Below are 57,671 nucleotides of genomic sequence, written 5' to 3'. Positions count from 1 at the left end.
GGCCCGGGCCCATAGGTGCACCCTGGCGGTGCTGAAGGAGAGGAGCCCCTCCTGCGGCAGGGGGCAGATCTATGACGGCAGCTTCACCGGCAGGCTGACTGAGGGCTCCGGTGTGACCGCCCGCCTGCTGGAGGAACACGGGGTCCAAGTGTACGGAGAGTCAGAGGCCGGCACATTGGCGGAGCGCGGGGAGGCGCGGGAGGAGGGGCAAAGGGCGTCCCGCCCTTTGCCCTCCAAATATCCCGGGAAAAACGATTGACATATCGGAAGTTCTATGCTATATTTTGTAGCAATCTGACTGGAGTTTATCTGGCCAAGAATACTGGGACCACTCCTCCGGGAGTCAAGGCCATACGGACAGCCGGGTCCATTGCCGATCGGCGGGTCACCGCCCTTATTGATTGAGTTAAAAGCTCAAATTTTATAAGTTGGTTACTTCATAACCAGATGCGTGTTTGCGCAGACTTGTGAAACGGTCAATAACAGAGTGGTAAAAGTATCTTGTTGCTATATAGACTCTCAGTACCAGACATATCTCCCGCCCCCAGCTGTTATTTGCAGGCGTTTGTCCGCCATCGCGGCCGGACAGGGGACTTGGAGCTTATCGTGTACAAATTGATCCAAACACAAGCTGTTCAAATGCAGCTTGTGTTTTTTTGTGCTTCGAGGTGTTGGCAGATGAAAGAAGAACATACCCTGGACCAGAACAAGGCCCCGATCTACGAGGCGCTCCAGACCTTCCGGCAGATGCGGGTCGTTCCCTTCGATGTGCCCGGGCACAAGCGGGGCCGGGGCAACCCGGAGCTGACCCGCTTCCTGGGGGAGCAGTGTGTCAGCATCGACGTGAACAGCATGAAACCCCTGGACAACCTGTGCCACCCCATCTCTGTCATCCGGGAGGCGGAGGAGCTGGCCGCCGACGCCTTCGGCGCGGCCCACGCCTTTCTGATGGTGGGGGGCACCACCAGCTCGGTGCAGAGCATGGTGCTGTCCACCTGCAAGCGGGGGGACAAGATCATCATGCCCCGGAATGTCCACCGCAGCGTCATCAACGCCCTGGTGCTTTGCGGTGCCATCCCTGTCTATGTCAACCCGGAGGTGGACCCGCGCCTGGGCATCTCCCTGGGCATGAAGCGGGAGCAGGTGGCCCGTGCTATCCGGGAGAACCCAGACGCTGTGGCGGTGCTGGTGAACAACCCCACCTACTACGGCATTTGCAGCGACCTGCGGGCCATCGTGGAAATGGCCCACGAGGCGGGCATGTACTGCCTGGCGGACGAGGCCCACGGCACCCACTTCTACTTCGGGGACCACATGCCGGTGTCAGCGATGGAAGCCGGGGCGGACATGGCCTCCGTGTCCATGCACAAGAGCGGCGGGAGCCTGACCCAGTCCAGCCTCCTGCTCATCGGCCCCGGCATCCACGAGGGGCATGTGCGGAAGATCATCAACCTGACTCAGACCACCTCGGGCAGCTATCTGCTGATGTCCAGCCTGGATATCAGCCGCCGCAACCTGGCCCTCCGCGGCCGGGAGGTCTTTCGCCAGGTGTGCGCCATGGCGGAGTACGCCCGGGAGGAGATCAACGCCGTGGGCGGGTACTACGCCTTCGGCCGGGAGCTCATCAACGGCGACTCCATCTTCGACTTCGACCCCACCAAGCTCAGCGTCCACACCCGGGACGTGGGCCTGGCCGGCATCGAGGTCTACGACCTGCTCCGGGACGAGTACGACATCCAGATCGAGTTCGGGGATATCGGCAACATCCTGGCCTATCTGTCCATCGGGGACCGGCCCCAGGAGCTGGAGCGGCTGGTCAGCGCCCTGGCGGAGATCCGCCGCCGCTATCAAACCGACGGCAGCGGTCTGATGAACCAGGAATACATCGCCCCCGAGGTGGTCACCAGCCCCCAGGAGGCATTCTACGCGGACAAGCGCAGCGTCCGCCTGGAGGACAGTGTGGGACAGGTGTGCAGCGAATTCGTTATGTGCTATCCCCCCGGCATCCCCATCCTGGCCCCTGGGGAGCGGATCACGGCGGAGATCCTGGACTACATCCGCTACGCCAAGGAGAAGGGCTGCTCCATGACCGGACCCGAGGACCCGGAGATCGAGGAGATCAACATACTCACACAGGAGGCGCGGTAAATGGAGCTCTGGTTCAGCGAATTTCATACCCCCGACGTGAAGCACAGCATGCGGGTGGACCGGCACCTCTACTCCCACCGGAGCGAGTACCAGCAGATCGACATCTACGACACCCCAGAGTTCGGCAAGGTCCTGGCCCTGGACGGCAATGTGATGCTCACTGAGCGGGACGAGTTCATCTATGACGAGATGATCACCCACGTGCCTATGGCCGTCCACCCCCATGTGCAGGACGTGCTGGTCATCGGTGCGGGGGACGGCGGCGTGGTGAAGGAGCTGGCCCGGTACGAGTGCATCCGGTCCATCGACCTGGTGGAGATGGACGAGCAGGTGGTGGAGGCCTGCCGGCGCTATCTGCCGGAGAACGCCTGCCGCCTGGATGACTCCCGGGTGCACATCTACTTCGACAACGCCCTGCGGTTCATCCGCCGCCGCCACGCCCAGTATGACCTGATCATCGTGGACTCCACTGACCCCTTCGGCCCCTCGGAGGGCTACTTTACCCGGGAGTTCTACGGCATCTGCTACAACGCCCTCCGGGATGACGGCATTATGGTCAACCAGCAGGGCAGCCCCTTCTACCGCCACGACGCGGAGGCCATGCAGCGCAGCCACAAGCGCATCGTCAGCACTTTCCCCATCAGCCGGGTGTATCAGGCCCATATCCCCACCTATGCCGCCGGCTACTGGCTGTTCGGCTTTGCCAGCAAGAAGTATCACCCGGTAGATGACTTCGACCGGGACAAGTGGCTGGGGCTCCATTTGAAGACGCAGTATTACACCGTCCGCCTGCATGTGGGGGCCTTCTGCCTGCCGGCGTTTTTGGAAGAGATGCTGAAGGAGGTAGAGTGAAGATGGATCCCAATATCGAGACCTTTATCGGCTGCGACAGCAGCTTTGAGGAAGCGCGCATCGTTCTGTTCGGCGCCCCTTTCGACTCCACTACCAGCTTCCGTCCCGGCGCCCGGTTCGGCCCCTCTGCCATGCGCCATGAGAGCTTCGGCCTGGAGACGTACAGCCCTTACCAGGATAAGGACCTGACCGACTATCGCATCTTCGACAGCGGTGATCTGGAGCTGTGCTTTGGCAGCGCGGAGCTGGCGCTGCTGGACATTGAGAGCCGGGCGGAGGAGATTCTGGCCGCAGGCAAGCTGCCTGTGCTGCTTGGGGGCGAGCATCTGGTGACCCTGGGCAGCTTCCGGGCCATCCAGCGGCGCTGGCCCGACGTACATATCATCCACTTTGACGCCCATGCCGACCTGCGGGACGACTACCTGGGCGCGAAACTCAGCCATGCCTGCGTCATCCGCCGCTGCCACGACCTGCTGGGAGACGGACGCATCCACCAGTTCGGTATCCGCAGCGGGGAACGGGAGGAGTTCCGCTTCGCCAGGGAGCACACGGACCTGCACCCCTTCACCTTTGACGGTCTGGAGGAGCTGGTCCAGACCCTGGAGGCCAGCCGGGCCCCGGTCTATCTCACCATCGACCTGGACTGCCTGGACCCCTCCGCCTTCCCCGGAACCGGCACCCCCGAGGCGGGCGGCGTCACCTTCCCCCAGCTGCTGGAGGCCATTCAGATGGTGGCCAAAACCAACGTGGTGGGGGCGGATGTGAACGAGCTGGCCCCCATGCTGGATCAGAGCGGCGTGTCCACCGCCGCCGCCTGCAAGGTGCTGAGGGAGCTGCTGCTGGCCCTGTCCCAATAAAAAACACAATATCTGGCCCCCGGAGGGGACCGGGGCGTATAAAATGAGAAGAACAAAGGAGAAGTGATTATGAGCAGAGTATTAGTGATCGGCTGCGGCGGCGTGGCTAACGTGGCCATCCGCAAGTGCTGCCAGGTCAGCGATGTGTTTACCGAACTGTGCATCGCCAGCCGCACCAAGTCCAAGTGTGACAAGCTGGCCGCCGAGCTGGCGGGCAAGACTGCCACCAAGATCACCACTGCCCAGGTGGACGCCGACAAGGTGGAAGAAGTGGTCGCCCTCATTAAGAGCTGCCAGCCCGACCTGGTGATGAACATCGCCCTGCCCTACCAGGATCTGACCATCATGGACGCCTGCCTGGAGTGCGGCGTCAATTACATGGACACCGCCAACTACGAGCCCGAGGACATTGAGGAGCCGGAGTGGAAGGCCGCCTATGAGAAGCGCTGCAAGGAGAAGGGATTCTCTGCCTACTTCGACTACACCTGGCAGTGGGCCTACCGGGAGAAGTTCGAGCAGGCCGGACTCACCGCCTTGCTGGGCTGCGGCTTTGATCCCGGCGTGACTCAGGCCTACTGCGCCTACGCCAAGAAGCACGAGTTCGACACCATCGACACCATCGACATCCTGGACTGTAACGGCGGCGACCACGGCTACCCCTTCGCCACTAACTTCAACCCCGAGGTGAACCTGCGGGAGGTCTCGGCCCCCGGCAGCTATTGGGAGGACGGCCGCTGGGTGGAGATCCCCGCCATGAGCATCAAGCGGGAGTACAACTTCGACCAGGTGGGCGAGAAGGACATGTACCTGCTCCACCACGAGGAGATCGAGTCTCTGGCCGAGAACATCCCCGAGGTACGCCGTATCCGCTTCTTCATGACCTTCGGCCAGAGCTACCTCACCCACATGAAGTGTCTGGAGAACGTGGGCATGCTGTCCACCACCCCCGTGGAGTTCGAGGGACAGCAGATCGTGCCCATCAAGTTCCTGAAGGCCCTGCTTCCAGACCCCGCCAGCCTGGGGCCCCGCACTCACGGCAAGACCAACATCGGCTGCATCTTCACCGGCAAGAAGGACGGCCGGGAAAAGACCTACTACATCTACAACGTGTGCGACCACCAGGAGTGCTATCGGGAGGTGGCCAGCCAGGCCATCAGCTACACCACCGGCGTGCCCGCCATGTGCGGCGCCCTCATGCTGCTCACCGGTAAGTGGACCCAGAAGGGCGTGCACACCGTGGAGGAGTTTGATCCCGATCCCTTCCTGGACGCCCTGGACAAGTACGGCCTGCCCCGCAGCGAAGACCACGACCCCGTGCTGGTGGACTGATGGGATATAAGACCTTACAAGATCCCCAGTTTGCGGGCCTGGCAAACTACGACCCCCGGGCCCTGTTTGCCCAGCTGCCCACCCCGGCCTACGTCATCGACGAGGAGCGGCTGCGGAAAAACGGAGAAGTGCTCGCCGCTCTGGCGGAGCGTACTGGCTGCCGGGTGCTGCTGGCCCAGAAGGCTTTCTCCAACTACGATTTCTACCCCCTCCTGTCCCGGTACCTGGCGGGCACCGAGGCCAGCGGCCTCTATGAGGCCCGGCTGGGCAAGGAGGAGATGCCCCAGGGGGAGGTCCACGTGTTCTGCGGGGCCTACCGGGAGGACGAGTTTCAGGAGCTCCTGCAATACGCCGACCACATCGTCTTTAACTCCGTCCACCAGCTGAAGACCTTCGGGCCCCGGGGCAAGCAGGCGGGCAAAAGCCTGGGACTGCGGGTGAATCCGGAGTGCTCCACCCAGGAGGGCCACGCCATCTACGACCCCTGCGCCCCTGGCAGCCGCATGGGGGTGACCCGGGACGTGTGGGACCAGGAGATGGACGAGGCCACCCTGTCCCTGCTGGACGGCATTCACTTCCACACCCTGTGCGAGCAGAACTCCGACGATTTGAAAACCACCTTAGCGGCGGTGGAGGAGAAGTTCGGGGACATTCTGCCCGAAATGAAATGGCTCAATATGGGGGGCGGGCATCACATCACCCGCCCGGACTATGATTTGGGCACCCTGGAGGACTGTATCCGTCACGCCCAGCAGTCCTGGGGGGTAAATGTCTACCTGGAACCTGGGGAGGCAGTGGCCCTGAATGCCGGATATTTGGCCAGCCGGGTGCTGGACGTGGTGGAAAACGGCGGTGTCAGGATCGCCATCTTGGACGTCAGCGCCGCCTGCCACATGCCCGACGTGCTGGAAATGCCCTACCAGCCCCCCATCCTGGGGGCCAGTATCGAGCCAGGGGAGGGCCATATGTTCCGCCTGGCCGGCCCCACCTGTCTGGCCGGGGACGTGATCGGGGACTACGACTTTGACCGGCCCCTTCAGGAGGGCGACCTGGTCCTGCTCGGCGACATGGCCATCTATACCACCTGTAAAAACAATACCTTCAACGGCATGCCTCTCCCCAATCTCTGGAAGCTGGACAGCGCCGGGGGTCTGGAGCAGCTGACCGCCCACGGCTACAACGCCTTCAAAAGCCGGCTGGGCCGCTGACGGGAGATCTGCGTCCGCCCCGACGGTCCTGCGGCGCAGGACCGTCGGGGCTTTTCTGGTCCTCCGGTCCGGCGCCCCGGCTGATTTTGCCTTGAAAAAGAGGGAAAATTAGAGTATAATGCCTTTGACTTTTGTGTCAGGGTGTTTTCCCGGATGGGGGCGCCCCCAAAATTGCGCTGCATCCGCAGATGGCGGAGCGGCAGCAGGAGGAATTGAATATGGTAAGGGCAAAAACAAGTCTCACGTATCTGATGGAATTGGCTCTGTTGGTGGGGATCCTGCTGATGATGAACATCACAGGATTGGCCATGATCCCGCTGCCCGGACAGTACGCGTCCATTATGACGGTACCAGTGGCCGTGGGCGCTATGATGCTGGGTCCGCTGGCTGGGGGCGTCCTGGGGGGCGTGATGGGCTGCATCAGCTTCTACACCGCCATCAAGACCGGGTTCAGCACCCTGTTCCTGGCCGGCTATACCGGAGGTGTGGTGGTGGTGCTGAGCTTTGTGAATAGCATCATCCCCCGTGTCCTGATGGGGGTGTGCGTGGGCTGGGTCTACCGGGCCGCCCGCAGGCTGGACAGGGGGAACACCATTTCCTATTACATCGGGGGGCTGGCGGCGCCGGTGCTGAACACCCTGCTCTATATGACGGTGCTGATCCTGATCTTCCTGAACGCCCCCACGCTCCAGGTCCTGCTGGGCGAGGAGCTGATGGCCAAGTTCCAGGACAACATTTTACTGTTTGCCGCCGCCTATGTGGGCATTCAGGCCGTGATCGAGGCCGCAGTGGGCTGCGTCATCAGCGGCTCGGTGTGCAAGGCCCTGCGGGTCGTGCTGAAGGAGTGAAGGGGAGAGATATGATGAGAGAGATCGGGATCATGGAGGTGGGCGGTTTCCAGGTGGGCCACGCCCAGGATCTGGAGGCGGCTACCGGCTGCACGGTGATCCTGTGCGACCGGATGAGCTCCGCCGGGCTGGATGTCCGAGGAGGGGGCCCCGCTTCCCGGGAGTCACAGATCTTGGCCCCGGTGGCTGCCGCCCAGGGGATCAACGCAGTGCTGCTCTCCGGCGGCAGCGCCTTCGGGCTGGACGCTGCCGGGGGTGTCCAGCGGTATCTGGAGGAGCGGGACATCGGCTTTGACGTGGGGGTGACCAAGGTACCACTGGTGAGCCAGTCCTGCCTCTTCGACCTGGGGGTGGGCAGCAAGGAGGTACGGCCTACCGCCGAGATGGCCTACCAGGCCTGTGAGAATGCGGGGCGCTCTGCCCCCGCTGAGGGCAATGTAGGGGCGGGTACGGGCTGCTCCATCGGGAAATACCGGGGGATGGGCCGGGCGATGAAGTCGGGCTTCGGTACCTATGCGCTCCAGACCGGACCTCTGAAGGTGGGGGCGCTGGTGGCGGTGAACGCCCTGGGGGACGTGTACGGTCCCGACGGACGCCCGGCGGCCGGCCTGCTTAATGAGAAGAGGACGAGCCTGTCCTGCACCCTGGAGGAGATGTTTGCAGACATCGCCCCGGCGGAAAATCTGTTTGCGGGCAATACCACCCTAGGCGTGGTGGTCACCAACGGGAAGTTTGATAAAACGCCCTTGACCAAGCTTGCCGGCATGGCCCATAACGGCTACGCCAGGGCTATCCGGCCGGTCCACACCACCGCAGACGGGGACAGCATCTATGCCCTCTCCCTGGGGGATGTCCCGGGGGACATCAATGTGGTGGGGGCCATGGCCGCCCTGGCCATGGAGCGGGCCATCCTGCGGGCGGTCCAGTCCGCCGGTTCCGCCTATGGGCTGATAGGCTGGGAGGACCTGCCTCGCTGACCGGCTGCGCTCCGCGGTTCCCAACGCGCCATTTCTGAAACCTAGGGAAACAGCTCACACCACCTACCTTTACCATCTCCATGCTGAGATACAGAAAGCCCGCAGGTCTTTGCGTGACCTGCGGGCTTCTTGGATATGCAATGTGTTGCCCCCGCTTGATGGCGGATATGCAGCTTCTACGATATACAGCCCATGTTGTGGGTTTGAAAATACCATATGTATGAGGCTTCGAGGTGGAGTTGAATAGGTGTGTGATCACATCGACCTGCAGCTATTCACCACAATAGTATTTGACCCGGAGGTCAACTGCTTCATTGGTAACCTGTGGCTGCATATGTGACTGAACATCCAGCGCCATATATGCTGGTGAGGTACGGTCATAGGGCGTCCATACTGGTAGCGCACCTCCGTTCGGATCACCATTTTTGATAAAATTAGCCCAGTAATTGCTGACAGCTTTTGCCAACTGATAATCATTTCCGTCAAAAGGACGCCAGCAGTGGTCTAAGGTACGGAACACATACCAATGTTCCGATGCGTGGAATGCGCCGGCATCGTCGCCAGGCAATTCCCGTTCCAGACGATAGAAGTAGACCGGGTTTCTGCCATGGAGACTTTGCATCCGGCAGAATGCAGCGCAATAAGCTAACATGTCCTCGGTAAATCCATGATTGAGTTGAAAATCGTAAATTTCTTCGTCTGTTGAATATTTTACGACCCTTTGATATGCTTCGGAATAGTGGCCATAAGCATGTTCCAGCTTATGGGCAATTTCTTCGCTGGTGGCATGGAAGCGGTTTCGCATGGACCATGCCTCTTTGTTGGTACATCCTACCATGTAGCAGATATCATGAAGATGGCCGTTTTGGAGGGAATCTCTGACCCCTTCAGGCAGAATAACCCCGTCTATGCAAGGCTGGATAAATGGAGACTCACCGCGATCCAGGTCGGGACCATACTGGCAGAGGATAGAAGCATCTACCTTGCGGGCATCTTCGATAGAGTACAAGCCGTATCGCTCCAGCAGGGCTTTCCCCATATTTTCGGCCTCCGACTGTGAAAAATTTCTTTCTAGAAGAGGACCGCTCTGCATGATGGCGCCTTGAAACCATCCTTTGACTAGTGGACATGCAGACAACATGAGTACGCTGGATGCGCCAGCAGAACCGCCTGAGATAGTGATCTGTTCTGGATTCCCGCCAAAAGAGGCAATGTTTTCACGCACCCAGCGAAGAGCCAATATCTGGTCCTGAAGACCATAGTTTCCGGCTAGTCCATGAGGAGACTCGTCCCGCAGATCTGGGTGCGCAAGAAATCCAAAGAGTCCAAGCCGATAGTTGATCGTTACTACTACGATGCCTTGGGCGGCCATCAGTTCACCGTCAAATTGGGGAGCGAAGCTGTAATTGGTCTGAAAACCGCCGCCGTGGATAAATACCAGCACGGGGAGATTATCGCTCTTTGAGTCTGCGGGAGTCCAAATATTGAGTTGGAGACAGTCTTCGTGGTGAGTCTCCAGATGCTGATAGGAGAAGAATTCCTTATGATAGAAGGTGCCTGGCTGAGGGATTACTTGGGGACAGATATTTCCAAAGCGGACCGCATCGAAGGTTCCGGACCAAGGCTTTTTGGGTATGGGGGGCCTCCACCGATTATTTCCAGTGGGAGCCTCCGCATAGGGAATGCCTTTAAATGCAGTAACCGCAGGATTACCAGCCGCTATTCCACGGATATGTCCACAAAGGACATCAGTTTCACGTATAGCCATTATATTCGCCTGCCCATTTACTGGATGACAGAAACCAAGGCATCCACAGCCTCGTCTCCGATCTCGCTGCGTACCATATCATAGACGGGCTGAGCGATCTCACGCATGGCAGCCATATCCTCAGCACTCAGTTCGTTGATCTCCATGCCGCTTTCGATCAGTGTATCATAAGCGGTCTGATCAGCCTCCTGATAGACAGGGATCATCTCAACAGTTGTTTCAGCGACGGCGTTTTCAATGATCTCCTGATAGGCGGCAGGAAGGCTGTTGAAGTAGCTCTCACTCATGACCATCATATTGGTGTACAGAGTGTGGTTAGTTAGGGTGATGTAGTCCTGAACTTCGTGCATTCCGCCCACAACAACGGTGTCCAAGGCGTTCTCCTGGGAGTCTACCAGCCCGTTCTGGAGAGACATATACAGTTCGCTGCCAGGGACAGGAGTCGTGTTGCAGCCCATATCACTCCAGAATTTGATCTGGTATTGGTTGTCCATAACCCGCATGTTCAGTCCTTTGAAGTCTTCGATGGAAGTCAGCTTTTTATTAGAAGAGAACTGACGAAAAGAGGCACCTTGGGTAAAGCCGAGGCATTTCAGGCCGGCATTGGCGAAGTAACCGTCCAGCTTTGTCTTGAAATCGCTCTGGTTCAGCACCTCGTTGATCTCCTCGGCAGTGGAGGTGGAGAAGGCACAGGGCAGATCAAAAACACCCAACTCGGGGACAAAAGCGACACAGGGAGAAGGCTGCATGGCAGCGATCTGAATAGTATTATCCAGAACGGATTCAATGGCCTCAACATCGGAGCCCATCTCGCCATTCGAGAAGATATTTACAGTGATCTTGCCATCAGAAGCAGCCTCTACCTTCTCTTTGAACAGGATACCCCATGCCCCTACCATGGAGCTTTCAGCCCCCATATGTGCATAGGAAATCTGAATGCTGTCTTGAGTATTAGAGGAACCAGACGGAGGAGCAGAAGCATTACCGGGATTGCCGCCGCAGGCGGCCAGGGGCAGAGTCAGAGCAAAGCTGAGTGCCAAAGCGAGAAACTTTTTCATAATTATTTTTCCTCCTAAAATTTATTTGACCAGCAACATGCTGAACTGCGGCACAAAGGCAATAATGAACAGTGCGATGACAAATACACCTATGTAGGGGATGGCGGACTTGCCGATAGTCATGGGCTGTTCGCCAGAGATAGAACTAGTGACAAACAGGTTCAGGCCAAAGGGAGGAGTGACCAGACCTACAGCCAGGTTGCAGACCATCAGAACACCCAGATGGACGGGGTCAATGCCATAACTCTCTGCAATGGGACAAAGAATGGGACCGAGGATGATAAGGGCAGGGCCGGTATCCATCACCATGCCCAGCAGGAAGAAAGCGATGATAACTACAATCAGGAAAGAGATCTTGTCAGTGGCGATGGTCATGATGGCATTTTGTACGATATCAGCGGCATGAATCAGGGATAGTGTGCGGCCGAAAGCAGTAGCAAAGGCCAGCAGGAAACAAATAGGGGCCGCAGATTTGACGGCAGAGCGCAGTAATTCAGGGAGCTTTTGGAAGGAGACTGTTTTGTAGATAAACAGGCTGACAAAGAGCGCATAGAACACCGATACAGCAGCGGCTTCGGTAGGAGTAACAATGCCGGCATAAATTCCGCCCAGGATTATAACAGGGGAGAGCAGAGCCCAAAAACTGTCCTTGAACAGGGGCAGAAAGCCGGCAGCGGCAATTTTTTGATAGTTGGATTGAATCTTTGCCTTGTCCTCGCCATGGATTTTACAGTATGTGACGGCATAGAACATCAGCAGACAAGCAACTAGGATGCCGGGCAGAATGCCGGCCATAAACAGTGCACCGATGGAGGTCTCGGTAGCCATGCCATACATCATAAAGGGGCCGCTGGGAGGGATGATGACACCTAAACCACCGGATACCGCCACAGTAGCAGCAGCGAATTTGGCGTCATAGCCCAATTCAATGAGCAGTGGGATAGTCATGGCACCGATTGCAGCGGCAGTGGCAGCGCCAGAGCTGGAGATCGCGCCGTAGAACAAGCAGGTGATAATGACGGCACAGGGCATTCCACCGGTTTTATTGCCCACAAAGTATGCAAATACATCAAACAGCTTTTTAGAAATGCCGCCCTCTGCCATGAGAACGCCTGCAAAAATAAAGAGAGGCAAACAGAGAATATTGGGAGAGTTTGCACCACTGAATGCGCCGCGGATCAAAGCTGCTATACTGGTGGCCCCAACTGCATCCATAGCCAGTGGAGTGATTGCGCCGCCAATCATGCACATAATAATGGGATACCCCAATGCCAGTAAAACAAAAAAGATTAAAAATACTAAACCAGCCATTTAATTACCCCCTTTTTGATTTCGGAACAGCTGCTGAGAAGCCTCATCCAACTCCTCCTCCACCGCCGTCATGGCATCGACCTTAATGTCTCCACCGGTGAGTAGAAGCTTGATTGACTGGAAGGAGGACTGGACAGAACGGATGATTGCGAGGAAAAAGCCAATGGATGTGGCCAGATAAGGGATAGTCATGGGGATCTGCAGTGCGGGGGAACGCTGGCCGGAAATGATGGTGGCTTTCACACAATCGATGCTGCCCCCAAAGAATATGATAAACACGATCAGCATGGATACTTGAATGAGGATATCCAACGCCATACGGAGAACGCGGGGGAGATGGTCCTGCAATAGAGTGATATTTAACAGACAGCGATTTCGCACCGCGTATCCCGGGCTTATGAAACAAAAGTAGATGTAGCAGAACCGACAGAACTCTTCTGGCCAAGGCAAGGCGTGGCGAAAGACGTAGCGCATGATGATTTGCATCATAATGACGATGCCGATCAGGCTGCCTGTGATGATCAGGATAGTTTCTTCCAGATGAAGGTCTAGCCATGCGATGACACGCTTTAATGGGTTTTGTTTCATGATTATCCTCCTCAAATAGAAATGGCGCCTCAATTCATGCTGTGATTTTGTACTTCGTATACAATATATAAAATACAAATCTGAAAAAGTCAAGATTTAAAAAGCAAATAAAAAATATTTATAGAAACCCCCAATTATAGGCGTTTAAATTTGGGGGAAATGTAAAAATAGAAATGAGAAGACAAATCAACTTAATCAATTTGGAAAATAAGCTTGCATTTCCACATAAAAATAGATATAATTAAAAAAGTATTTTGTATACGAAATGAGGCGGTCAAATGGACTCAGTGATTTTGGAGAGTGTCAACCTGAACGACTTGGCCTATGAAGAAATCAAAAAGAGAATCATCAGCCGAGAGTTTGCACCTGGTCAGCGATTAGTAGATTCCCAGCTGGCAACAATTTTTCAAATCAGCCGGACACCGATTCGGGATGCGATGCGCCGCCTTACAAAAGAGGGATTGTTGACCAACACATCCTCCCGTGGTTTTTATGTGTTTGCGCCGACGCTCAAAGATATTGACGAAATCTTCAGTATTTCAGGAATGATCGAGACGGAGGCTGCCGCTAGAATTATTTGCCGCCTTAGGGAAAACCCCTCACCTAGGCTGGAGGAAGAGCTTAATATCTTAGAGAAAAAGGCTAGTGAGGTTTTTCCTATGGAAAAGGATGAAGAGTTCAAGCGTTACATGATGGAGCTCGCCGAAAATCAGAGGCTATACGATATCTATTTGCAAAATCATGGACAGCGGGTTTTGCTGGCAAACATCATTCATCATGGGAAAACCGACGAGATAGACAGCTTTCGCGCTGAAAAGTCCAAGCTTGTACACAATCGCATTGTATTAGGTATTCGAAATCAAGATTTTGAATATACCCGTCAAGCAATTGAGGAACATAATGGCTATGGGATTGCTGATGCCACCGATTATGTCCTTCAATTGAATGCTTAATGTCCGTTGTAGACTGAGAATTGTGATTTATTGGGTGTGGTGTGTTACATCCAATATCTCTGCTTTTGACAAATTTCAGAATCGGAGCCAAAGAATATCATGAATCAGTCAGGAGTAGATACAAGAGATATTGATAATTTGCAAAGCGTTTAATGTTCACTTCTATGCTTCAGTGTCGTAGATTTTGTATGGGTTGATTCTTTTCAAACTGCTTCTGCCACAGATTTGCCCCCAGAACAAGTCACAGACAGAAAAAATCATGGCTCCGGCGGGACTGTCCCGCCGGAGCCATGCGCTTTCCGCTGGCAATGGAGGAGCACAGCCGTCCGCCATGCCTTGGTTTTGGGTGGAGAGGCCATCAGCTCACCCCGGACTCGATGGACCTGCCGCTCCACTTGGAGCTCCCCGGTTTTCGGATTCAAGTTATCCCACTGGAGGGTGCAGATCACACCCCCGCGCAGGCCGGTGGTCAGCTCGGTGAAAAAGTCCCGCCACACCTCGTCCTGCTCAATGGCCTCCAGAAAGGTGCCCAGCTGTTCCCCATTCAGAATCTGCTTTGGGAGGTAATTGGGCTTTAGAATTGCTGTGCCCCGTCGAGTTTAGTGCTATGCTCCGTATCCTCAGACGAGTCAATGGCGTGGCTGACACTGGAACTGCCGCCGCCGCTGGAGGGGAGGACGTCCACATTGTTTAGTATCAGCTTGTAGGTTTCGGTATTCAAGCTGTTTTGGACAATGATTTCCCACTTGGTAGTACCATAAGGCAGAGAGTGCGTGGAGCGAGCAGCCACTTCATAGGACTTGCCATCAAAAGTGATCTTCGCGTTTTTAGGGTCCTTAGCCTCGATTCCCGGGATGCCGCTGGTCAGCCCTGCGCCGGTCGTCGTATAGGTCTTGGTGGCCGAGGCATAGGCCCTTTTACATAAAGGTAAAGGACTGTGTGGCACTCCTCTCGTTGGAAAGGTCTAGCAAGCCATCCTGCTTCGTACAGCTCTGTTGCTTTTCCAGAGGCTGACCGTTGATGTCTAGCAGTATAACGATCAGGTTGCCGCTGGCTGTCCCCCTCATTTTGTTGTACTGGAACGTAACTTCGACAGTCGTGCCGTCTTCATCGATGCTCATGGTATGGATCAGCATCACATCTTTGTTCCGGCGCACCGCCAGATCCAGTGTCACGGAGAAATCATTGTTGCCCTGATAACTCGTTCACAGTGTCATATTCGGCATTCCTTGCCATAGACTTACAAGTGCCTCCACCCAGGCTTTCACATGGGCGGGGATACCGGGCCACCACCCGGAAGTACTGGAGGCCGAAGAGGATGTCTTTTCCGCCAGCACCGCTCTGCTGTTCCCTGAAACACGAGCATAAAAGAACTCCGCCGTCCCAGTTTCAGGGAACGGCGGAGTTCTTATTTCAGAGATTCCACATAGCGGGCCATAAAGTCGGGAGAATACGGCGGCTGGCGGGAATGGATTCGCCTGTGTTCCCGGGGTCAGGGTATCCCACTCCACCCGTGTCACATGGGACAGATTAACCAGACAGCTGAAATGGCTTAGGCAGAAGTCCTGATTCTGGAATTCCTCTTTCAATTTGAAGAGAGACGGCGTGCTCAATCTGCCTACTGGTTTGTATGGCAGCCTTACGGCCCGAGGTATTCAGACAGGTGATCTCGTCCAGAGGAAATAGCACGGCCACCCACACGCAGCACCGGGCGCTTTTGCTGTCGGTCCCAGTCCAGAGCGGCGGCCAGCCGCCACTCGTCCACCGGCTTGAGCGGATATTCTAGTGGGGAGACAGAGAAGCTGTCCAGCGCGAAACCGGGATAATCCGTAATGTAAATAATGGAGGCGTTGACCTTACGTTCCCGCAGGAAACGGGCCAGCTCCACGCCGTTTTCTGACCACAGAAATTGCCATAGACACGCTCGGAACACATGAAAGTATTGCAGTTAAAGCGTGGCGGAAAACAAATCAAGCGGAGCAAAATAGCGAAAAACAAATGAAAGTTATTCAAATTGTCTATAGCATAGCACGCCTTGCGGTGGCCTGATGGTTCTCCCTCATGAACATACTGCCGGAAGCCGGACCAAAAATCGATTCCAGCCAGCCTGATTTTCCTCCACCCATACGCTGCCGCCGTGGATTTCTGCAATGGCCCGGACCAGGGCCAGCCCCAGGCCGACACCCCCCAGTTCCCGGGAGCGGGCGGTATCCGCCCGAAAGAAGGGCTCGAAGATCCGCTCCCGTAACTCCGGTGGGATACAAGGTCCCTGATTGGCCACGGTGATGACAATATCGGCTCCATTCAACTCCGCACAGAGCCGTGTCTGTCCGCCATCCGGCCCGTATTTGACCGCATTTTCCACCAGATTGAACAGTGCCCGGCGGAGCAGCTCTCTGCTGCCGGTGATCGTGCCAGGGGAGGCTTCCACCAAAATGGCGATGCCCTTTTTGGAGGCCAGAGGGGAAACATCCTCGGCAGCTTGGTGGAGCAGTTCTCCCAATTTAATCCGGTCGCTGCGGGGCACCTGTTCCAGATTGGTCAACTTCAGAAGGCTGTCCACCATGCCGGAGAGTCGATCCACCTCGCTCTCCATAATACTGAGGAATGCCTCTGTGGTCTGCGGCGCAAAATCTTGTTTCTTACGAAACAGACCGATCCGGGTCTTGAGGACGGCCAGCGGGGTACGAAATTCGTGGGCAGCATTTTGGGAGAAGCTGCGCTGCATCAAAAAAGCCCGGCTCAGCCGCTGAGACAGGTCATCAAAGGAATGTGCCAGTTGTGTTACCTCATCCCCTCGATCCGGGATGGAAAGGGGCTGATCCAGATCCTTGGCGGTCCGGCCCAGGATCTGGTCATTCAGGTCTTTCAGCGGCGCAAGAGCCCGGCCCACCAGCAGGTAGATCAATAGAAGTCCCGTCGCCAGGATTACGGTAGAGGCCAGAATACTCTGGATCTGAAATAGCTGCTGGGCCTGTTGGACCACTGGAGCTGCCTGTGTGGTAAGGAGAGGCATAGTCCCTTTCGCGGCCGCCTCCGGATCAAGGGCGGGTGAGAGGGGAGCGGCGGCGATGGTGTCTGTCAGATGGATGGCAGACAGATTGCTGGTAACGGCCAGGGCGGCACAGCACAGCGTCAGCAGCAGGGCACACAAGAGGGTGATACGCAGCCGCAGAGAACGAAAGGGTTTCATAGCGTCTCCTTTTCCATCAGGCGATACCCCTGACCGACCTTCGTTTGGATGGGGTCATCACCCAGAGCATCCCGTAACTTTTTCCGCAGGGAGGAGATGTGCATCCGAACGACATTGCTGAAGGGGTTGGCGTCCGACTCCAGTACATGCTCCATCAGCTCCTCCTGATTGACCCAGCGGTCCCGGTGGAGCATCAGGTGCTCCAGAATGGCGAACTCTCTGGGCGTCAGTTCCAGCGCTTTCCCGCCAGCGGAGATGGCGCGGGAGGACGTGTCCAGCGTCAGACTACCCACAGTAAGTACCGTATTTCGGGAGACAAACTCCCGGCGCAGCAGGCTGCGAACTCTGGCCTCCAGTTCCTCCAGGGCAAAGGGCTTGGTGAGATAGTCGTCTGCCCCCAGATCCAGCCCCGCCACCCGGTCGGATAACTCCGCTCTGGCCGACAGGATCAGCACCCGCAGCTCTGGCTGCTCCGCGCGAACGGCCCGCAGCAGGTCCAGCCCGTCCATGCCGGGCAGATTCAGGTCCAGGATCAGCAGGTCGAAGGACTCGCTCAGAAGCAGGTCATAGGCTTCCGCGCCGTCATAGCACCGTTCCACCGTGTATTTTTCAAGTTCCAGATCCTCCGCAATACCATCGCACAGCAGCTTTTCGTCCTCGACCACCAGAATACGCATCATCAGCCCTCCTCCGCATGATATACCATGATAACAGAAAACTGTAAATTTTTCATCAAGGGCAAATGAGCGGTTCTTGGACACGGCTCATCATCCCTCCACAAAGGAACGACTCATAATATAAAATTCTTCTTGGCTTGGAAGGTGCTTCTTTTCCATAGGCTCCAATGCAGCATCATAGCGTTCCGCATCTTCCTCACTGATTGCCATAACAGGACTATCCTGATAGACCCATTTATGACCATCCAGTGCATGAGGACGCAGTTCTTTGACCATCATCGCAGCAGGGTATTTCCCACTTTCGATACAGACATTATATTTTTTGCAGCTTTTGAATCCACGGCTGACATAGTTGACAGGACTTCCAAAGATAACAATCGTATCATATCCTAACTGTATGGCTGATTGGAATGAATGCTCCATAAGCATTTTTCCATACCCCATTCTCTGATAACCTGGATGGATACTAACTGGACCAAATGTTAAAATTTCTTTTTCAGTTCCATTTTCATCGATCAATTTTGCTTTTGTATAAATGATATTGCCGATCACCTGTCCGGCCAGTTCCAATACAAAATCCAGTTCCGGAATAAAATCCTCATGTTCCCGCATGATGTGGACCAAATAGTGTTCCACACACCCCGGCACATAAAGATTATAGAAGGCTTGTCTTGTGATTTTCTCTACAGTTTCCCAATCTTCTTTCTTTTCATTTCTAATAACAATATTTTCTTCCATAAAGCAGTACCTCCTTTTACACTCTGATTGGCATTTTTTTAATCAGCTTTGAAATTTCTTTTTCCCGTCTTCCCTTTGCAATCATGTAGCTCTCTTTATCTTCCATATAATCATTTTCAGCCTTTAACTTCCGATAAGATTGCCAGCGGTCCATGTCCAATTTTCCCATTTCCAGTGCTTTCTGAATAGCACATCCGGGCTCGTTTGTGTGAGTACAGTTGCGGAATTTACACTGAGAAGCAAGCTCCTCAATGTCCCTAAAGGTTCTCTCAATTCCGTCATCATTGTCCCACATTCCCAATTCACGCATGCCCGGGGTATCGATTACCATGCCGCCAGAGGGGAGGAGGAACAATTCTCTGCGAGTCGTGGTGTGCCTGCCCTTATCGTCATTGCGAAGCCCATTTGTTTTCAGCCGTTCTTTCCCCAATAGACGATTGATCAGGGTGGATTTCCCCACGCCGGAAGAGCCGATAAAAGCAATCGTTTTTCCCTCCGAAATCAATGGAAGAAGTTCCTTGTATCCATTTTCTTCTGTTGAAGTCGTGACCAGAACATCTATTCCAAAAGCAACCGAAGATACTTCTGAAAGTTTGTTTTCCAAATCATCACATAGATCCGATTTTGTCAGGATAATGACCGGCATGGCGCCGCTGTCCCACGCGATCGAAATATATCGTTCCAACCGTCTCAGATTAAAATCATGGTTCAATGCCATGCACAGAAATACAGTGTCAATGTTCGCAGCAACGATCTGCTCCTGTTGTGGTTCCCCGGCTGCTTTTCGGACAAAAGCGCCTTTTCGGGGCAGAACCGATTCAATGATGGCGCTGCTGCCGGATCTGTTCCAATTTACCAGTACAAAGTCTCCAACAGCCGGATAGTCGGAAGAAACTGCAGCTTGAAATCGGAACTTTCCTGACACCTCTGCCAACTTTTCTCCTTTGTCCGTTATAATTCGATAAAACCCTTTCTCCTGTGAAAGAACGCGAGCTGGTTCTAAATGATTCTCTTGCGAAATTTGACTTAAAAATACTTCGGAAAATCCATATTTTTTTATGAGAACGAAATGCTCCACTATAATTTCCTTTCTTCTTTCAGTTTTTGGGAAAAATGTCTTTGAAGAAAATCGTCAATATAACACTCATAGCTTTTGGCGATTTCCTCTTTTGTTTCTTTACGCTCTACTCCATCGGACATGCTGAGCAACAAATAAAAGGGAGAATAAAACTCGATCGCCAACGCATGAGGGGAGGGAAGCTGTTTCTTTTGTCTCTTTGACATTTCACAAAGCAAACGCTCAGTATACTCCAATGGTCCGCTGACAAGAACTTTTTGATATAAAGCGCTCATTTCTGAAGACTTGTATTGTTCAAGCGTCAGCATTTTACGAAAGTTGCAAGCAATTTCATCTTCGCTCCAGTAGTGGAATTGCGCTTTCATATAATCGCCTAAACTTTTTGGCAGTACATGAGAAAAAGCTTCCGGCATATCTGAGTAGTCCTGTTCCGGAACGCCGCTTTTTCGAGAACGCTCCACGTCCAACTGACAGACATATTCAAAGATACAATTAAAAATGTCTCTCTTGTTTTTGTAGTGCTTATATAAGGCGCCCTTCGTTATGCCTAATTCTCCAGCGATCCGGCTGACAGATACCGCCTCATATCCATAAACGGCAAAGAGCCGTAAGGCAGTCACCAATATTTTCTCCTTCGTATTCATTACCATGACCCTCCCAATAAGTAAACGTCTGTTCACTTAAGCAGTATAGTGAACAGACGTTTACTTGTCAAGGGGATATCAGTATATTCCCGCAATAGGCTGCCTTGATGAAAAATTTACACCGTATTTGATATACTCCCTCCTGTTCCATCAGAACAAGGAGGTTTTATGGATGAAATTTTGGACGAAGAAACGGGCGGCGGCTCTGGGGCTGGCCGCACTGCTAACCCTCTCCCTGGCTGCCTGCGGCGAAAAGGCGCCCAGCCTGGAGGAAGTGGAGCAGGCCATCGAGGCCGGGACACTCACCGTAGAGGACGCTCAGGACAAGGGCTGGGTGGACCAGGCGTGGGTGGATGACTATTGGGAAGCGCGCACGGTACCCGCCGTGGATAAAATCGAGATCAACCGGGTGGGAGAGTTTACTACAACGACCCTGTCCGGTGAGCCCTTTACTCAGGAGGATCTGGGGCATGTGCTCCTGTTTGCCTTTGTAGATCCGGCCAGTGAGGATGCAGGCGCATTTTATGACGCAATGACGGCGGCGTGGGACGGTGTGCAGGAGGCGGGAGCCGGGATGGTGCTCTGCCTCAAGGGTGAGGATGAGCGCGGACAGTTTGCCGACGCCCCCTTCCCGGTGATCCTCTATAACGACTCTCTCAAGGAGGCGCTGGGGAACAACAGCGGCATGGTGGAGGACAAGGATGTGCCAAACACGGCCTCCTGGTATGTGAACGGTTCCTTCCTGTCCGCCTGGGCACTGGTGCTGGATGCCGAAGAACTGCCCGAGGACGCGGCGGCCTTTGCCAAGGTCAGCGGGCAGGCCGACAGCGCAAACTCCGATCCGGACAGCAGCGGAGCATCTGCCATGAGCCCTATGGGTTGAGCCGGCATGAGAAAGATGACCATGCTCTGCCTGCTGGCGGCCCTGCTGATGATGGGCCTCGGTCTGTGGCGGGGCGAGGGGGGAACCGTCCTCTCCAAGGGGATCAATCTGTGCATGGAGTGTGTGGGCATTGGCTAAGAACAGACATCGCTGGAAGATCCAGCTGGGAGCGACGCTGGCCACCAACCCCTTCTTTCTGAACTTCTTTCAGGGGAATATCTCTCGTGGAAAGCTGAAGGGGGTCTGCGTCCCTGGACTGAACTGCTACTCCTGTCCGGCTGCGGCGGCCTCCTGTCCCATCGGGGCGGTCCAGGCCGTGATCGGCTCCTCCAAATTCCATTTTGCCTACTATGTAGTGGGTTTTCTGCTGTTCATCGGCGTCCTGCTGGGCCGGGTGGTATGCGGCTTTCTATGTCCCTTCGGCTGGTTTCAGGAGCTGCTCCACAAGATCCCTGCAAAAAAATTCAGCACAAAGCGGTTCCATATCCTTACCTATTTGAAATATGTGATCCTGGTCCTCTTTGTCATTGTCCTGCCTATGACGGTGGTGAACGAGGTGGGAATGGGGGACCCCTTTTTCTGCAAATACCTCTGTCCCGCCGGGATCTTGGAGGGCGGAATCCCTCTGTCCCTGGCCGACACCGGCATCCGGGCCAGTCTGGGCTGGCTCTTCACCTGGAAGAGCTGTATCCTGCTGGGCGTCGTGGTGCTGTCGGTGTTCTTCTACCGGCCCTTCTGTAAATGGCTGTGCCCTCTGGGGGCCTTTTACGGCCTGTGCAACAAGGTCTCGGTCTATCGGCTGGAGGTAGATCAAAGCAAATGTACCTCCTGCGGTGCGTGCAGCCGGGTGTGTCAGATGGATGTGGACGTATTCCGCACACCCAACCACGCCGAGTGCATCCGCTGCGGGGACTGCGTGGCCGCCTGCCCCCATCAGGCCATCACCAAGACCTTTTCTCTGAAAAAACAAACGAACAAGAAGGAGACTATATAATGAAAAAAGGATCTTCTCTGCTGTTGGCATCGGTCCTGCTGCTGGCTGCGCTGGCCGGCTGTTCCACCGGGGAGGACAGCTCCCTGGTATCCAAAACGCCCTTCCCGGAGTTCTCAGAGGCGGACACCGAAGGGAACCCGGTGAGCAGCGACATCTTCGCAGACTACGACGCCACCATCGTCAACTTCTGGAACAACGGCTGCGGCACCTGCATTGAGGAGATGCCGGAGCTGGAGGAGCTGTATCACCAGCTTCAGGAGCGGAACATCAATCTCATCGGCGTAGGCACCGACTCCGGCGAGGGAGAGGAGCAGCTGGAGACCGCCCAAAACATTCTAAAGGAGAAGGGCGTCACCTATGTGAACATCTCCCCGGACCCGGAAGGCGAGTTCTACAAGGACTTTGTCTCTGAGATCTTCAGCTATCCCACCACCTACATCGTGGACGGTGAGGGCAATATCATCGGCGCCCCTATTGTCGGAAATGTGAAAAAACAGATCGACACGGTGAACGATCGGCTGGCACTGAGCACAGCCTCAGATGAATAAAAAAGGCCGAAGGGCAAGCCATTACGGCTGGTCCTTCGGCCTTTACCTTGTCAACAGGATAGGATCGAGGGAATCGATCCGGTCAACTTTCCAGCGCCGTCGCGATGATGATCCTGATCTGTCTGCCTGCACTGCTGCTGGAATTGTTGTACCAGCCGGTCAGCGTATAGTCCTCCGCATTGACAGCGGAAAGGGCAGTCAGGTAGTAAGAACCGTTTTTACGCAGGTAGACCTGCACATCATCCGCAATGGCGTACCTCTGATTAGAGGCCATAGCCCAGCTTCCGGACAGCTCCGTCAGCTTTACGGACTTCATTCGCTGCATGGTCTGGATGCTGCCGTCGGACTTATAGGCGATGGCTATGCCGCCGGTCTCCACAGGATACTTAACGGAAGCAGAACGCAGGGTCTGTTCAGTGCCGTCTACCAAATAGGTGTAGGTGACATTGATGGACATCTCCTGGGACTGATCCTCCAGATTGGTCAGATAGGCGTAGGTCCAGAGGTCTCCAGTTACATCATCCAGAATAAGATACTCGATCCTGCCTTCCTCGTTCAGTCCGTAATAACGGATGTCGTCACTGTCCAGGCTCATCCCGGACAGACGGGAGGCATCCACGGCAGCAGCAGTACCTTCGCTGCTGGTATCCAGGATCTCAACATTGTCCGCAAAGGAAAGATCGCCGAGCTTTGTAGCAGTGCTGTTCACCTTACCGCTGGTATGCTTTTCTGTCAGTGTTTTTATGGTCACGCTGCCCTCGCTGACATTGACAGAGACCAGACGGCCGGCCTTATAGTCCATGGCTTTGTCCACCGCAAAGGTTTTTGCCGTGCCATCTGTGCAGAGCACGGTAACATTGGTCTGAACTGCGGCATTTCCGTCCTCGGCGACCACTTTTTCAGAGGATTCCACCATCCCATAGTACACCGCTTCCACGCTGGTCCCAGTGAGCACATCCACCACGGAACCGTCCATCCCCAGCAGCAGCGTCACGATGGTGCCGGCTTTGCCTCCGCCCAGCGCAGACAGCTTATAAGTGGCGGCAGAGCTGCCAATTTCATAGGCAGCGCCGGCTACCGTGACGGAAGTAGGAGACGTGGCGCTGGGAGACAGCTCCGTGATCTTGCCGGAGACCCGGTCGGTGTAGATCCACAGCGTGCTGCTGCCCTGATCATAATAGTAGACATCGTACTGATTCAGCGCGGCGGAGGAGGAGACTTCCCCGTTTCGATAGACCGTCGTTGGCTGGAAAGGGAGGGAGACGGAGCCGTTCTCAGCCACATAGGGGCCGCTGAGGTTTTCCAGCGTCAGGGCGGTATAGTCCACCTCTCCGTTGGTCACTGTATAACCCAGAGTCTCGGCATAGATCTGACCGCCGCTGGTTTTAGCTGTCATCAAATTGGAGAAAAGTGCAGCGCAGTCCCGCCGGGCCATAGTGCCGCCCTGCTTCAGGCTGATCCCGTCCCGCAGGCCCAGTGCTGCGGCCTTACTCAACTGAGCGCTTGGGAACGAGCCGGCCAGAGCAGAGGTGTCGTAGCCCAGCAGCTTCAGCACCGCGGCGCACGCCTCCTCCAGCTTTACTGTTTCATCCGGCCGGAAGGTCCCGTCGGTATAGCCGGTCATCCAGCCCTCTGACACGGCGCAGCGGATATACTCCGAGGCCCAGTAGCTGCTTTTCACATCCCTGAACAGGGAATATCCGCTGCCCTCGCTGCTGACGCTATCCTTATAGGAGGAGGCTGCCACCAGCATTTTGGAAAACTCCGCCCGGGTAACAGGGCTTTCCAGATCTGTGCCGTCCAAAATACCCAAAGCCTGGACCATCTGGACTGCGCTGTCTCCGCCGACTGCGGAGGCCGGGGACACCAATAGCGAGCAGAGCGTGCACACAGCCAGAATGAGAGAGAGAACTTTTGATTTCATATAACAGATACCTCCTATCAGTCATACCGCAGGGCTTCGATGGGATCGAGGCGGGCGGCTCTTTTTGCGGGCAGATAGCCAAACAGGATGCCGATGCCGGCGGAGATCCCAAAGGCTGCCAAGACCGCCGTGGCCGAGGGAGAGACGGTAATGGCCGTCTCCATCAGCCGTTTGATGACCTGTGTAGCAACCGCCGACATGAGATAGCCAAGGATGATGCCCAGCCCTCCGCCAAGGGCGGAGGTGGTGGCGGCTTCGATCACAAACTGCCGCAGGATGATGCCCTCCCTGGCCCCCAGGGCCTTGCGGATACCGATCTCCCGGGTGCGCTCTGTGACAGAGACCAGCATGATGTTCATAATGCCAATGCCGCCCACCAGCAGAGAGATGCCGGCGATGGCCGCCAGGATGGCGATGACCATATTGACCATGCTGGTCATGGTGTCCAGCATCTCCGCCATGCTGACCACGGTATAGGCGTCTTCATCCTGAAAAATTTTGTAGAGAGCGGTTTCGATGGCCTCTTTCCCCAGGGTGGCGTATTCCTCATCGGTCACGGTCACAGTATAGCTGCTGATGGTGCCGGTAAAGAACAGGCGGGCTGCGGTGGAGTAGGGGACATAGACGCAGTCGTCCGTGCCCCCCTCCTCCATCTGCTCCGCCTCCTGAGCCATAACGCCCACGATGGAAAAGGTGGTGCCGCCTACCTTCAGACTCTGGCCCACGGCATTCCCGCCAAAGCAGGTCTGGGCCACATAACTGCCCACCACGCACACCTTTTTCCGGTTGACGATGTCCATATACTCGATGCCCCGGCCCTGAGCTACCTCGTAGCCCTTCATATCAAACCACGTCTCCCCGACACCGGATACGGAGGTGGAGCTGTAAGTGGTGCTGCCGATCTTTACACTGCCTGTCATGGACACAGTAGGCGAAATCTGGTCCAGATAGCCGGCGTTGTCCTCCACGATCTGATACATCTGCTCCTCGGACACGGTGCGGGAGGTCCCACGGCCCATGATGGACACCGTCAGGGTGTTGGTCCCCATCTCCGCGAAGCTGTCCTCCATATATCCGGCCATACCGTTGCCCAGGCCCACGATGACGATGACGGCGCACACGCCGATGATGATGCCCAGCATGGTGAGAAAGGTCCGCATTTTGCTGCCGGAGATATTTTTGACAGCAAGCGTAAAAGTCTCCCAGAGGCTCATGACGACACACCTCCCCTTAGGCCGGGGGTCACCACGGCCTCCGGCGCGCGGGCGTCCCCATCATAGACTACATGGCCGTCCTCCAAGCGGATGATCCGCTGGGCCTGGACCGCAATGGAGTTGTCATGGGTGATAAGTACCACCGTGTTGCCCTGACGGTGCAGGTCCTGGAGCATCCCCAGCACCTCCCGGCTGGTGTGAGAGTCCAGGGCACCGGTGGGCTCGTCGGCCAGGATGACGGCGGGACGGCCGGCCAGGGCCCGGGCGATGGACACCCGCTGCTGCTGACCGCCGGAGAGCTGATTGGGCAGGTGGTGGAGCTTGTCGCCCAGGCCTACCTGCTCCAGTACCTCTCGGGCCCGCTGCCGGCGCTCCGCCTTGGGGACGCCGGCATACATCAGCGGTACCTCCACATTTTCCAGCAGGTCCAGCTTGGGCAGCAGGTTGTACTGCTGAAAGATGAACCCCAGCAGCTCGTTGCGGATCGCTGCCAACTGATTGGTATCCATCTGCCCTACGTCCCGTCCGTCCAGCAGATAAGTGCCGGAGGTGGGGACGTCCAGACAGCCGATGATGTTCATGCAGGTGGATTTTCCGGAGCCGGACTGGCCAACGATAGCCACAAATTCCCCCTTTTCGATGCGCATGGAGATGTGGTCCGCCGCCCGAACTGTGGTGTCCCCCATCTGATAGGTCTTGCAGACCTGACGAAATTCGATCAGCGCGCTCATCCCGGGAACCCCCCTCCGGGGCCGCCGCCGCTTGGCATTCCGGCGGGCATATCGCCGCCCATGGCGCCGGGCATCCCGCCCATCATCATGCTGCCGGACTCTGTGGAGCGGGTGACATACGCTACGGTGTCCCCCTCCTGCAAACCGCTGAGGATCTGGACATAGCTGTTGTCGCTGATGCCGGTCTCCACCTGCACATAGACGTAGCCCTCGGGCGACTCCTGCTCCACGGCGCTTTCCGCACTGGGAGAGTCCTGAGTGATGAGTACCAGAGAGGTGTTCCCGCTGCCCCTGGTGACGGCGCTGCTGGGGATGGCCAGGGTATCGGCGGCCTCCTCCAGCACGATCTCCGCGTCCACATTCATGCCCGGTAGCAGGCCGTCGGTCTCGTCGATACGGACGGTGACCGGGTAGGAGGTGATCCCGCCGGAGGTGGTGCCTGCCACCGAGACCTTGGTGACCACGCCGGTAAAGGTCTTGCCCTCCACCGCCTCCGCAGTGATCTGAACCGTTTGTCCCGCCTCCACCGTGGAGATGTCCAGCTCATCGATGTTCAGGGTCATCTCCAGATAGCTCAGGTCGTAGATGGTACACAGGGTCTTGCCGGATTCCACGGTATCGCCGGCCTTGTACTCCTTGTCGATGACGGTCCCGCTGATAGGGGATGTAATGGTGTAATTCTCCAGCTGCTTCTGTGTGTTCTCCATGGACAGCTCCGCATTTCTCAGGCTGTCTGCCGCGTTTTGGAGCTGATCTTCCAAATCATCACCGCCCAGAGTGATCAATACCTGTCCCTTGGAAACAGCGCTGCCTTCAGAGACGTGGACCGCGGCGACAGTCCCGCTGGCGCTGGCCGTGACCGTGCTCTCTGACTGGTAGGTAAAGGTCCCGTTTCCGGCGCTGCCCAGACCGTTGACGGAGGCTGTGGCTACCTGAACTGCACTGAGCCCGCCGGGATTTTGCACGGCGATGGTCACATCTCGGGTAATGGTGTTGCCGGTTCCGACGGCATTCCCGCCGGAGATCGACTGGACTGTACCGGTCAGCGTCTCAAAAGAGCCGTCCAGTGTCACCTGAGCGGTCTGCCCCACGTGGAAGGTAGCAGCGTCCTCAGCGGGGAAGGGGACGGTCAGTGTCATGGTGCTGTCGTTGCGGATGGTGGCGATGGTCTGCCCCTGACTGACCTCGTCCCCCTCTTTGACATCCAATGTGTACAACGTACCGGAGGAATTTGCCTTGACTGTCTGGTTTTCCGCCGTGCTCTCATAGCTGCGCTGGGCCTGAGACAGGGAGATCTGCGCCTTTTCGATGTTGGCGGCGGCGTCCTCGCTGTCGATCTCATAGAGCACGCTGTCCTGTTCCACCATATCGCCCTCCTCAAAGTCCGCAGAGAGGACCTCGCCTTCGATCAGGGTGGTCACAGTATAGGAATTGGCGGGCTGGAGGGTACCGCTGCCGGTAAGAGAGTTGGTAATGGTCCGTGGGGCGACCTTTTCCTCTGTGTAGGTGATTGCCGCCGCTGAAGGCCCTTTGCTCAGCAGGAATTTTCCGGCGAAGGCCAGGATCAGAAGGAGAGCCACAATGAGGAGCGACCACCGCTTCCCGTGCTTGGGGCGAGGGAGACGGTGTGTTCGCTTTTTCGTTTGCTCTCCCTGCACTTGGTCGTCGGACTTTGGTTTCACTAAGGTCATATGCGAGAAACTCCTTTCGTGCCGCACTTAAGTTCTGGAGTGATACGGCAGATGATATCTGATGATAACACCGTTTGCTGAATAGAAACTGAAAATACGCGGGAAAGTGCTGCGGATCTTTCTGCTTTTTCAGCTTCGATTCAGTATTTTTGTGTAGTATAATATCAAAAAGGAATACCGCATCCCATCGGAGGCTGTTATGAAAGTACTAATAATTGAGGATGAAAAACTGCTGGCAGACTCCATCCAGTCGGTTTTAGAGCGCAAGGGCTTTGAGGTGGAGTGCGTCTACGACGGTGAGACCGGGGCTGAGTATGCGGAGCTGGGGATTTACGACCTGCTGATCCTGGATGTGATGATGCCAAAAATGAACGGCTGTCAGGTGGCCCGGGAGGTGCGGGCCAAGCGCTGCGGCACCCCTATCCTGATGCTCACCGCCCGCTCAGAATTGGAAGACCGCATCGAGGGGCTCAATGCCGGGGCTGACTATTATCTGACCAAGCCCTTCGATATCCGGGAGCTGCTGGCCTGCATCAATGCCCTGCTCCGACGGCAGGGGCCCCAGGTGGATCAGGTGACCCTGGGAAATACCGCTCTGGATCTGGGAGCCTGCACCCTGATCTGCGGAGAAAAGCGGGTCCAGCTCTCTGCCCGAGAATTTGACGTGATGCGCATTCTCCTGCGCTCCCAGAGCACCATCCTCTCAAAGGAAGTGATCCTGGCCCGGGTGTGGGGATATGACTCCGATGCGGTGGAGAATCATGTGGAGGTCTATGTGGGCTTTCTCCGAAAAAAGCTGCACAGCATCGGTTCCAATATCCGCATCGAGGCAGTCCGGCGGCTGGGCTATCGTCTGGAGGTGGATGAGGAATGCTGAAACGTCTGCGCCTTCAATTTGTCGCGGTCATCATGGTGATCGTCACCATCATGTTGTGTACGGTCTTTGGAATGCTCTATTTTTTTACACGGAGCAGCCTGGAGCAGGAAAGCTTTGCCATGATGCGCGCCGTTCCGGTAGGTATCATGGCCCCTGATCGTCCGCTTGCCCCCTTTGCACGCCCGGGTGAACAACCGGAGCAGGTCCGTCTGCCCTTTTTTGTGGTGCAGGAGGCGGAGGACGGAACACTGACTGCTGCCGGTGTGGGATATTATGACCTGTCTCCTGGAGAAGCCTTTGACCAAACTTTTTTGCAGGAACTGATCCAGGAGGTGGAGCGGGTGAACCGCCCATCCGGGGAGTTGAAGCAGTATCATCTGCGTTTTCTGCGAGTAGACGCTCCGTTTGGACAGAGTGTGATTTTTGCAGATACCACCAGTGAGCAGTCCACCTTAAACAATCTGGTCAAGAACTGCATCCTCATCGGCGTGCTCTGCTTTTTTGCTTTTCTGGGGATCAGCATCAAACTGGCCGCCTGGACAGTGAAACCGGTGGAGTGGGCTTGGCAGCAGCAGCGCCAGTTTGTCTCCGACGCCTCCCACGAGCTGAAGACGCCCCTTACCGTCATCATGACCAATGCGGAGCTGCTGCAAAGCGAAGAAAATGACCGGGACAGCCAGGTGCGGTTTTCTGCCAACATTCTCACCATGTCCCGGCAGATGCGGGCCCTGGTGGAGCAAATGCTGGAGCTGGCCCGGGCGGACAGCGGCCAGGGAAAGGCGGACCTGAGGCCGGTGGATCTGAGCACTTTGGCAGCGGACGCTCTGCTGCCTTTCGATCCGGTGTTTTTCGAGCAGGGGTTGATGCTGTCAAGCCAACTCGCCGAGGGGATCAACGTCAACGGGGATGCCGGCCGGCTCAAAGAGGTGCTGGATATCCTGCTGGACAATGCCCGGAAATATACCGAGCCGCCAGGGACTGTGAACGTCCGTCTGGAGCGATGGGGGCACCACCGCTGCCGGCTGACTGTAAGCAATCCCGGCCCGCCTCTCTCGGCGGCGGAGCAGAAGGATATTTTCAAGCGCTTCTATCGGACAGATCCAGCCCGGAGCCGGGACGGCAGCTTCGGTCTGGGCCTCTCCATCGCCCAGCGCATCACAGAGGAGCACCACGGGCGCATCTGGGTGGAGAGCAGCGGTGGATACAATCGCTTCACCGTGGAACTTCCGGCCCGGTGACCAGAGAATCAAAAAAGTTTGTTGGGAACGGAGTAGCTACGGTTCGACTTTTTGCTGCTTCAGTGTAGCGCAATGCTCTATGGTATCCAGGGCCTGTCGGCTGGTTTCTTTGTCTCAGCGTCACGTTTCCTGCATGTGGCCGGCGTCCTCTTGGTGCTGCTTCCTTCGGTACTTGACCACGGAACGAGCGACAGACAAGAAACGGGGCTCCGGCGGTGGTGTTCTGCCGGAGCCCCGTTCAGGTAGCATAAAAGACAACCACCGGCTATGACGGCGGTCAAAAATAGCTTATAGAAGAGTAAAGTAAAGATTAAACTATGACTGATTCTATAAAATATTCCCGGTGTTTTTAGCTCGGGTAAACCCAGCTACCATAGACAAGACGGGTATGCATCCAGAAGACAAGAGCGGTGCTGATTAGAAACCAGGCGTCAAACACCACGCTGTCAACCCAAAGAATCAGTTCTACAGACATCGATCCTCTCTCCTTTGTGAGTGCAGATTCAGCAGTTTTTTCTCATGGTCGTTCTATACTGTAGAGAAAAAGAAGAGGGCGCCGGATAAGACCCGGCGCCCTTGCTATGTCTACATTATAAAAGTCGGCCATTCAAGAGCCAATCTGCAAAAATTCTGCATTTTTTGACAATATAATCAAAATTTTCTAATAACTCATATAGGTGGTCAACACCTTTCGTATTGCCAACATTGTTGTGGTAATATCGAAATAATGAAACTCACCTAAAGGCACTCATCGTCCGTAGCGATGGTAACATAATCGAAAAATACCCGGTCATCTACCCCTGCCTCCATCAAAACAGTTCTGCGCTCTTGCCGCCTCCTCATCAAAAATCACTTCCTGATACAGTACCTGACGAGAGTATTCTAACATAAAAGCGAAAATAGCAGAAGTACTGAGCTCTACTGCCCTTGGACAGCTGAATACCTGCTGCCGGAGTGCATACAACGTAAGGGAATCATCGTTATGACCCGCAGAGGAACGTACTGACTGGGATGATGCCATAGAAGGCCCGGCGCAGGAAGGCAAATAATATGCAGCAAGTCATTTTATGAGAGAAAGTAAATTTGTTATCAGTTTTCTCAGAAATAGAGTTCAAATCTATCCCCAACAATTAGTTGCAAAGAGCGGTGGCACGGTGCTCCCGATGCATCGTAGGATACGCACGCGATAGAAATGAGCGGATATCCTTTGGAAAGAGAGAGGTACTTTGCCTGCTCATAGGTAGCATAGACCTGCTTCAAGGTTTTTGTTCCTGTCCCGGTAAAACGAATGTGGTACTTTTCGGCCAGGACCATAATCAGGGATGTGTCATTTAAATCCTCTTCAATAAGAAAAGAGAACCGTTCCGGGAAGCGGGAAAATTCGATAGCGACCGGCTTATCGTTTGCATATCGAATTCTCTCCAGTACTACAACTTTTGAGCCTGCTTCGATACCCAGTTCCTTTACATCTGAGTCAGTGGCGTCTTCAATGACTGACTTGATTGTACGTGCCCCTGGGACTAGACCTGCAAACTGACAGATCTGTGTGAAGCTTGAGTTTTCCGAAATGTTTCTGCGGAGAGAATGATCTGCTACAAAAGTGCCTCGTCCGCGATGACGAATCAGCAGGCCATCCTGTTCAAGCTCTTTCAATGCTTTCCGGATGGTAACTCTGCTGACGGAAAAGATATCCGCAAGAGCACTTTCTGTTGGTATCTGCTGCCCGCAGGTATAAACTCCGGATTTTATCTGCGCCAGAAGTGTATCTTTGATTTGCAGATACAGGGGGCCTGACATTGTAGTTGTTTGCATAAGCTTCCTTCCATTTACACTTTTGTTGCTTATTTGTATTATATATGAAAGAGATGAAAAAGTAAATACCCTTATGAAAAAGTATTATTTATATTTTTTGATTTTTCAAAAAGCTATTAATAATATGTAAAGAACGACAATATAAACTAAAATTGAACAAATATAGACGATGAAAAATGTAAAAAACAACAAAGATACAAATTTTTATAAGGGGGGACCTGTATTGACATCCCAAAGAGAAAGGTATATTGTATTAAATACAAACAAGACAAATTGCGTGGGAAATCCACAAAACGAAAAGTGAAGGTGAAATATATGTGGACTGAAGACCTGTTTCGAGTGAAGCAGCCTGTAATCGCGCTGCTTCATCTGCGTGCCCTGCCAGGAGATCCGTTGTTTGACAAAGAAGGTGGACTCCAGAATGTGATCGACATTGCCAGAAGGGAGTTGCATGCGCTCCAAGACGGCGGGGTGGATGGTATCCTGTTTGCCAATGAGTTCAGCCTTCCTTATCAGCGCAAAGTCGATTATGTCACGGTTGCCTCTATGGCTCGTGTGATTGGCGAACTGCGCAGTGAGATCGCAGTTCCTTACGGTGTGAATATCGCGTCCAATCCCATGGCGGCTATTGATCTGGCCGTGGCTACCAATGCGCAGTTTGTTCGCGCAGCATTTACCGGTGCCTACTTGAGTGAAGCGGGTATCATAAACACGGATGTAGCTCAGGCGGTCCGCCGTCGCCTTTATTTGAACCATACAGATATTAAGATGCTGTTCAAGGTAAACCCGGAGTCGGATGTTTACCTTGCAGAACGCAGCCTCCAGAAGATCACTAAGTCCATCCTTTTCCACTGTTTTCCTGATGGACTCTGCGTATCTGGTGTCAGTGCCGGTTCTGAGACAGACGATGATATCCTGAAGGATGTCAAGGCGGTTGCTGACAGTGTCCCTGTTTTTTGCAATACTGGCTGTACTGCACAGAATGTGGCACAGAAGCTCAGCGTTGTGGATGGAGTCTGTGTGGGCACAGCATTTAAGAAAGACGGAAAATTTGAAAATCAGGTGGAACTGCAGCGTGTCGTCGAATTCATGGATGCTGTGCGTGCATACCGCGCTACAAAATAAAGGAATTTGTCATGAGTACTGGAAATGCTCCTTATTACATGGGAATCGATGTGGGGACATCAGAGACAAAAGGGCTTCTGATCGACCGGAACTGCAGAATCGTCCTCCAGAGCTCCATAAAGCATAGTATGGAACACCCCAAGCCCGGTCAATATGAGCATGACGCAGAACGTGTCTGGTGGCATGACCTCTGCATTGTTGCTAACACCCTGATTCGAGACTCTGGAGTGGAGGCAAAAGAGATCGCAGCGCTTGGGATCAGTACACTCGGGTCTGATTGTCTGCCGGTAGATGAAACCTGTAAGCCCCTTCGGAAAGCCATCCTTTACGGCATTGATTCCCGTGCACAGGAGGAAATTGAATGGCTAACAAACTACTATGGCACAGAAGAGGTGAATCGCCTGTTCGGACGGCCCATTTGCACCGGCGACGTAGCGGCAAAAATTTTATGGATCAAACATCACGAGCCTGAGATTTATAAGCGCACCTATAAATTCCTGACCGGCTCATCCTATCTTGTTGCGAGACTGACCGGAAAATATGTGATAGACCAATTTCTAAGCCAAGCCTCGTTTCGCCCTTTGTATCGAAAGGATGGCAGCATTTGTGAGGAGGAGTGCCAGCTTTATTGCAGTCCGGAGCAGCTGGCGCAGACTATGCCGGCCAGCGACATAGCTGGTTTTGTGACCAAAGAAGCGTCCTTGGCCACAGGACTTGCAGAGGGCACTCCCGTGATTACCGGGACGGGGGATTCTTCTGCAGAAGCGATCAGTACCGGCGTGCTTGCGCCGGGGGACATGATGATTCAGTTTGGCTCGACCCTGTTTCTTTACTACTGTAGCGCAAAACCTGTTCAGGATGAACGCATGCGCGGCAATAACTTTCTGATTCCAGGTACATACAGCCTGGCCGGCGGCACCAATACCTGCGGTGCCATGACGCAGTGGTATCGGGACATCCTGTTTTCGGACTATCTGCAGGAAGAACAGCAGGGCGGGAAAAACGCATTTGCAAGGATGCCGGAGGGAATCGAAGAAATCGCCCCAGGAAGCGAGGGCCTGATTACACTGCCTTATTTTGCGGGTGAGAGAACTCCTATCAACGATCCCAAAGCCAGGGGAATGATTTTTGGGTTAACACTTTCTCATACAAGAAAACATTTGTATCGCTCGGCTTTGGAAAGCGTTGGTTATTCCGTACGTCAGCACCTGGAAGTGCTGAGAGACCACGATCTTCCGCTCAAGAAGCTTATGGCTGTCGGCGGCGGGACTAAGAGTGCCGTATGGATGCAGATCGTATCCGATATCATCGGATTGCCCATCAGCGTTTCGGAAGTGTCTGTGGGAGCTGCATTTGGAGACGCGCTGATGGCCGCACTTGGGACAGGCCGTTTCAACAGCTTCCGGCAGCTCAACGAAGTCATTACCACCGCCCGAATTTATCAGCCGGACCAAGAACGGCACCGTCAGTACGAGCGTTATTACAAACTCTATTGCGAACTTTATAACCAGACGAAAAATATGATGCACAGGATAGGAGAGGTGGAAAACGTGCCTTAAGGAGATACAACTTGGATAGGAGGTAATTTTATGGAAGGACAATATATTCCTGAAGGTGCACTGGGAAAGGTATGGCGTGTGCTTGACCGCTGCATTATGTTCACTACAGTCGTTGGTTCGCTGGCTTCTGTTATGTTCATCGGCGCCATGTTCCTAAATGTCATTATGCGTTACGTGTTTAGCAGCCCCATCTGGTGGTTCGATGAAATGATCATTGCACTGCTGGTGTGGTATTCAGCTCTCGGCACAGTTGTATGCTATTGGACTAATGAGCATGCAGTTATCCACTTCTTTTTAAAATTTATCAATCGTACCGGGAAGCTCTTTTTCATGTTCATCCCGCACGTGGTTGTGGCAATCACGTCACTGGTTTTCGTTTCTGGGGGAATCACACTTTTTGGCCTCCAAGTGACCAAGCTGCCCCAGGGAGGTCTTCCGTTCACCAAAGCCTATTACTATGCGCTTCCCATGATCGTCATGGGGGCAATGATGACAATCTGTGCAGTATATCGTATCGTCGAGTACATTTTAACGCCAAAACATGTGTTTTTGGATCGCTTCCAAAAACTTCAGGACGAAGGAGTGATGATCGTTGAGTGACTACATGGTTTGGATCTACTTCCTTATTTTCGTTGTTCTGATCCTTTTGGAAATGCCGATCGGAACGGCAATGCTGCTTTCAAGTCTGCTCTATGTTATTCAGAACGGCCAGAGCTTCGTCATGTTCGCCCAGAAGACGGCAACATCGTTTGCGAGCTACTCACTTTTGGCGGTTCCAGCTTTCGTTTTTGTGGGCTGTGCAATGAATGAGATCGGATTCAGTGACAGAATATTTGGTTTGGCCGAGAAAGCAATCGGACATATTCCAGGTGGTCTGGGCCACGCAAATGTTCTCGCAAGTATGATCTTCGCTGGCATGTCCGGTTCTGCTATGGCAGATGCAGGCGGCCTGGGTGCCATTGAGATCAAGGCAATGAACGAGGCTGGCTATGACAAGGGGTTTTCAGTAGCCATCACTGCGGCCTCATCTGGTATCGGTCCGATCATTCCTCCAAGCATCAACCTTGTGATTTGGGGCTTTCTTGCAAGTACGGGTACCGTAGAACTGTTTATGGCCGGTGTTCTTCCGGGTATTTTGATGGGCCTTTGCTTGATGGTCTATATCTATATCGCCGTCACGAAGTTCCATGTAAAAGCACCCATTACTCCTAAAGCTCCTTTTAAGGACTTCTTACATGCACTCTGGCGTGGCCTCCCTGCACTGGGGGCACCAGCCATTCTGCTGGGCGGCATCAGCACAGGCGTCTTCACATCTACTGAGACCGGTGCTGTGGCCTGTGCATATATCATTCTGCTTGGTTTCTGCTACAGGCGGTTAAATTTTGCGAAGATAATGAAGATCCTGAAGGAAACGATGTCCACCACAGCCCTGACTATGTGGCTGTGCGCTACCGGTTCTGTATTTAACTGGATGATAATTAACAGCGGGATTACCAAGACTCTGTCGGATCTTCTGTTGAGTCTTAACAATGAAATCATCGTTCTTCTGCTGCTGAATCTTCTGCTTTTGTTCCTTGGCTGCTTTATGGGTTCGCTGCCGGTTCTTATCATGATGGCCCCTGTTCTTTTAAATGTGGCCGACGCATTCAGCATGAGCTACATCACTATGGGCGTTATGGCAGTACTGAATTTGACCATAGGAGGCATTACACCGCCCATGGCGCCATCGCTGTTTGTCTCCGCAAAGGTGGCTGACCTTCCCTTCGAAAAGACATTGAAGCACATCTATCCCATGCTTGTTCCTCTTGTGGTCGCACTATTGATGGTGACCTTTATTAAGCCGCTTACCCTGTTCCTGCCTGGACTATTGCTCTGAACTTTGTAACGGAATTGGCCGTGTATGACGAATCAAAAATAAAATTTTAGGAGGAATCGATATGAAAAAGATGAAAAAAGCGCTGGCGCTATCCCTTGCACTGGTCATGTCTGCTACTCTGTTTGGCTGTGCCCCCAAGGAAAATCCCGCTGCCAATTCTCCCACAGCGTCTGATCCAGCCGCAAGTACTCAGTCTTCTCAGTCTGGAGAAGAGAGACAGGATCACGATGAGATTGTGATTAAACTGGGGGCATCCTCTGCTTCTACGGAACCAACTGGTATTGCTGGGCAGAAGTTTGCTGATCTGGTCAATGAGAGATTGGCTGGTCGGGTCAGGGTGGAGTACTATCCCGGCGAGCAGCTGGGTGCTGCAATGGAAGAGGTAGAGAATATGCAGGTGGATTTGCAGCAGGGCGCCATTTTCTCCTTTGATAATTACAGCAGCATCGCAAAAGACCTGAATATTATGAGTATGGCTTTTGCGTTTGACAGCATTGAGCACGTCTACGCCTTCCTGGACTCCGAGCTGGCTGATAACGCATTCCAGACATTGGAAGACAACGGTATCCATATTGTCTCATATAAGCTGCAAAAGAACCCTCGGGCCATCTTTGGAAAGAAGCCTTTAGCGACTGCGGCTGATCTGAGTGGTGTAAAGTTCCGTATTCCCAATATTGACATCTGGGAAAAGAACTTTACGACTCTGGGAGCAAAGCCCACCATCGTCGCTTGGTCCGATTACACCATGGCCATGATGCAGGGCGTGATTGATGCTGGTGAGTGCTCTTACGAATCTATTAAGGCATTGGACCTGCATAAGTATGCTCCCTATATTTCCTTGGTCGACTACGCCTATCCTCTGGAGAGCATCGCTATCAATATGACTACCTGGGAGAAACTGACCCCCGAAGAGCAGGAGATTATCACCCAGTGTGGTGACGAGGTCGCTCAGTGGTTCACCGCTTATGTTAAGGAGCAGTGGGAGGCAGATAAGCAGACTATTATAGACGAAGGTGGCCAATTTGTAGAGTTTGACAAGCAGACCTTTATCGATGCCATGGCGCCTTTGGCCCCCCAGCTGGAATCTGAAGGCTATTGGGCTACTTCGGGTCTGTACGATGCAGTTCAGGACCTTGAGTATTAATTATCAAAAGTAATCACCAGATGTACAGCTTGGGCACATAGTGCCCAAGCTGTACACAAAATAGAGCGTAAGGAGTGACGAATCTTGAGTTATATGATTGGCGTAGATGTTGGGGGAACATTTACTGATTTCTCGTTTTTTAATATTGAAACGGGGGCGTTGAGGCATTATAAGCGCAGTTCTACTCCGGAAGATCCGTCCAAGGCCATTATGGGCGGCATTCAGGAGATCCTGAGTGAACAGAGCATTGATACCGGGGAGATTACCTATTTGGCCCATGGAACTACGGTCGCCACCAATGCGCTGATTGAGAAAAAAGGAGCCCGAATGGGGCTTATCACGACTGAAGGTTTTAAAGACCTGATGGAAATCGGGTGGCAGCGCCGCCCGTCACTGTATGACTTGCGTCGTCCCAAGCCGGAGCAGCTTATCCCGCCTGGAATGAACCAGGAAGTTAAGGAGCGTATTCTTCACGACGGCAGTATTTTAACGCCGTTGGACGAAGACAGTGTTCGTAATGCGGTGCGCTTCCTCAAGGAAATGGGTGCAGAGACCATTGCGGTGTGCACATTGTTCTCGTTCATCAATCCTGTTCATGAAGATCGCATCAAGGAGATCATTGAAGAAGAGTATCCGGGAGTGTATGTTTCTGCATCCCACGACTTGGTTGCTGAATTTCGTGAATACTCCCGCATGAGCACTACTATCCTGAACGCATATCTCGGCCCAGTAATGAAAGAATATGTACACAACTTTGAAAATTCTGTCAAGGAAGCCGGTATTACTGTATCGCCTTATGTGACCCAGTCCAACGGTTCGATCATCTCGATCAAAGAGACGGTCGATTGTCCGATTAAGACTGCGGTTTCCGGGCCCTCTGCCGGCGTTATTGGTGCCATTTACATTGGCAAGCAGTGTAATCTGGATAAAATTATTACCTTTGATATGGGAGGTACCAGCATTGATGTCAGCCTGATTGAAAATGGTAAGGCCCAGCTTTCCAATGAACGCACTGTGGAGGGATACCCCGCCCGAATTCCTATGATCGATATTGTGACAGTGGGCGCAGGTGGTGGCTCCATTGCCCAAATTGATGCGGGCGGAGCATTAAAAGTGGGGCCGCGCAGTTCAGGTGCTACTCCTGGGCCCGCATGCTATATGCGCGGTGGTGAGCTTCCCTGTGCCACTGACGCCAATATTATTCTGGGCAAGCTCAACTCCAAGAAAATCTTGGGCGGCAGAATGGATGTTGACATCAAGCTGGCTGAAAAGGCGATCCGCACCCACATTTGTGAAAAATCGAACTTGGATTTGCAGCGGGCTGCGGCAGGAATCGTTTCCGTGATCAATTCCAACATGGTTCGTGCTGTACGAGTCGTAAGTGTTGAACGCGGATATGATCCCAGCGAATTTACCCTTATGGCATTTGGCGGCGCAGGACCTCTGCACGCCTGTGAGGTTGCTAGGGATATGGGAATCAAACAGGTCCTTATTCCCCCCTCTCCCGGCACCCTGTGCTCGTTAGGTCTGCTGATGGCGGATACTAAATTTGATCTCAGCTGTTCAAATCTGACCACTGCAGAGCTAACATCTCTGCCTAAGGTTCGGAAGATCTTTGATAACTTGCTGGACGATGGCAATGCCCTGCTGGATAAGGAGCATGTTGCAGAAGACAGACGCAAGTACGCCTATTCCGTTGACTGCCGCTATCTCCACCAAAACTACGAGATCCCGATCCAGGTAACGGTGCCCTTTGACGAGGCGGCTATGGAGGACATGATCGAGCAGTTCAATCTGGAGCATGAGCATGCGTATGGCTACTGTGATCGGAATATGACAATCCAGATGGTGAACTTCCGTATCAGCGCCATCGGTGTTATGGAGAAGCCCGACTTGGTGGCCGTGGAACTGGAACCTGATGCTCAGCTCCCTGAGCCGATTGAAGTTCGTAAGGTCCTGTTTGACCGCGAGGAGCAGTACATTGACACCAAGGTGTACCAGCGCGGCGAACTGAAAGCCGGTACGACGGTAGAGGGGCCGGCAATTCTGGAGCAGATGGATTCCACCACGGTAATTCCGCCCAATTGGAATGCCTACACAGATGCCCACTACAACCTCATCGCGACTTATCAAGGGGGTGGAGAAGAATGACACGGAAAACAGATGCGGTTATGCTTGAAATCATTGGAAATCAACTCCTCTCCATTGCGGAGGAAATGGGAGTTGCCATCATCAAAAGTGCATATTCCAATAATATTAAGGAACGCCGGGATATTTCTACAGCTATGTTTGATCCCGAAGGTAATATGATTGCTCAGGCCGAACACGTGCCCATGCACCTGGGCTCATTACTTGGGATCATCGGAGAGGTCTTCAAGAAATTCGCAGTCTCTGACATCAAACCTGGCGATATGTTCGTTGGTAACGATCCCTACAATGGAGGAGGGACTCACCTCAATGATATCACCATCGCCGCCCCTATTTTTGCATCCAATGGAAAGCTGATTGGCTGGGCGGCAAACCTTGCCCATCACAGCGATATCGGCGGCAAGGAGCCGGGGTCCACCTGCGGTGATGCTGTAAGTATCTTTCAGGAGGGGCTCAAGATCCCGCTGGTGCGTATTTGCCGCAATGGCGAGCCCATCGCGGATATTGTAGACTTCATTCTCTGCAATTCTCGGATCCCAAACGAGCGCTATGGTGACCTTCAGGCTCAGATCGCTGCCAATCGTGTGGGTGCCCGCCGTCTTCAGGATGCCTATACGCGTTATGGAGACCTGTTGATCGATTGCATGCATGAGCTTCAAAATTATGCTGAGCGCCGTCTGCGCGCCGGTATTCGGAACCTGAAGGACGGCGAGTACAGCTTTATTGATTATATGGATGATGCGGGTGTGGCGTCTCCGGACCCAGTAAAAATCTGTGTAAAGATTACGATTAAAGGCGATGATCTGCATGTCGATTTTGCAGGCACACAAGGACAGGTTTCTGGCCCCATCAATCTCACAAAAAACGGTATGCTGGCCGCAGTATTCTACTCCTTGAAGGCGCTTATTGACCCTGGCACGCCGTCCAACGCAGGCATATATCGGGCGTTTACAGTAGCCGCCGAACCCGGCATGATCTTGAATGCCAAAAATCCTGCTGCCGTCGGCGAGCGAATTGATACGGCAATGCGTATTGCGGATGTTATCTTCGGAGCACTGGCTCCGGCGGCCGGAATTCGCTCCATGTCCGGAAGCAATGGCAGTTGTACAACGGCGTTGTTCAGTGGCTATGATCCTAACGACCCTGAGCAGTACCATGTGTATCTTGAGACCATTGCTGGCGGTGCCGGTGCGCACCGGGATATGGACGGTCAAAACGGTGTACAGGTCCATATGACAAACACCTCGAACCTGCCTGTGGAAGCGCTGGAGATGGAATTCCCGCTGATCATGGTCAAAAAATATGGACTTCGCCCGGACAGCGGCGGCGCAGGTCTGTACCGTGGCGGTCTTGGTATTGAGCGCGTCTATGAGGCGGTAACAGACCATGTAATATATACTGGCCTTGGAGACCGCCAGCGGTTTGAGCCATGGGGGATTGATGGAGGGCATAATGGTGCGGGCGGCTGTTATGATTTGACCCGCAGCGGACAGACGGAATCTCAGCGGCTGACATCCAAATGTACGGGCCTTGTGATGAATCGCGGCGATGTGGTCTGCGTCAGAACGCCTGGAGCTGGAGGTTGGGGGGATCCCAAACGGCGCGATGTACAGAAGGTGCTTGAAGACGTCCTGGAAGGAAAGGTGTCTCCTGGAGCGGCAGCTTCGGAATACGGAGTTGCACTGAAACGTGATAAGATGCTCTGGACTGTGGATGAGGAACAGACTGACGTACTTAGAAATACCCCCTGAAGATATGGGAAGAAAAACCGTCACAGATACTACGGAAAGACGGTTACTAAGACCAACAAGGAATGCCAGATAAACGAAATATCATCACAAAAGGGGAACTGCGGGGGATGGCGAAACACCAGCTTAGCCGTCATCTCATTAAGATAAGCGACAGACCGGACTGCGTGCAAAGCAGTCCGGTCTGTGTTGTTGGCGGACTGCCTGATCTTTTTTATCGTATTGCGTCCTTCATGGTTTTGACATACGCACCGATACAGCCAGGGGCAGCCTTCCCGTGCTGTTCCAGCAGCTTGACGATGGTAGAGCCGACAATCACGCCATCGGCGAGCTCTGCCATCCGCTTGGCCTGTTCCGGCGTGGAGATTCCAAAGCCGATGGCGGCTGGGATATGGGTGTTCTGCCGCACAGTCTCCATCATGGAGGCCAGATCCGTTTTGATCTCGCTTCTGGCTCCGGTGACGCCCAGGGAGGACACCACATAGAGAAACCCATCCGCCTCTCTGGCAATCATGGCGATCCGGTCCTTGGATGTAGGCGCGATGAGGGAGATCAGCTCCACCCCGTACCGCCTGCAAACCGGCAGAAATTCCTCCTTCTCCTCAAAGGGCAGATCGGGGAGGATCAGTCCGTCGATCCCCGTCTCCCGGCAGGCGGAGAAAAAGCGCTCCGCTCCATAGGAGAACACTACATTGGCGTAGGTCATAAAAACCAGAGGTATTGTTACATCACGGCGCAGGTCCCGCACCAGTCCGAAGATCTGGTCTGTGGTGACCCCGTCCTGCAAGGCCCGGAGGTTAGCCCCCTGGATCACCGGCCCCTCGGCGGTGGGGTCGGAGAAGGGAATGCCCAGCTCGATGAGGTCCGCGCCATTTTCCACTGCGGCCCGGACGGCGGCGGCGGTGGTCTCCAGATCCGGGTCGCCGCAGGTAATAAACGGGATAAATGCCTTTCCGCGGGCAAATGCCTGTGCGATCTTACTCATGGAGATCCTCCCCTCTGTATCGGGCGATGGCGGCGCAGTCCTTGTCGCCCCGGCCTGAAATAGTGATGACGATGATCTGCTCCCGCTCCATAGTGGGAGCAAGCTTTATGGCATGGGCCACGGCGTGGGCCGACTCAATGGCAGGGATGATACCCTCCGTCCGGGCCAGATACTCGAAGGCGTTGACCGCCTCCTCGTCAGTGACCGGGACATATTCCGCCCGGCCGATGTCATGGAGGTGGGCGTGTTCCGGGCCGATGCCCGGGTAGTCCAGTCCGGCGGAGATGGAGTAGACCGGGGCGATCTGGCCGTACTGGTCCTGACAGAAGTAAGACTTCATCCCGTGGAAGATGCCCAGCTTCCCGGTGGCGATGGTGGCCGCCGTCTCCGGGGTATCCGCCCCCCGGCCGGCCGCCTCGCAGCCGATCAGCCGGACCTGTTCGTCCCCGATAAAGTGATAGAAGCTGCCGATGGCATTGGAACCGCCTCCCACACAGGCGAGCACCGCGTCGGGCAGCCGCCCCTCCTTCTCCAGAAGCTGTGCCCTGATCTCCCGGGAGATCACCGCCTGGAAGTCCCGGACGATGGTGGGAAAGGGGTGGGGCCCCATCACAGAGCCCAGGCAGTAGTGGGTGTCTTCGATGCGGGAGGTCCATTCCCGCATCGCCTCGGATACGGCGTCCTTCAGCGTGGCCGTGCCCGTCTTTACGGGAACCACCTCCGCCCCTAGAAGACGCATCCGATACACATTGAGGGCCTGGCGGACCGTATCCTCTTCCCCCATAAAGACCACGCACTCCATCCCCATGAGGGCGGCGGCGGTGGCGGTAGCCACCCCGTGCTGCCCCGCCCCCGTCTCGGCGATCAGGCGGGTCTTGCCCATCCGCTTGGCCAGAAGGGCCTGTCCCAGCACATTGTTGATCTTGTGGGCCCCGGTGTGGTTCAGATCCTCCCGCTTCAGATAGATCTTCGCCCCGCCCAGATCCTCCGTCATCTTTTTGGCAAAATACAGCCGGGATGGTCTGCCCGCGTATTCATTGAAAAGCTCGGTGAGCTCCCGGTTGAAAGCTTCGTCGTTCTTGTAGTGATCGTATGCCGCTTCCAGTTCAATGACCGCGTTCATCAGCGTCTCGGGGATATACTGTCCCCCGTGGACGCCGAAGCGTCCCTTTGGATTGGTCATGCTCTCGCTCCCTTTCTGACTGCGGCCACAAAGGCCGCCATTTTTTCAGGATCCTTGCCCCCATCCGTCTCAATACCGGAGCTGACGTCCACCGCATAGGGGTGAAGCCGCTCCACCGCTTCTTCCACATTCTCCGGTCCCAGTCCGCCGGCCAGGAAATAGGGACGCCGGAGCTGCCGGAGCATACTCCAGTCAAAAACGGTTCCCGTACCCGCACCGGCATCCAGCAGGATATGGTCAGCAGCACTGGCCTCGGCGCGGAGGACATCCTGAACCGTGGCGATCCGGAATGCCTGGATAATGGGCTTTGGGGTAAGCATCCGCAGCCGGTCAACATAGTCCCCGCCCTCGCTGCCGTGAAGCTGGGCCAGGTCGATCACACCGCGGTTCAGCAGGCGGGCCACTGTCTCTGCTGTCTCGTTGACAAATACGCCCACCGCCTGAATGTTCGGGTCCAGTAATTCCTTCAATTCAGCGGCCCCTTTGGGTGCGATATATCGTTTGCTTTCAGGGGCAAATACAAATCCGATATACTCCGGCCTCAGCTGATTTGCGGCCAGAATATCCCGGGGGCGGGACAGGCCGCACAGCTTGATTTTTGTCATGCTCCGCCTCGCAGTCCGGCCAGAGCGGCCTTTTTATCGGCCGCCCGCATCAGAGTTTCTCCAATCAGGACTCCGTCCGCTCCCAGCTCTCGGAGCACTGCGACGTCTCCGGCGCTGCGGACGCCGCTTTCGGAAACAAACAGCACCTCGCGGGGGATCAGCGCCCTGAGCCGGCGGCTGTTGTCCGGGTCCACAGAGAAATCCTTCAGGCTGCGGTTGTTCACCCCGATGATCCGCGCCCCTGCCCGGAGGGCAGTTTCCGCCTCCGCCTCGTTGTGGACCTCCACCAGTGCGGACAGGCCCAGCTCATCGCAGGTGTGCAGGTACTCCCGGATCTGCCGCTCCGTCAAAATGGCACAGATCAGCAGGACTGCCGACGCCCCCAGCACCTTCGCCTCATAGATCATGTATTCGTCTACGGTAAAGTCCTTCCGCAGGCAGGGGATGGAGGCCGTCCGGGCGATCTCCTGCAAATGCCGGCCGCTGCCCAGAAACCATTTGGGCTCAGTGAGCACTGAGATGCAGTCTGCACCCGCCGCCTCATAGTCCAGTGCAATTTGCAGGTAGGGATACTCCGGGGCGATGAGTCCCTTGGAGGGCGAGGCCCGCTTGCACTCACAGATGAAAGAGAGTCCGTCTTTTCTCAGGGCTTTCTCAAACCCATAATCTCCTTTGGGGAGAGAAAGGGCCTGCAGACGCAGCTCCTCCAGAGGGACAGCGCTCTTGGACGCCGCCACCCGCTCCCGGGCATGGCCGGCCAGCTGGTCCAGTATGGTCATGCCTCCACCTCCGGGCCGTTGCTGACCGCGATCAGCCGCTCCAGTAGGGCGGCGGCCTTTCCTGTATCAATGAGCTCCGCCGCCAGGGCCACGCCGTCCTTCATGCTATCGGCTTTGCCGCCGATGTACAGGGCCGCCCCGGCATTGAGCAGCACCGCGTTCCGCTTGGCGCCCCGCTCGCCATTCAAAATAGCCCGGGTGATGGCGGCGTTCTCCTCCGGCGTCCCGCCCTTCAGCTCCTCTTTTTTGCAGCGGTCAAAGCCAAAATCCTCCGGGGTGATGACCGAGGACTTGAACCAGCCGTCCCGGATCTCGCAGACGGTGGTGGGCGCACTCAGGGAGATCTCGTCCAGCTTGTCCTGTCCATATACCACCATGCCCCGCTTGATCCCCAGATTGATGAGCACCTGTGCCAGGGGCTCCACCAGATAGTCGTCATAGACGCCCAGCAGCTGCCGGACCGGCGTCCCGGGGTTGGTCAGCGGGCCGAGGATATTGAATACCGTGCGGAAGCCCAGCTCCTTGCGGATGGCTCCCACATATTTCATGGAGGTGTGGTAATCCTGGGCGAAGAAAAAGCACATTCCCACGTCCCGGAGCAGCTCCACGCACTTTTCGGGGCGCTGGTGGATATTGACCCCCAGTGCCTCCAGACAGTCCGCCGTGCCGCACAGGGAGGAGGCCGCCCGGTTTCCGTGCTTGGCCACCTTCATGCCCCCTGCCGCCGCCACCAGGGCGGCGGTGGTGGAGATGTTGAAGCTGCCGGCGTTGTCTCCGCCGGTGCCCACGATCTCAAAGAGCTCCATGCCGGTCTCCACCTTGACGGCGTGGCCCCGCATGGCGGCGGCGCATCCGGCGATCTCGTCGGTGGTCTCCGCCCGGGCGCTCTTGGTGGAGAGGGCGGCAAGAAAGGCGGCGTTCTGGGTGGGGGTGGTCTGGCCGCCCATGATCTCATTCATCACGGTGTAGGCCTCCTCATAGGTGAGGTCCCCTTTATTGACGATTTTGACGATAGCTTCTTTGATCATGGTTTACATCTCCTTTATGAAGTTTTGCAGCATGGTTTTCCCGTCGGGCGTCAAAATGGACTCCGGGTGGAACTGCACGCCGTAGATTGGATACGCCCTGTGCTGTACCGCCATGACCTCTCCGTCCTCGGTTCTGGCAGTGATTTTCAGGCACTCCGGAAGGGTTTCGGCGTCCGCCGCCAGGGAGTGATACCGCCCCACAAGGGCTGTTTCCGGACAGCCCCGGAACAGCGGGCAGTCCAGATCGAATCGGACCTGGGACTGCTTCCCGTGCATCAGCGCCTTGGCGTAGGTAATGGAGGCGCCAAAGGCGGCGCAGATGGCCTGGTGCCCCAGACAGACCCCCAGAATGGGGATCTCATGCCCCAGGGCGGTCACCACCTCCATGGTGATTCCCGCGTCCTCCGGCCTCCCCGGGCCGGGGGAGAGGATGATCCGTTCCGGCTGGAGCGCCCGAATTTCTTCTGCGGTCATCTCATCATTGCGGATGACCCGGATATTCGGCTCGAATTCCCCAACAAGCTGGTACAGATTGTAGGAAAAGCTGTCATAGTTGTCGATCAGCAGGATCATAGCTCCGCCTCCTGTGCAAGCTCCAGCGCCCTCAGGGACGCCCGCGCCTTGTTCATACATTCCTCAAATTCCTGCTCCGGGACCGAATCGGCCACGATCCCGGCTCCGCTTCTCACAAACACCCTGCCGTTCTTCTGATAGGCGATCCGGATGGCGATGCAGGTGTCCATATTCCCGGTGAAGTCGATGTAGCCGATGGCCCCGCCGTAGATGCCCCGCTTGTTGTTCTCCAGCTCTGCGATCAGCTGGCAGGCCCGGAGCTTAGGCGCTCCGGAGAGGGTCCCGGCGGGCAGCACCGCCTCGATGGCGTCCAGCGCGTCCTTGTCCTCCCGGAGCTCTCCCCGTACGGTGGAGCCGATGTGCATGACATGGGAGAAGCGCTCAATGGTGTGGAACTTCTCCACCTGGACCGTACCGAACCGGCTGATCTTCCCAAGATCGTTCCGCCCCAGATCCACCAGCATATTGTGCTCCGCCAGCTCTTTCTCATCGGAGAGCAGCTCTGTCTCCAGAACCTGGTCCTCCTCCGGGGTCTTTCCCCTGGGCCGGGTGCCCGCGAGAGGGAAGGTGTGGAGCACGCCGTTTTCCAGCTTGACCAGAGTCTCCGGCGACGCCCCCGCCACCTCCACATCTGTTCCGGAAAAATAGAACATATAGGGGGAGGGGTTAAGGGTGCGTAGCACCCGGTAGGTGTTGAACAGGCTGCCCTCAAAGGGGGCCGACAGGCAGTTGGAGAGGACGATCTGAAAAATATCCCCTTCCCGGATGTGGACCTTGGCCTGCTCCACCATTCGGCAGAAGTCCTCCCGGCCGAACAGCGGCGTCACCGGGCCCAGGAGCCGCCCGGCACGGTCCTGCTTCTTTGCTCCGGTCCGCAGCAGCTCCACAAGCTGTCTGAGCTCCAGCACCGCCTTGTTGTAGCTGGTCTCCGGCTCGTCCAGGGACATATTGACCATGAGAATGAGCTTCTGCCGCAGATGGTCAAAGGCAATGACCTTGTCAAAGAGCATCAGATCAAGATCCCGAAATTCCTCGCTGTCCTCCACCTCCGCCCGGACGGACGGCTCGCTGTACCCCAGATAGTCATAGGAGAAGTATCCCACAAGCCCGCCGGTGAAGGGAGGGAGATGGTCAAAGCGGGGGCTTTTGTGCTCCTCCAGGACCTGACGCAGGTAAGCGGATGGGTCCGCCGTTGGGAAGTGAAGGCATCCGGCCCGCATCTCCCCGTTCCTGCAGGTGATCTCCAGACTGGGATCAAAGCCCAGGAAGGTGTAGCGTCCCCAGGTCTCATGGCTGGCTGCGGACTCCAGCATATAGCAGTGGGTGGAAACCTGCTTCAGGATGCGCATGGCTTCTATGGGCGTGGTGAAGTCAGACAGGATCTCACAGCTCACCGGCAGCACCCGGTATCGTCTGGCGGAAGCGATCTCCTGGACTTTCTCCAATGTGGGAACGATCTGCATGGTCTGCACCTCCAAATAAAAATACTCCTCTGGCGTTTCTGCCAGAGGAGCAAAAAATCGTCCTTGACAGAAACTACGGTCTGTCAAGGACGAATAAAACACATTATCCGCGGTGCCACCTTGATTCACGGCATGACCCGTGCGCTTAGCGGGATACCAACATATCCCCGGCAAATGACGTCTGCCTGCAACGTCGCAGCATACTCTGTGAATCTCACATTTGACTGCGCCCTCAGCGGTCCATTTGACAACTTGTTTCTTACCTGACTCTCAGCACCACAGGCTCTCTGTAAAGGCATGATTGCCGTTATCTCCGCTTCAACGGTTTAGGATATTAAATTTTTTATCACTATACTACTATGCCCTCTACTTGTCAAGGGCTATTATAAAAAATTCCCCACGAACGTGTATTGTATTCCTACAAATACGCAACAGCAACTTTTTAATTACCCCTTGACTTAGTAGGAAAATGGTGGTATAACATTATACATACCAATTCCGTGGGTAAAAGGAGCCGGTTATGCAAAAACACTTTTTCAGACTTCTGCGGAATAACTTCCGTTTCGGACGAATGTGTTATCTGTTCTTCCTAGCAAAATAAATCATGGGACAGAAAGGAACACAACTATGTCTGATTACAAATTTGAAACGCTCCAACTCCATGTGGGCCAGGAGCACCCTGACCCTGCATCTGATGCCCGTGCGGTTCCCATCTACGCTACCACTTCTTATGTATTTCATAACAGTCAGCACGCAGCAGATCGCTTTGGTCTGGCTGATACAGGCAACATCTATGGCCGCCTGACCAATTCCACCCAAGGTGTTTTTGAACAGCGCATTTCCGCATTGGAGGGCGGCGTTGCCGGTCTGGCTGTCGCCTCTGGCGCCGCCGCGATCACCTATACCATTCAGGCGCTTGCAAAACAGGGAGAGCACATTGTAGCACAAAAGACCATCTACGGCGGCACCAGTAATCTGTTGGCCCACACCTTGCCACTCTACGGCATCAACTCCAGCTTTGTGGATGTCCACGACCTCGCCGCCGTGGAACATGCGATCCAGCCCAACACCAAGGCCATCTACATTGAGACCCTGGGCAACCCCAACAGTGATATTCCTGACATTGACGCCATTGCTGACATTGCTCACAAATATGGACTGCCGCTGGTAATCGATAATACATTCGGCACCCCCTATCTGATCCGTCCCATTGAACACGGCGCTGACATTGTGATCCACTCCGCCACCAAGTTCATTGGCGGCCACGGCACGACCCTGGGCGGTATCATTGTGGACGGCGGCAGCTTTGATTGGGCGGCAAGCGGAAAATACCCCTGGATCAGCGCAGCGAATCCCAGCTACCATGGCGTAAAGTTTACAGAGGCTGCGGGAAAGGCCGCTTTTGTTACCTATATCCGCGCAATCCTGCTGCGGGACGAGGGTGCCTGCATCAGTCCCTTTGCGGCTTTTCTGCTGCTTCAGGGTACGGAAACCCTGAGTCTCCGGCTGGAACGTCATGTGGAGAACGCAAAGAAAGTGGTGAAATACCTGACTTCCCATCCCCAGGTGGAAAAAGTCAATCATCCTTCTCTGCCGGAACATCCGGATCACGCGCTGTACGAAAAGTATTTTCCGAACGGCGGCGCTTCCATTTTTACATTCCAAATCAAGGGCGGACGGGAGGATGCCTTCCGGTTTATTGACAATTTGAAGATTTTCTCTTTGCTGGCCAATGTAGCGGACGTCAAAAGTTTGGTGATTCATCCAGCTTCCACCACACACAGCCAGCTGACGGAGGAGGAACTGGAGAACGTGGGAATTTACCAGAATACCATCCGTCTTTCCATCGGCACAGAGCACATTGATGACATTATCGCAGATCTGGAGCAGGCGTTCCAGCGTGTCAAGGAGGTATGACCATGGCAAACATTTATACTTCTGCTGACCAGCTCATCGGCAAGACGCCTTTGCTGGAGCTTACCCATATTGAAAGATTCGAGGGCCTGGAAGCCAGGATCTTGGCAAAGCTGGAATACCTCAACCCCGCCGGATCTGTTAAGGATCGTATTGCGAAAGCCATGATCGATGATGCCGAAGCGAAGGGATCGCTGAATACCCGGTCAGTTATTATTGAACCTACCTCCGGCAACACGGGAATTGGCCTGGCATCTGTTGCCGCGGCAAGGGGCTACCGCATCATCCTTGTCATGCCCGACACCATGAGCGTGGAGCGCCGCCAGCTGATGAAGGCGTATGGCGCGGAGCTGGTGCTCACCGAGGGGGTGAAGGGAATGAAGGGAGCCATTGCCAAAGCAGAGGAGCTGGCAAAGGAAATTCCGGACAGCTTTATTCCCGGCCAATTCGTCAACCCGGCAAACCCCGCCGCGCACCGCGCCACTACTGGCCCGGAGATCTGGGCAGATACCGACGGCGAGGTGGATATCTTTGTTGCCGGTGTGGGTACGGGCGGCACCATTACCGGTGTGGGCGAATATCTCAAGAGTCGGAACCCCGCTGTCAAGGTGGCAGCGGTGGAGCCGGCGGCCTCTCCGGTCCTTTCTCAGGGAGTGGCCGGAGCCCACAAGATCCAGGGCATCGGCGCAGGCTTTGTGCCAGACAACCTGAACGCCGAGATCTATGATGAAGTCCTGGCAGTGTCCAATGAGGATGCCTTTGAATATGGCAGACGTGTGGGACAGCAGGAGGGAGTGCTGGTGGGCATCTCGTCCGGCGCCGCTGTCTGGGCTGCTGTAGAGCTGGCAAAGCGCCCCGAAAACAAGGGTAAGACCATTGTGGCCCTGCTGCCGGACACCGGCGACAGATACCTTTCCACTCCCATGTTTGCAGATGAAAGACCGAGGAGTATATTATGATTTACGCAGACAATGCTGCAACCACCAAAATGAGCAAGGCGGCTATCGATGCTATGCTGCCCTATATGGAAGAATATTACGGCAACCCTTCCAGCCTCTACGCCTTTGGACAGCAGGCCAAGGAAGCGCTGGAAAATGCCCGGAGCCGGATCGCGGCCTGCCTCCATGCCGATCCGCGGGAGGTCACGTTTACCTCCGGAGGTAGCGAGGCGGATAACCAGGCCATTATGACCGCCGCTGCGCTGGGGATGCGCAGAGGCAAAAAGCATATTGTTTCCACGGCGTTTGAACACCATGCCGTTTTGCATACCCTGGAAAAATTGAAAAAGCAAGGCTTTGAGGTCACCCTTCTGGATGTACACAATACAGGACTTTTGAGGCCGGAGCAGGTGGCTGAAGCCATCCGGGAAGACACCTGCCTTGTGACCATCATGTATGCAAACAACGAGATCGGTACTATTCAGCCCGTCACAGAGATTGGGGCTATTTGCCGGGAGAAAGGCGTGCTGTTTCATACAGATGCAGTACAGGCGGCGGGACACCTGCACATTGATGTAAAAGAACAGAACATCGATATGCTCTCCCTTTCCGCACACAAATTTCACGGTCCGAAGGGAATCGGTGCTTTGTATGCCAAGCGCGGTATTATCCTGGAAACTATAATCAACGGCGGCGCGCAGGAGCGCGGAAAACGCGCGGGTACAGAGAATATCCCTGCCATCATGGGCATGGCAGCGGCGCTGGAAGAAGCCTGTGCGGCCATGGACGAGCACAGCGCAAAACTAACGGTCCTGCGGGAGCGGCTGATCCATGGATTGGATCAGATTCCTTATAGCGAACTGAACGGCGATCACAAACATCGGCTGCCCGGTAATGTGAATTTCTGTTTTGAGGGCATCGAAGGTGAATCGCTCTTGCTTCTGCTGGATGACAAGGGTATCTGCGCTTCCTCCGGCTCCGCTTGTACAAGCGGCTCTCTTGATCCCAGTCATGTGCTGCTGGCGATCGGCAGACCCCACGAGGTCGCCCATGGTTCTCTGCGGCTCAGCCTCGGCGAGGACATGACAGAAGCAGATATCGATGAGATCATTCTTGCCGTCACAGATGTGGTAAACTATCTGCGGAATATCTCTCCTTTCTGGAGAGATTTGGTCAATGGTAAACGGCCCCACATATTTGAAAGATAAGAGGTGTGTCTATGGCTTTGTATAGCGATAAAGTAATGGATCATTTCCGAAATCCTCGGAATGTAGGTATCATAGACGATGCAGACGGTGTTGGAGAGGTTGGTAATCCTGTCTGCGGGGACATTATGAAGATCTATCTGAAGATCGCGGATAACACCATTACCGATGTGAAGTTTGAAACATTCGGCTGCGGCAGCGCCATTGCTTCCAGTTCTATGGCAACAGAGCTGATTAAGGGCAAATCGTTGACCGATGCCCTTGCACTGACCAACAAGGCCGTTACTGAAGCATTAGATGGACTTCCGGCTCATAAACTCCATTGCTCTGTATTGGCGGAGGAGGCTATAAAAAAGGCGGTTAAGGATTATTACGATAAAAATGGCATTCCTTATGACCACAGCCTGTTCCCGGATTGTGAGCATTGTGCTCACTGCAGCAGGTGAAAGCTTGATCGCTATGAGCGGCGGTGTTGACAGCAGCGTCGCCGCTCTGCTGACACAGAATAGAGGCTATGACTACGTTGGATGCACCATGAAGCTATTTGATGATCCATCTACGGAAACTGCTCGGAGCCGAACCTTTTGTGCTCTGGAAGATGTGGAGGATGCGCGAAGTGTTGCGTTCAGAACAGGAGTGCCCTATTATGTGTTTAATTTTAGAGATAACTTCCGCAGTAAGGTAACTGAAAAAAACATCCAAAGCTAATATTCAAAAGACCATAGACTTTGCTGCCACCTGTTAGGGTATGGAAAGAATGCAGAGATATCAAAAGTTTGAATGGTTGACCATCGCTTTAGATAGCCAAATATGCAGAGCCTATATACCGTAAAAGATACTATCAGCAGAAAGAGAGCTAACTGACGAATCAAGATCAGTTAGCTCTCTTTTTATGAATCATGAAAAAATGTTGCAAAATCGTTGGAACAGAAGGCCTTAACCCCTCAAAAACCTAGTAAAATCAGGCTTTTCTAGGCTTCTGAACTTATTCCCACTCGTTGTTGGGCATCGTGTTTAACGGATTTTGCTTCATAAATTTGATACCTCATTTTTTTGATTATTTGATGTGTCCATATTATCCAGCCTATACGATGGGCTGTTATCAAATTGTTATCGGTGGTGATAACGGGGGGTAGCAGGGTTGTTGTTTTCTCTGGTGGTTTACAACTACATTTTACCACGAAAGGCAGGGAAATGCAATAACCATCCTTGCTGTGGCGTATCAAGGAATCTTACTGAACATATGGCGCACCTTATCCAAACGGCTGTTTGGACGACGGGGCTGGATGACTGGCTCGCCGACAGTGGCCTGATACCCTTTCAGTTCCGTCAGGCACACGCTCCGCCCGTTGGTGTAAAAGGCCAAATCAGTACGGTATGCCTGTATGCAACGGGCGGGAATCTCGCCAGTAAAGACAACTTCATCCTTTTTTATCTGGGCCGTTTCGATGGTGGCACAGTATTTCGGCGCATCATGATAAGCCCTGGAAAGGTATTCCTGGGGCGCATAGAGGGTGAAGGAGAGATAAGGTTCCAGCAACTGCGTCCCAGATTTCTTCAATGCCTGTTCCAATACAATCGGGGCCAATGAGCGGAAGTCCGCCGGCGTACTGACCGGGCTATAGTAAAGTCCATATTCAAAGCAAATCTTACAGTCCGTTACGTTCCAGCCACACAAGCCTTGCCCCAAACCGTAACGGATACCATCCATGACAGCGTTTTGAAAACTCTGGTTCAGGTATCCCAGGGAAACCCGGCTCTCGTATTTTACACCGGAGCCAAGCGGGAGCGGTGTAACAGACAGTCCGATAGATGCCCAAAACGGGTTAGGCGGCACCTCGATATGGATGGTGTGACTGGCCACTTTGAGCGGCCGCTCTAAATAAATGACGGTGGGTTCCTTCACTGCTGTTTCAATCTTGTATTTTTCCGTCAGCAAAGCGGAAACAACCTCCAACTGCATCCGACCCAAAAAAGAAAGAATGATCTCATGGGTGGTGGAATCCACCTCGTAGTGCAAAAGCGGGTCAGTATCCGCAATTTGCGTAAGAGCGTCCAGCAACCGGTCTCTTTGCTCTGCCGTTTTTGGCGTAATCGTCGTCCGCAGCATAGGGAAGGGAACATCACTCCACATTTCACGAGGAAGTTGGGTTTTGTCCCCCAATATATCGTTTAATCTCAAGCTGTCGCTGGGAAGGATGACAATTTCGCCCTTATGGGCGGTATCTGTCCGAACAATCTCCCCTTTGGATGGAATACGCATCTCTGTGATTTTCAGCTTTTCTCTCCCGGCCAGGGCCACCGTATCCCGCAGACGCAGCGTTCCGCTGTATAGCCGCAGATAGACAAGCCTCTGGCCGCAATCTGTATACTCCACCTTAAAAACTCTACCGCACAGGGCGGCGCTCCCCTGTTCCTTGGTCGATTGGAACAGCCCTATCACCGCATCCATCAACTGTTGAATGCCAAGGCCGTTTTTGGCGCTACCATGATAGACCGGGAGCAGGGAGGCGTCTTGAACTCGCCGCTGTTCTTCTTGCGCAAGTTCTTTCTGACTGATTGATTCTCCTGCGATATACTTTGCCAATAACTCATCGTTATTTTCGATGACCGAATCCCACACCTCTGCACTAGTGTTTTCTGTCAGAGTTATTTTCGAGGACAGCGACACTGTCTGCTTGATGATAATATCAGCGGAGAGCTTATCCCGAACAGACTGATATACGCTCTCCAAATCAATGCCAACCTGGTCGATCTTGTTGATAAAGATAATGGTGGGGATGTTCAATTTCCGTAGGGCATGGAACAGAACACGGGTCTGGGCCTGCACGCCATCTTTAGCGGAGAGCACCAAGATGGCCCCGTCCAAAACAGCCAGAGAGCGGTATACCTCTGCCAAGAAATCCATGTGGCCGGGAGTATCCACAATATTGACTTTACAACTGTGCCACTGGAAAGAAGTGACTGCCGTTTGAATGGTAATTCCACGCTGCCGCTCCAAAAACATAGTGTCCGTTCTCGTTGTCCCTTTTTCGACGCTCCCCGGCTCTGAAATGGTTCCGCTGGCATACAGCAGGCTTTCTGTCAGTGTCGTCTTGCCCGCATCTACATGGGCAAGAATCCCGATATTGATAATGTTCATGTCTATCCTCCATACAAGGCCCAAAAGGGCGCAAAAATCCCCAGCGGCAAATACTTTTACCGCTGGGGATCATGACTTCGGATACATAGAAACGCATTCAGCTAACATGAGCCGTTATCCGTCACGATATTTGATAAAAAGGCAAAAGCATTCTTAAATTGGGTACAAAAACCAAGCCCCTGCAAGGGGCAATTATTTTTGTGCCCATTATCAAATTTTATTTAAGAATACCTTGCCGCATGTTGAATAGACTCCTCAAATCAGGATGACAGCAGTATAGCATAGCACACTCTAAAATGCAAGAAGTTTTTACCCGCTGTCCCAAATAAATCAGGAGGGCATTCACCGGGACACCCTCCGATTTGGGGCCTCATGCGCAAATAATTTCTGTGTCCACGATTTCCGCCGCACACGCCCGAATATTGTTAGTCCCTCTGCAACTCATACCACAGACCGTTGCCCTCGTCAAAGATGTACTTTTCCATGAAATTACCTCCATTTTTTGTGATTATCGTGCGCCTACCCTCATTTTTGACCTTGCACCCCATTTCCGCTCCTTTTCGACCTGTTCCTGCTGGTAAGCTGCCTCCAGTATCCTGTCCGCCTGTTCCGGGCCAATGGCCCGTCTGACCCGCTCATAGTCCCTGACTTGCCCTTTCAAGCCGTCCCTCTCGGCACAAACCTCATAAATCCTGGCTGACAGGGAGCCGTTCTTACTGACCTCACGATCATAGGCGCTCTGCAACCGCTCAAACTTGCTCTTGAGGTCGAAGTAGGCCCGGTAGACGGAGCGCAGCACCTTGACGATCTTCTCCCAAAGGGGCTTGGCCTTTTTCTCCCGGTAGGACTTGGCCGATTCCAGCGGCCCCGCCTCCGGCAGCGTCCGCTCCGGGTCGTCGGAGAAGTCCGCCGCCAGTTTCTCCATGCCCTTGAGCAAGGGCGCTACATCGTCCAGCTTAGCCCTGGCCTGGGCCGCTTTCTTCTCAGCTGATGCTGCCTCCTTATTCTTTTTGTCGGCCTCAACCTGGGCCAGCGCCGACACCTCTTGAAGCTGTGCAAGCCGTTCCTGCTCACGCTCCGTCTTGAACTGCGTAACAGTCAAATGTTCTTCGGAACTACCACGTTCCCCACGCTCTACATCGTCATAGCCAGCGGAGCGCATATGCTCAAAGAAATCATCTTGCAGGACACTGTACGACTTTCGTAGAACGGGTTTGCCCTTAGCTGTGCGTAACGGCTCCCCGGTGGTTTCGTCCAGAATGGGCTTGGACGCCCACTTCTTGCTCATGCTCACCTGCATGATCGTTTCCTTGACCTTGCCCACCAGGGACTTGTCCTTGCACCGCTTTGTCCAGCGTATCTCCTTCTCCACTACCGGGATATAAACCACATGGAGGTGGTAGTGGTACACGTCCTCCCCCAGCGCCTCGGACATGGCCCGGTTGCGCTCGTCAGCGTGCATGACCGCCGACAAAATATACTGCTCTCCGCCCACGATTTTGATTGCGGCTTTGTATGCTTCGGTGTAAAATTGTTTTGCAAAGTCATAGCCGCCGTGGTTGTAGAAGTAAGCGGAGTTTACGTCAAAGACCAGCTCACCATATCGAAAGGCATCCTCCTTGATACCACGAGTGGAAATCACGCCATCAGCCTCCATTCGAGCAAACATCTCTCGATACCCGGCAGACGGGGTTTTGAAATGGACATTGAGCGGCGTCCGCTCCAGTACAATGTCCTGATTGACATAGGAATCCTTCTCACGCTCGTTGTGCTGCTGGGTGTTACCGATCTTGGTTTCGGTCAGCCTCATATTTCTTGCGTTGGTACGGTCAATACCGTCGCCTCTCGCCATAGGCAAAAATCCTCCTGTTTCAGATGTTGGGTTGTTGAAAGAGGACGGGGGTTCGGGGGAGGCACTTCCTGCGGGAAGTGTAATAACCCACTATGACACTTTCATCCCTTCGGTCTGCAAAGTGTCGTGGGCTCTCCGAGGGGGTGTGGGGGCTTTGCCCCCGGCAACTGCGGTTGCCTCCCCCAGCAGGGCCGCCCTTTGAAAAGGGCACCCTGCACCCCGCCTAAACTTTGCTGCTCCCCGTGACAGCCGTGACGACCGTGAC

Annotated in this window: 53 protein-coding genes (1 of these 53 only partly in view); 27 read left to right on the top strand and 26 right to left on the bottom strand. The window is 54.5% G+C overall.

The features are described 5' to 3' along the window. The 8 genes from BN1969_RS15325 to BN1969_RS15290 all read left to right on the top strand — a co-directional run. Positions 1 to 259 carry the 3' portion of a 2-thiouracil desulfurase family protein gene (locus BN1969_RS15325; protein ID WP_077138783.1) on the top strand. It extends 251 nt beyond the left edge of the window, so only the last 259 of its 510 coding nucleotides appear in the window; its start codon lies off the left edge, out of view; its stop codon occupies positions 257 to 259. 419 nt (positions 260 to 678) lie between these two features. Next, the gene (locus BN1969_RS15320) at positions 679 to 2,148 is read left to right on the top strand and encodes an aminotransferase class I/II-fold pyridoxal phosphate-dependent enzyme (protein ID WP_050625077.1); all 1,470 of its coding nucleotides are present in this window, start codon (positions 679 to 681) and stop codon (positions 2,146 to 2,148) included. Then, on the top strand, positions 2,149 to 3,000 hold the full coding sequence (speE, locus tag BN1969_RS15315) for a polyamine aminopropyltransferase (RefSeq protein WP_050625076.1): 852 nt from the start codon (positions 2,149 to 2,151) through the stop codon (positions 2,998 to 3,000). A gap of 2 nt (positions 3,001 to 3,002) precedes the next feature. Further along, a complete protein-coding gene (speB, locus tag BN1969_RS15310) occupies positions 3,003 to 3,857 on the top strand; it encodes an agmatinase (RefSeq protein ID WP_050625075.1) in 855 nt (284 codons plus the stop codon). Between the two features lie 69 nt (positions 3,858 to 3,926). Then, entirely contained in the window at positions 3,927 to 5,186 is a 1,260-nt protein-coding gene (locus BN1969_RS15305; protein ID WP_050625074.1) for a saccharopine dehydrogenase family protein, read from the top strand. Next, the gene (gene nspC / locus BN1969_RS15300; RefSeq protein WP_050625073.1) at positions 5,186 to 6,394 is read left to right on the top strand and encodes a carboxynorspermidine decarboxylase; all 1,209 of its coding nucleotides are present in this window, start codon (positions 5,186 to 5,188) and stop codon (positions 6,392 to 6,394) included. Before BN1969_RS15305 ends, nspC begins: the two co-directional genes overlap by 1 nt. Positions 6,395 to 6,612: 218 nt before the next feature. Further along, positions 6,613 to 7,242 carry an ECF transporter S component gene (locus BN1969_RS15295; protein WP_050625072.1) on the top strand — a complete coding sequence of 210 codons (630 nt, stop codon included), beginning with the start codon at positions 6,613 to 6,615 and terminating at the stop codon, positions 7,240 to 7,242. A 14-nt stretch (positions 7,243 to 7,256) separates the two neighbouring features. Continuing rightward, positions 7,257 to 8,219 (top strand): P1 family peptidase, encoded by a 963-nt coding sequence (locus tag BN1969_RS15290; RefSeq protein WP_050625071.1) that lies wholly within the window; start codon positions 7,257 to 7,259, stop codon positions 8,217 to 8,219. Positions 8,220 to 8,490: 271 nt separating this feature from the next. Here the strand turns inward: BN1969_RS15290 and BN1969_RS17340 are convergent, their stop codons facing one another. From BN1969_RS17340 to BN1969_RS15270, 4 genes are read right to left on the bottom strand one after another with little or no spacing between them, the layout of a single operon-like run. Then, the gene (locus BN1969_RS17340) at positions 8,491 to 9,987 is read right to left on the bottom strand and encodes a carboxylesterase/lipase family protein (protein WP_077138782.1); all 1,497 of its coding nucleotides are present in this window, start codon (positions 9,985 to 9,987) and stop codon (positions 8,491 to 8,493) included. A gap of 17 nt (positions 9,988 to 10,004) precedes the next feature. Continuing rightward, a complete protein-coding gene (locus BN1969_RS15280; RefSeq protein WP_050625069.1) occupies positions 10,005 to 11,045 on the bottom strand; it encodes a TRAP transporter substrate-binding protein in 1,041 nt (346 codons plus the stop codon). 21 nt (positions 11,046 to 11,066) lie between these two features. Further along, positions 11,067 to 12,356, bottom strand: a complete 1,290-nt coding sequence (locus BN1969_RS15275) for a TRAP transporter large permease (protein ID WP_050625068.1) — start codon at positions 12,354 to 12,356, stop codon at positions 11,067 to 11,069. Then, entirely contained in the window at positions 12,357 to 12,944 is a 588-nt protein-coding gene (locus BN1969_RS15270; RefSeq protein WP_050625067.1) for a TRAP transporter small permease, read from the bottom strand. Positions 12,945 to 13,222: 278 nt separating this feature from the next. Between BN1969_RS15270 and BN1969_RS15265 the strand changes: the two genes are divergently transcribed. Further along, positions 13,223 to 13,897, top strand: coding sequence for a GntR family transcriptional regulator (locus BN1969_RS15265; protein ID WP_050625066.1), 675 nt, complete (start codon positions 13,223 to 13,225; stop codon positions 13,895 to 13,897). Between the two features lie 257 nt (positions 13,898 to 14,154). Here BN1969_RS15265 and BN1969_RS18105 read toward each other — a convergent pair whose 3' ends face one another. The 8 genes from BN1969_RS18105 to BN1969_RS15220 form a co-directional block, all read right to left on the bottom strand. Beyond that, entirely contained in the window at positions 14,155 to 14,394 is a 240-nt protein-coding gene (locus BN1969_RS18105) for a site-specific integrase (protein ID WP_147577122.1), read from the bottom strand. A 420-nt stretch (positions 14,395 to 14,814) separates the two neighbouring features. Continuing rightward, a complete protein-coding gene (locus BN1969_RS15250) occupies positions 14,815 to 15,072 on the bottom strand; it encodes a hypothetical protein (protein WP_147577120.1) in 258 nt (85 codons plus the stop codon). A gap of 464 nt (positions 15,073 to 15,536) precedes the next feature. Next, positions 15,537 to 15,830, bottom strand: a complete 294-nt coding sequence (locus BN1969_RS15245) for a response regulator (RefSeq protein WP_147577118.1) — start codon at positions 15,828 to 15,830, stop codon at positions 15,537 to 15,539. 126 nt (positions 15,831 to 15,956) lie between these two features. Continuing rightward, complete coding sequence (locus BN1969_RS15240) at positions 15,957 to 17,090, bottom strand: sensor histidine kinase (protein ID WP_050625061.1); 1,134 nt, start codon at positions 17,088 to 17,090, stop codon at positions 15,957 to 15,959. Next, positions 17,087 to 17,767, bottom strand: a complete 681-nt coding sequence (locus BN1969_RS15235; RefSeq protein ID WP_050625060.1) for a response regulator transcription factor — start codon at positions 17,765 to 17,767, stop codon at positions 17,087 to 17,089. The genes BN1969_RS15240 and BN1969_RS15235 overlap by 4 nt, the downstream gene beginning before the upstream one ends. 90 nt (positions 17,768 to 17,857) lie before the next feature. Then, positions 17,858 to 18,505 (bottom strand): GNAT family N-acetyltransferase, encoded by a 648-nt coding sequence (locus BN1969_RS15230; protein ID WP_050625059.1) that lies wholly within the window; start codon positions 18,503 to 18,505, stop codon positions 17,858 to 17,860. Between the two features lie 16 nt (positions 18,506 to 18,521). After that, positions 18,522 to 19,583: a ribosome small subunit-dependent GTPase A gene (gene rsgA, locus BN1969_RS15225; protein ID WP_050625058.1), complete on the bottom strand. Its 1,062-nt coding sequence runs from the start codon at positions 19,581 to 19,583 to the stop codon at positions 18,522 to 18,524. Next, the gene (locus BN1969_RS15220) at positions 19,583 to 20,227 is read right to left on the bottom strand and encodes a TetR/AcrR family transcriptional regulator (protein WP_050625057.1); all 645 of its coding nucleotides are present in this window, start codon (positions 20,225 to 20,227) and stop codon (positions 19,583 to 19,585) included. The genes rsgA and BN1969_RS15220 overlap by 1 nt, the downstream gene beginning before the upstream one ends. Before the next feature lie 172 nt (positions 20,228 to 20,399). On the opposite strand from BN1969_RS15220, the gene BN1969_RS15215 reads away from it, so the two are divergent. The 4 genes from BN1969_RS15215 to BN1969_RS15205 are packed head-to-tail and all read left to right on the top strand — an operon-like array spanning position 20,400 to position 22,652. Further along, positions 20,400 to 21,110, top strand: a complete 711-nt coding sequence (locus tag BN1969_RS15215; RefSeq protein WP_050625056.1) for a hypothetical protein — start codon at positions 20,400 to 20,402, stop codon at positions 21,108 to 21,110. A 21-nt stretch (positions 21,111 to 21,131) separates the two neighbouring features. Beyond that, complete coding sequence (locus BN1969_RS18935) at positions 21,132 to 21,248, top strand: CD1871A family CXXC motif-containing protein (RefSeq protein WP_413464665.1); 117 nt, start codon at positions 21,132 to 21,134, stop codon at positions 21,246 to 21,248. Continuing rightward, a complete protein-coding gene (locus tag BN1969_RS15210; protein ID WP_082203623.1) occupies positions 21,241 to 22,104 on the top strand; it encodes a 4Fe-4S binding protein in 864 nt (287 codons plus the stop codon). Before BN1969_RS18935 ends, BN1969_RS15210 begins: the two co-directional genes overlap by 8 nt. Further along, complete coding sequence (locus BN1969_RS15205) at positions 22,104 to 22,652, top strand: TlpA family protein disulfide reductase (protein WP_050625054.1); 549 nt, start codon at positions 22,104 to 22,106, stop codon at positions 22,650 to 22,652. The genes BN1969_RS15210 and BN1969_RS15205 overlap by 1 nt, the downstream gene beginning before the upstream one ends. Positions 22,653 to 22,734: 82 nt before the next feature. On the opposite strand, the gene BN1969_RS15200 is transcribed toward BN1969_RS15205, so the two are convergent. From BN1969_RS15200 to BN1969_RS15185, 4 genes are read right to left on the bottom strand one after another with little or no spacing between them, the layout of a single operon-like run. Next, positions 22,735 to 24,576 (bottom strand): S-layer homology domain-containing protein, encoded by a 1,842-nt coding sequence (locus BN1969_RS15200; RefSeq protein WP_050625053.1) that lies wholly within the window; start codon positions 24,574 to 24,576, stop codon positions 22,735 to 22,737. A gap of 17 nt (positions 24,577 to 24,593) precedes the next feature. Continuing rightward, on the bottom strand, positions 24,594 to 25,790 hold the full coding sequence (locus BN1969_RS15195) for an ABC transporter permease (protein ID WP_050625052.1): 1,197 nt from the start codon (positions 25,788 to 25,790) through the stop codon (positions 24,594 to 24,596). Beyond that, positions 25,787 to 26,521, bottom strand: a complete 735-nt coding sequence (locus BN1969_RS15190; protein WP_050625051.1) for an ABC transporter ATP-binding protein — start codon at positions 26,519 to 26,521, stop codon at positions 25,787 to 25,789. Before BN1969_RS15190 ends, BN1969_RS15195 begins: the two co-directional genes overlap by 4 nt. Continuing rightward, positions 26,518 to 28,212, bottom strand: coding sequence for an RND family efflux transporter (locus tag BN1969_RS15185; protein WP_077138781.1), 1,695 nt, complete (start codon positions 28,210 to 28,212; stop codon positions 26,518 to 26,520). The genes BN1969_RS15190 and BN1969_RS15185 overlap by 4 nt, the downstream gene beginning before the upstream one ends. A gap of 199 nt (positions 28,213 to 28,411) precedes the next feature. Here BN1969_RS15185 and BN1969_RS15180 point away from each other — a divergent pair, with 199 nt between their 5' ends. Further along, on the top strand, positions 28,412 to 29,089 hold the full coding sequence (locus tag BN1969_RS15180) for a response regulator transcription factor (protein ID WP_050625049.1): 678 nt from the start codon (positions 28,412 to 28,414) through the stop codon (positions 29,087 to 29,089). Continuing rightward, positions 29,083 to 30,327: a sensor histidine kinase gene (locus tag BN1969_RS15175; protein ID WP_050625048.1), complete on the top strand. Its 1,245-nt coding sequence runs from the start codon at positions 29,083 to 29,085 to the stop codon at positions 30,325 to 30,327. The genes BN1969_RS15180 and BN1969_RS15175 overlap by 7 nt, the downstream gene beginning before the upstream one ends. 1,098 nt (positions 30,328 to 31,425) lie before the next feature. On the opposite strand, the gene BN1969_RS15170 is transcribed toward BN1969_RS15175, so the two are convergent. Beyond that, positions 31,426 to 32,139 carry a GntR family transcriptional regulator gene (locus BN1969_RS15170; protein ID WP_050625047.1) on the bottom strand — a complete coding sequence of 238 codons (714 nt, stop codon included), beginning with the start codon at positions 32,137 to 32,139 and terminating at the stop codon, positions 31,426 to 31,428. A gap of 315 nt (positions 32,140 to 32,454) precedes the next feature. Between BN1969_RS15170 and BN1969_RS15165 the strand changes: the two genes are divergently transcribed. The 7 genes from BN1969_RS15165 to BN1969_RS15135 all read left to right on the top strand — a co-directional run bounded on the left by BN1969_RS15165 (position 32,455) and on the right by BN1969_RS15135 (position 41,742). After that, positions 32,455 to 33,264 carry a BtpA/SgcQ family protein gene (locus BN1969_RS15165; protein ID WP_050625046.1) on the top strand — a complete coding sequence of 270 codons (810 nt, stop codon included), beginning with the start codon at positions 32,455 to 32,457 and terminating at the stop codon, positions 33,262 to 33,264. A gap of 11 nt (positions 33,265 to 33,275) precedes the next feature. Next, positions 33,276 to 34,823 carry an FGGY-family carbohydrate kinase gene (locus BN1969_RS15160; protein WP_050625045.1) on the top strand — a complete coding sequence of 516 codons (1,548 nt, stop codon included), beginning with the start codon at positions 33,276 to 33,278 and terminating at the stop codon, positions 34,821 to 34,823. Positions 34,824 to 34,853: 30 nt separating this feature from the next. After that, positions 34,854 to 35,423 (top strand): TRAP transporter small permease, encoded by a 570-nt coding sequence (locus BN1969_RS15155; protein ID WP_050625044.1) that lies wholly within the window; start codon positions 34,854 to 34,856, stop codon positions 35,421 to 35,423. Beyond that, complete coding sequence (locus BN1969_RS15150) at positions 35,416 to 36,699, top strand: TRAP transporter large permease (RefSeq protein WP_050625043.1); 1,284 nt, start codon at positions 35,416 to 35,418, stop codon at positions 36,697 to 36,699. The genes BN1969_RS15155 and BN1969_RS15150 overlap by 8 nt, the downstream gene beginning before the upstream one ends. A gap of 61 nt (positions 36,700 to 36,760) precedes the next feature. Continuing rightward, the gene (locus BN1969_RS15145) at positions 36,761 to 37,843 is read left to right on the top strand and encodes a TRAP transporter substrate-binding protein (RefSeq protein WP_050625042.1); all 1,083 of its coding nucleotides are present in this window, start codon (positions 36,761 to 36,763) and stop codon (positions 37,841 to 37,843) included. A gap of 93 nt (positions 37,844 to 37,936) precedes the next feature. Beyond that, a complete protein-coding gene (locus BN1969_RS15140; protein ID WP_242850409.1) occupies positions 37,937 to 39,994 on the top strand; it encodes a hydantoinase/oxoprolinase family protein in 2,058 nt (685 codons plus the stop codon). Beyond that, a complete protein-coding gene (locus BN1969_RS15135) occupies positions 39,991 to 41,742 on the top strand; it encodes a hydantoinase B/oxoprolinase family protein (protein WP_050625040.1) in 1,752 nt (583 codons plus the stop codon). Before BN1969_RS15140 ends, BN1969_RS15135 begins: the two co-directional genes overlap by 4 nt. Positions 41,743 to 41,953: 211 nt before the next feature. Here the strand turns inward: BN1969_RS15135 and trpA are convergent, their stop codons facing one another. Genes trpA through trpE form a run of 7 tightly spaced genes read right to left on the bottom strand, consistent with a single transcriptional unit; the run spans position 41,954 to position 48,355 of the window. Next, on the bottom strand, positions 41,954 to 42,724 hold the full coding sequence (gene trpA, locus BN1969_RS15130) for a tryptophan synthase subunit alpha (protein ID WP_050625039.1): 771 nt from the start codon (positions 42,722 to 42,724) through the stop codon (positions 41,954 to 41,956). After that, on the bottom strand, positions 42,717 to 43,907 hold the full coding sequence (trpB, locus tag BN1969_RS15125) for a tryptophan synthase subunit beta (RefSeq protein WP_050625038.1): 1,191 nt from the start codon (positions 43,905 to 43,907) through the stop codon (positions 42,717 to 42,719). Before trpB ends, trpA begins: the two co-directional genes overlap by 8 nt. Next, the gene (locus BN1969_RS15120; RefSeq protein WP_050625037.1) at positions 43,904 to 44,512 is read right to left on the bottom strand and encodes a phosphoribosylanthranilate isomerase; all 609 of its coding nucleotides are present in this window, start codon (positions 44,510 to 44,512) and stop codon (positions 43,904 to 43,906) included. Before BN1969_RS15120 ends, trpB begins: the two co-directional genes overlap by 4 nt. Then, complete coding sequence (trpC, locus tag BN1969_RS15115; protein WP_050625036.1) at positions 44,509 to 45,291, bottom strand: indole-3-glycerol phosphate synthase TrpC; 783 nt, start codon at positions 45,289 to 45,291, stop codon at positions 44,509 to 44,511. The genes BN1969_RS15120 and trpC overlap by 4 nt, the downstream gene beginning before the upstream one ends. Next, positions 45,288 to 46,319, bottom strand: a complete 1,032-nt coding sequence (trpD, locus tag BN1969_RS15110) for an anthranilate phosphoribosyltransferase (RefSeq protein WP_050625035.1) — start codon at positions 46,317 to 46,319, stop codon at positions 45,288 to 45,290. The genes trpC and trpD overlap by 4 nt, the downstream gene beginning before the upstream one ends. Before the next feature lie 3 nt (positions 46,320 to 46,322). Next, on the bottom strand, positions 46,323 to 46,892 hold the full coding sequence (locus BN1969_RS15105; protein WP_050625034.1) for an anthranilate synthase component II: 570 nt from the start codon (positions 46,890 to 46,892) through the stop codon (positions 46,323 to 46,325). Further along, entirely contained in the window at positions 46,889 to 48,355 is a 1,467-nt protein-coding gene (gene trpE / locus BN1969_RS15100) for an anthranilate synthase component I (protein WP_050625503.1), read from the bottom strand. The genes BN1969_RS15105 and trpE overlap by 4 nt, the downstream gene beginning before the upstream one ends. 627 nt (positions 48,356 to 48,982) lie before the next feature. Between trpE and BN1969_RS15095 the strand changes: the two genes are divergently transcribed. From BN1969_RS15095 to BN1969_RS17335, 5 genes are read left to right on the top strand one after another with little or no spacing between them, the layout of a single operon-like run. Further along, the gene (locus BN1969_RS15095) at positions 48,983 to 50,272 is read left to right on the top strand and encodes an O-acetylhomoserine aminocarboxypropyltransferase/cysteine synthase family protein (protein WP_050625033.1); all 1,290 of its coding nucleotides are present in this window, start codon (positions 48,983 to 48,985) and stop codon (positions 50,270 to 50,272) included. A gap of 2 nt (positions 50,273 to 50,274) precedes the next feature. Then, complete coding sequence (gene cysK / locus BN1969_RS15090; RefSeq protein ID WP_050625032.1) at positions 50,275 to 51,228, top strand: cysteine synthase A; 954 nt, start codon at positions 50,275 to 50,277, stop codon at positions 51,226 to 51,228. After that, the gene (nifS, locus tag BN1969_RS15085) at positions 51,225 to 52,415 is read left to right on the top strand and encodes a cysteine desulfurase NifS (protein WP_082203621.1); all 1,191 of its coding nucleotides are present in this window, start codon (positions 51,225 to 51,227) and stop codon (positions 52,413 to 52,415) included. The genes cysK and nifS overlap by 4 nt, the downstream gene beginning before the upstream one ends. Before the next feature lie 11 nt (positions 52,416 to 52,426). Beyond that, positions 52,427 to 52,858, top strand: coding sequence for a Fe-S cluster assembly scaffold protein NifU (nifU, locus tag BN1969_RS15080; RefSeq protein WP_050625030.1), 432 nt, complete (start codon positions 52,427 to 52,429; stop codon positions 52,856 to 52,858). Positions 52,859 to 52,871: 13 nt separating this feature from the next. Beyond that, a complete protein-coding gene (locus BN1969_RS17335; RefSeq protein WP_272867241.1) occupies positions 52,872 to 53,120 on the top strand; it encodes an adenine nucleotide alpha hydrolase family protein in 249 nt (82 codons plus the stop codon). A gap of 514 nt (positions 53,121 to 53,634) precedes the next feature. On the opposite strand, the gene tet is transcribed toward BN1969_RS17335, so the two are convergent. After that, complete coding sequence (gene tet, locus BN1969_RS15075) at positions 53,635 to 55,554, bottom strand: TetM/TetW/TetO/TetS family tetracycline resistance ribosomal protection protein (protein WP_050625029.1); 1,920 nt, start codon at positions 55,552 to 55,554, stop codon at positions 53,635 to 53,637. A gap of 508 nt (positions 55,555 to 56,062) precedes the next feature. Continuing rightward, on the bottom strand, positions 56,063 to 57,406 hold the full coding sequence (locus tag BN1969_RS15070; protein ID WP_031583917.1) for a plasmid recombination protein: 1,344 nt from the start codon (positions 57,404 to 57,406) through the stop codon (positions 56,063 to 56,065). Positions 57,407 to 57,671 lie beyond the last annotated feature (265 nt).

The sequence above is a fragment of the Clostridium phoceensis genome (assembly GCF_001244495.1).
GTDB lineage: Bacteria > Bacillota > Clostridia > Oscillospirales > Oscillospiraceae > Lawsonibacter > Lawsonibacter asaccharolyticus.
Note: the sequence above shows the minus strand (reverse complement) of the source record. Positions and strands in the feature narration are given on the sequence as shown.

What these genes read in the sequence shown, in the direction of transcription:
- BN1969_RS15270 (WP_050625067.1), bottom strand. Translation starts at nt 12,944, where the DNA reads ATGAAACAAAACCCATTAAAGCGTGTCATCGCATGGCTAGACCTTCAT.
- BN1969_RS15175 (WP_050625048.1), top strand. Translation starts at nt 29,083, where the DNA reads ATGCTGAAACGTCTGCGCCTTCAATTTGTCGCGGTCATCATGGTGATC.
- trpE (WP_050625503.1), bottom strand. Translation starts at nt 48,355, where the DNA reads ATGCAGATCGTTCCCACATTGGAGAAAGTCCAGGAGATCGCTTCCGCC.
- BN1969_RS15235 (WP_050625060.1), bottom strand. Translation starts at nt 17,767, where the DNA reads ATGCGTATTCTGGTGGTCGAGGACGAAAAGCTGCTGTGCGATGGTATT.
- trpD (WP_050625035.1), bottom strand. Translation starts at nt 46,319, where the DNA reads ATGATCAAAGAAGCTATCGTCAAAATCGTCAATAAAGGGGACCTCACC.
- BN1969_RS15070 (WP_031583917.1), bottom strand. Translation starts at nt 57,406, where the DNA reads ATGGCGAGAGGCGACGGTATTGACCGTACCAACGCAAGAAATATGAGG.
- BN1969_RS15220 (WP_050625057.1), bottom strand. Translation starts at nt 20,227, where the DNA reads ATGAATACGAAGGAGAAAATATTGGTGACTGCCTTACGGCTCTTTGCC.
- nifS (WP_082203621.1), top strand. Translation starts at nt 51,225, where the DNA reads ATGATTTACGCAGACAATGCTGCAACCACCAAAATGAGCAAGGCGGCT.
- cysK (WP_050625032.1), top strand. Translation starts at nt 50,275, where the DNA reads ATGGCAAACATTTATACTTCTGCTGACCAGCTCATCGGCAAGACGCCT.
- BN1969_RS15290 (WP_050625071.1), top strand. Translation starts at nt 7,257, where the DNA reads ATGAGAGAGATCGGGATCATGGAGGTGGGCGGTTTCCAGGTGGGCCAC.
- BN1969_RS15215 (WP_050625056.1), top strand. Translation starts at nt 20,400, where the DNA reads ATGAAATTTTGGACGAAGAAACGGGCGGCGGCTCTGGGGCTGGCCGCA.
- BN1969_RS15280 (WP_050625069.1), bottom strand. Translation starts at nt 11,045, where the DNA reads ATGAAAAAGTTTCTCGCTTTGGCACTCAGCTTTGCTCTGACTCTGCCC.
- BN1969_RS15265 (WP_050625066.1), top strand. Translation starts at nt 13,223, where the DNA reads ATGGACTCAGTGATTTTGGAGAGTGTCAACCTGAACGACTTGGCCTAT.
- BN1969_RS15320 (WP_050625077.1), top strand. Translation starts at nt 679, where the DNA reads ATGAAAGAAGAACATACCCTGGACCAGAACAAGGCCCCGATCTACGAG.
- tet (WP_050625029.1), bottom strand. Translation starts at nt 55,554, where the DNA reads ATGAACATTATCAATATCGGGATTCTTGCCCATGTAGATGCGGGCAAG.
- speB (WP_050625075.1), top strand. Translation starts at nt 3,003, where the DNA reads ATGGATCCCAATATCGAGACCTTTATCGGCTGCGACAGCAGCTTTGAG.
- BN1969_RS15170 (WP_050625047.1), bottom strand. Translation starts at nt 32,139, where the DNA reads ATGCAAACAACTACAATGTCAGGCCCCCTGTATCTGCAAATCAAAGAT.
- BN1969_RS15185 (WP_077138781.1), bottom strand. Translation starts at nt 28,212, where the DNA reads ATGACCTTAGTGAAACCAAAGTCCGACGACCAAGTGCAGGGAGAGCAA.
- BN1969_RS15230 (WP_050625059.1), bottom strand. Translation starts at nt 18,505, where the DNA reads ATGGAAGAAAATATTGTTATTAGAAATGAAAAGAAAGAAGATTGGGAA.
- nifU (WP_050625030.1), top strand. Translation starts at nt 52,427, where the DNA reads ATGGCTTTGTATAGCGATAAAGTAATGGATCATTTCCGAAATCCTCGG.
- BN1969_RS15305 (WP_050625074.1), top strand. Translation starts at nt 3,927, where the DNA reads ATGAGCAGAGTATTAGTGATCGGCTGCGGCGGCGTGGCTAACGTGGCC.
- BN1969_RS15180 (WP_050625049.1), top strand. Translation starts at nt 28,412, where the DNA reads ATGAAAGTACTAATAATTGAGGATGAAAAACTGCTGGCAGACTCCATC.
- BN1969_RS18935 (WP_413464665.1), top strand. Translation starts at nt 21,132, where the DNA reads ATGCTCTGCCTGCTGGCGGCCCTGCTGATGATGGGCCTCGGTCTGTGG.
- BN1969_RS15105 (WP_050625034.1), bottom strand. Translation starts at nt 46,892, where the DNA reads ATGATCCTGCTGATCGACAACTATGACAGCTTTTCCTACAATCTGTAC.
- BN1969_RS15120 (WP_050625037.1), bottom strand. Translation starts at nt 44,512, where the DNA reads ATGACAAAAATCAAGCTGTGCGGCCTGTCCCGCCCCCGGGATATTCTG.
- BN1969_RS15195 (WP_050625052.1), bottom strand. Translation starts at nt 25,790, where the DNA reads ATGAGCCTCTGGGAGACTTTTACGCTTGCTGTCAAAAATATCTCCGGC.
- BN1969_RS15240 (WP_050625061.1), bottom strand. Translation starts at nt 17,090, where the DNA reads ATGAAACCCTTTCGTTCTCTGCGGCTGCGTATCACCCTCTTGTGTGCC.
- BN1969_RS17340 (WP_077138782.1), bottom strand. Translation starts at nt 9,987, where the DNA reads ATGGCTATACGTGAAACTGATGTCCTTTGTGGACATATCCGTGGAATA.
- BN1969_RS15200 (WP_050625053.1), bottom strand. Translation starts at nt 24,576, where the DNA reads ATGAAATCAAAAGTTCTCTCTCTCATTCTGGCTGTGTGCACGCTCTGC.
- BN1969_RS17335 (WP_272867241.1), top strand. Translation starts at nt 52,872, where the DNA reads ATGAGCGGCGGTGTTGACAGCAGCGTCGCCGCTCTGCTGACACAGAAT.
- trpC (WP_050625036.1), bottom strand. Translation starts at nt 45,291, where the DNA reads ATGACCATACTGGACCAGCTGGCCGGCCATGCCCGGGAGCGGGTGGCG.
- trpA (WP_050625039.1), bottom strand. Translation starts at nt 42,724, where the DNA reads ATGAGTAAGATCGCACAGGCATTTGCCCGCGGAAAGGCATTTATCCCG.
- BN1969_RS15165 (WP_050625046.1), top strand. Translation starts at nt 32,455, where the DNA reads ATGTGGACTGAAGACCTGTTTCGAGTGAAGCAGCCTGTAATCGCGCTG.
- BN1969_RS15140 (WP_242850409.1), top strand. Translation starts at nt 37,937, where the DNA reads ATGATTGGCGTAGATGTTGGGGGAACATTTACTGATTTCTCGTTTTTT.
- BN1969_RS15295 (WP_050625072.1), top strand. Translation starts at nt 6,613, where the DNA reads ATGGTAAGGGCAAAAACAAGTCTCACGTATCTGATGGAATTGGCTCTG.
- BN1969_RS15275 (WP_050625068.1), bottom strand. Translation starts at nt 12,356, where the DNA reads ATGGCTGGTTTAGTATTTTTAATCTTTTTTGTTTTACTGGCATTGGGG.
- BN1969_RS15205 (WP_050625054.1), top strand. Translation starts at nt 22,104, where the DNA reads ATGAAAAAAGGATCTTCTCTGCTGTTGGCATCGGTCCTGCTGCTGGCT.
- nspC (WP_050625073.1), top strand. Translation starts at nt 5,186, where the DNA reads ATGGGATATAAGACCTTACAAGATCCCCAGTTTGCGGGCCTGGCAAAC.
- speE (WP_050625076.1), top strand. Translation starts at nt 2,149, where the DNA reads ATGGAGCTCTGGTTCAGCGAATTTCATACCCCCGACGTGAAGCACAGC.
- BN1969_RS15155 (WP_050625044.1), top strand. Translation starts at nt 34,854, where the DNA reads ATGGAAGGACAATATATTCCTGAAGGTGCACTGGGAAAGGTATGGCGT.
- trpB (WP_050625038.1), bottom strand. Translation starts at nt 43,907, where the DNA reads ATGACCAATCCAAAGGGACGCTTCGGCGTCCACGGGGGACAGTATATC.
- BN1969_RS15190 (WP_050625051.1), bottom strand. Translation starts at nt 26,521, where the DNA reads ATGAGCGCGCTGATCGAATTTCGTCAGGTCTGCAAGACCTATCAGATG.
- BN1969_RS15095 (WP_050625033.1), top strand. Translation starts at nt 48,983, where the DNA reads ATGTCTGATTACAAATTTGAAACGCTCCAACTCCATGTGGGCCAGGAG.
- BN1969_RS15145 (WP_050625042.1), top strand. Translation starts at nt 36,761, where the DNA reads ATGAAAAAGATGAAAAAAGCGCTGGCGCTATCCCTTGCACTGGTCATG.
- BN1969_RS15160 (WP_050625045.1), top strand. Translation starts at nt 33,276, where the DNA reads ATGAGTACTGGAAATGCTCCTTATTACATGGGAATCGATGTGGGGACA.
- BN1969_RS15135 (WP_050625040.1), top strand. Translation starts at nt 39,991, where the DNA reads ATGACACGGAAAACAGATGCGGTTATGCTTGAAATCATTGGAAATCAA.